This window comes from Halomonas salinarum (genome assembly GCF_012062845.1).
Classification (GTDB): domain Bacteria; phylum Pseudomonadota; class Gammaproteobacteria; order Pseudomonadales; family Halomonadaceae; genus Onishia; species Onishia salinarum.
The window spans coordinates 1-57,671 of the sequence record NZ_WWNB01000008.1 but is presented as its reverse complement, the minus strand read 5'-3'; the positions used below and the strand labels follow the sequence as shown (position 1 = coordinate 57,671).

General features: G+C 59.3%; 46 protein-coding genes, 4 tRNA genes and 1 pseudogene (1 of these 51 running past the window's edge). 27 read left to right on the top strand and 24 right to left on the bottom strand.

Annotated features, from left to right (window positions below; translation table 11 throughout):
* The 5 genes and pseudogenes from HF027_RS07780 to HF027_RS15865 all read left to right on the top strand — a co-directional run.
* Window positions 1–1,545, top strand: partial view of a bifunctional diguanylate cyclase/phosphodiesterase gene (locus HF027_RS07780; RefSeq protein ID WP_168014469.1) — the 3' portion only. 360 nt of this gene lie to the left of the window's left edge; the window shows 1,545 of its 1,905 coding nt (coding positions 361–1,905); the start codon falls outside the window, past its left edge; its stop codon occupies window positions 1,543–1,545.
* 224 nt (window positions 1,546–1,769) lie between these two features.
* Window positions 1,770–2,051 carry a hypothetical protein gene (locus HF027_RS07775; RefSeq protein WP_168014468.1) on the top strand — a complete coding sequence of 94 codons (282 nt, stop codon included), beginning with the start codon at window positions 1,770–1,772 and terminating at the stop codon, window positions 2,049–2,051.
* A 233-nt stretch (window positions 2,052–2,284) separates the two neighbouring features.
* Entirely contained in the window at window positions 2,285–2,929 is a 645-nt protein-coding gene (locus HF027_RS07770; RefSeq protein ID WP_168014467.1) for a hypothetical protein, read from the top strand.
* A gap of 5 nt (window positions 2,930–2,934) precedes the next feature.
* Window positions 2,935–4,080, top strand: a complete 1,146-nt coding sequence (locus tag HF027_RS07765) for a GGDEF domain-containing protein (RefSeq protein ID WP_168014466.1) — start codon at window positions 2,935–2,937, stop codon at window positions 4,078–4,080.
* Between the two features lie 8 nt (window positions 4,081–4,088).
* Window positions 4,089–4,567 (top strand): annotated as a pseudogene (locus tag HF027_RS15865) (IS30 family transposase); the annotation flags it as partial.
* Window positions 4,568–4,799: 232 nt separating this feature from the next.
* Here the strand turns inward: HF027_RS15865 and HF027_RS07755 are convergent.
* Complete coding sequence (locus HF027_RS07755; RefSeq protein ID WP_425338671.1) at window positions 4,800–5,234, bottom strand: pilin; 435 nt, start codon at window positions 5,232–5,234, stop codon at window positions 4,800–4,802.
* 412 nt (window positions 5,235–5,646) lie between these two features.
* Here HF027_RS07755 and pilB point away from each other — a divergent pair, with 412 nt between their 5' ends.
* The 6 genes from pilB to HF027_RS07725 all read left to right on the top strand — a co-directional run bounded on the left by pilB (window position 5,647) and on the right by HF027_RS07725 (window position 11,569).
* Window positions 5,647–7,416, top strand: coding sequence for a type IV-A pilus assembly ATPase PilB (pilB, locus tag HF027_RS07750; RefSeq protein ID WP_168014464.1), 1,770 nt, complete (start codon window positions 5,647–5,649; stop codon window positions 7,414–7,416).
* 64 nt (window positions 7,417–7,480) lie between these two features.
* On the top strand, window positions 7,481–8,710 hold the full coding sequence (locus tag HF027_RS07745; RefSeq protein ID WP_168014463.1) for a type II secretion system F family protein: 1,230 nt from the start codon (window positions 7,481–7,483) through the stop codon (window positions 8,708–8,710).
* A gap of 92 nt (window positions 8,711–8,802) precedes the next feature.
* The gene (locus HF027_RS07740; protein ID WP_168014462.1) at window positions 8,803–9,654 is read left to right on the top strand and encodes a prepilin peptidase; all 852 of its coding nucleotides are present in this window, start codon (window positions 8,803–8,805) and stop codon (window positions 9,652–9,654) included.
* The gene (coaE, locus tag HF027_RS07735; protein WP_168014460.1) at window positions 9,651–10,262 is read left to right on the top strand and encodes a dephospho-CoA kinase; all 612 of its coding nucleotides are present in this window, start codon (window positions 9,651–9,653) and stop codon (window positions 10,260–10,262) included. Before HF027_RS07740 ends, coaE begins: the two co-directional genes overlap by 4 nt.
* Window positions 10,263–10,402: 140 nt before the next feature.
* Window positions 10,403–10,630, top strand: coding sequence for a DNA gyrase inhibitor YacG (gene yacG, locus HF027_RS07730; protein ID WP_168014458.1), 228 nt, complete (start codon window positions 10,403–10,405; stop codon window positions 10,628–10,630).
* A gap of 12 nt (window positions 10,631–10,642) precedes the next feature.
* Window positions 10,643–11,569, top strand: a complete 927-nt coding sequence (locus tag HF027_RS07725; protein ID WP_168014456.1) for a DNA replication terminus site-binding protein — start codon at window positions 10,643–10,645, stop codon at window positions 11,567–11,569.
* 401 nt (window positions 11,570–11,970) lie between these two features.
* On the opposite strand, the gene HF027_RS07720 is transcribed toward HF027_RS07725, so the two are convergent.
* Window positions 11,971–12,348, bottom strand: a complete 378-nt coding sequence (locus HF027_RS07720; RefSeq protein ID WP_168014454.1) for a histone-like nucleoid-structuring protein, MvaT/MvaU family — start codon at window positions 12,346–12,348, stop codon at window positions 11,971–11,973.
* 238 nt (window positions 12,349–12,586) lie between these two features.
* Between HF027_RS07720 and bioA the strand changes: the two genes are divergently transcribed.
* Window positions 12,587–13,879, top strand: a complete 1,293-nt coding sequence (gene bioA, locus HF027_RS07715; RefSeq protein ID WP_168014452.1) for an adenosylmethionine--8-amino-7-oxononanoate transaminase — start codon at window positions 12,587–12,589, stop codon at window positions 13,877–13,879.
* Between the two features lie 279 nt (window positions 13,880–14,158).
* Here bioA and rpsA read toward each other — a convergent pair whose 3' ends face one another.
* From rpsA to HF027_RS07680, 7 genes are all read right to left on the bottom strand, one after another.
* Window positions 14,159–15,835: a 30S ribosomal protein S1 gene (gene rpsA, locus HF027_RS07710; protein ID WP_168014450.1), complete on the bottom strand. Its 1,677-nt coding sequence runs from the start codon at window positions 15,833–15,835 to the stop codon at window positions 14,159–14,161.
* Window positions 15,836–16,020: 185 nt separating this feature from the next.
* Window positions 16,021–16,704 (bottom strand): (d)CMP kinase, encoded by a 684-nt coding sequence (cmk, locus tag HF027_RS07705; RefSeq protein WP_168014448.1) that lies wholly within the window; start codon window positions 16,702–16,704, stop codon window positions 16,021–16,023.
* Window positions 16,701–19,004 carry a bifunctional prephenate dehydrogenase/3-phosphoshikimate 1-carboxyvinyltransferase gene (locus tag HF027_RS07700; RefSeq protein WP_168014560.1) on the bottom strand — a complete coding sequence of 768 codons (2,304 nt, stop codon included), beginning with the start codon at window positions 19,002–19,004 and terminating at the stop codon, window positions 16,701–16,703. The genes cmk and HF027_RS07700 overlap by 4 nt, the downstream gene beginning before the upstream one ends.
* A gap of 32 nt (window positions 19,005–19,036) precedes the next feature.
* Window positions 19,037–20,128, bottom strand: coding sequence for a prephenate dehydratase (pheA, locus tag HF027_RS07695; RefSeq protein ID WP_168014443.1), 1,092 nt, complete (start codon window positions 20,126–20,128; stop codon window positions 19,037–19,039).
* A gap of 88 nt (window positions 20,129–20,216) precedes the next feature.
* The gene (serC, locus tag HF027_RS07690) at window positions 20,217–21,317 is read right to left on the bottom strand and encodes a 3-phosphoserine/phosphohydroxythreonine transaminase (RefSeq protein WP_168014441.1); all 1,101 of its coding nucleotides are present in this window, start codon (window positions 21,315–21,317) and stop codon (window positions 20,217–20,219) included.
* Window positions 21,318–21,358: 41 nt separating this feature from the next.
* Window positions 21,359–24,121, bottom strand: a complete 2,763-nt coding sequence (gene gyrA, locus HF027_RS07685; protein WP_168014439.1) for a DNA gyrase subunit A — start codon at window positions 24,119–24,121, stop codon at window positions 21,359–21,361.
* Window positions 24,122–24,242: 121 nt separating this feature from the next.
* On the bottom strand, window positions 24,243–25,346 hold the full coding sequence (locus tag HF027_RS07680) for a CobW family GTP-binding protein (RefSeq protein ID WP_168014437.1): 1,104 nt from the start codon (window positions 25,344–25,346) through the stop codon (window positions 24,243–24,245).
* Between the two features lie 287 nt (window positions 25,347–25,633).
* Here HF027_RS07680 and HF027_RS07675 point away from each other — a divergent pair, with 287 nt between their 5' ends.
* Window positions 25,634–26,782, top strand: a complete 1,149-nt coding sequence (locus HF027_RS07675; RefSeq protein ID WP_168014435.1) for a histone deacetylase family protein — start codon at window positions 25,634–25,636, stop codon at window positions 26,780–26,782.
* An 88-nt stretch (window positions 26,783–26,870) separates the two neighbouring features.
* Here the strand turns inward: HF027_RS07675 and HF027_RS07670 are convergent, their stop codons facing one another.
* The 10 genes from HF027_RS07670 to HF027_RS07625 form a co-directional block, all read right to left on the bottom strand.
* Window positions 26,871–28,691: a SurA N-terminal domain-containing protein gene (locus HF027_RS07670; RefSeq protein ID WP_168014433.1), complete on the bottom strand. Its 1,821-nt coding sequence runs from the start codon at window positions 28,689–28,691 to the stop codon at window positions 26,871–26,873.
* 439 nt (window positions 28,692–29,130) lie between these two features.
* A complete protein-coding gene (gene hupB / locus HF027_RS07665) occupies window positions 29,131–29,403 on the bottom strand; it encodes a nucleoid-associated protein HU-beta (RefSeq protein WP_092528694.1) in 273 nt (90 codons plus the stop codon).
* Between the two features lie 175 nt (window positions 29,404–29,578).
* The gene (lon, locus tag HF027_RS07660; protein ID WP_168014431.1) at window positions 29,579–31,987 is read right to left on the bottom strand and encodes an endopeptidase La; all 2,409 of its coding nucleotides are present in this window, start codon (window positions 31,985–31,987) and stop codon (window positions 29,579–29,581) included.
* A gap of 145 nt (window positions 31,988–32,132) precedes the next feature.
* Window positions 32,133–33,413: an ATP-dependent Clp protease ATP-binding subunit ClpX gene (clpX, locus tag HF027_RS07655; protein WP_168014429.1), complete on the bottom strand. Its 1,281-nt coding sequence runs from the start codon at window positions 33,411–33,413 to the stop codon at window positions 32,133–32,135.
* Between the two features lie 76 nt (window positions 33,414–33,489).
* Window positions 33,490–34,110 carry an ATP-dependent Clp endopeptidase proteolytic subunit ClpP gene (gene clpP, locus HF027_RS07650; protein WP_168014427.1) on the bottom strand — a complete coding sequence of 207 codons (621 nt, stop codon included), beginning with the start codon at window positions 34,108–34,110 and terminating at the stop codon, window positions 33,490–33,492.
* A gap of 119 nt (window positions 34,111–34,229) precedes the next feature.
* The gene (gene tig / locus HF027_RS07645; protein WP_168014425.1) at window positions 34,230–35,576 is read right to left on the bottom strand and encodes a trigger factor; all 1,347 of its coding nucleotides are present in this window, start codon (window positions 35,574–35,576) and stop codon (window positions 34,230–34,232) included.
* 298 nt (window positions 35,577–35,874) lie between these two features.
* Window positions 35,875–35,949 (bottom strand) — tRNA-His (locus HF027_RS07640).
* A 49-nt stretch (window positions 35,950–35,998) separates the two neighbouring features.
* Window positions 35,999–36,073, bottom strand: a tRNA-His gene (locus HF027_RS07635).
* Between the two features lie 57 nt (window positions 36,074–36,130).
* Window positions 36,131–36,207 (bottom strand) — tRNA-Arg (locus tag HF027_RS07630).
* A 70-nt stretch (window positions 36,208–36,277) separates the two neighbouring features.
* Window positions 36,278–36,354 (bottom strand) — tRNA-Pro (locus tag HF027_RS07625).
* A 225-nt stretch (window positions 36,355–36,579) separates the two neighbouring features.
* Between HF027_RS07625 and folD the strand changes: the two genes are divergently transcribed.
* From folD to HF027_RS07595, 6 genes are all read left to right on the top strand, one after another.
* Window positions 36,580–37,446 carry a bifunctional methylenetetrahydrofolate dehydrogenase/methenyltetrahydrofolate cyclohydrolase FolD gene (folD, locus tag HF027_RS07620; RefSeq protein WP_168014423.1) on the top strand — a complete coding sequence of 289 codons (867 nt, stop codon included), beginning with the start codon at window positions 36,580–36,582 and terminating at the stop codon, window positions 37,444–37,446.
* A 140-nt stretch (window positions 37,447–37,586) separates the two neighbouring features.
* The gene (locus HF027_RS07615; protein WP_168014421.1) at window positions 37,587–38,054 is read left to right on the top strand and encodes an S-ribosylhomocysteine lyase; all 468 of its coding nucleotides are present in this window, start codon (window positions 37,587–37,589) and stop codon (window positions 38,052–38,054) included.
* A 25-nt stretch (window positions 38,055–38,079) separates the two neighbouring features.
* Window positions 38,080–38,805 (top strand): 5'-methylthioadenosine/S-adenosylhomocysteine nucleosidase, encoded by a 726-nt coding sequence (mtnN, locus tag HF027_RS07610; protein WP_168014419.1) that lies wholly within the window; start codon window positions 38,080–38,082, stop codon window positions 38,803–38,805.
* A 165-nt stretch (window positions 38,806–38,970) separates the two neighbouring features.
* Window positions 38,971–39,909: an alpha/beta hydrolase gene (locus tag HF027_RS07605; RefSeq protein ID WP_168014417.1), complete on the top strand. Its 939-nt coding sequence runs from the start codon at window positions 38,971–38,973 to the stop codon at window positions 39,907–39,909.
* Window positions 39,910–39,928: 19 nt separating this feature from the next.
* Window positions 39,929–40,972 (top strand): asparaginase, encoded by a 1,044-nt coding sequence (locus HF027_RS07600; protein ID WP_168014415.1) that lies wholly within the window; start codon window positions 39,929–39,931, stop codon window positions 40,970–40,972.
* Window positions 40,973–41,098: 126 nt separating this feature from the next.
* Window positions 41,099–41,335, top strand: coding sequence for a DUF2789 domain-containing protein (locus HF027_RS07595; protein ID WP_168014413.1), 237 nt, complete (start codon window positions 41,099–41,101; stop codon window positions 41,333–41,335).
* Window positions 41,336–41,360: 25 nt separating this feature from the next.
* Here the strand turns inward: HF027_RS07595 and HF027_RS07590 are convergent, their stop codons facing one another.
* A complete protein-coding gene (locus HF027_RS07590; protein WP_168014411.1) occupies window positions 41,361–41,771 on the bottom strand; it encodes an SRPBCC family protein in 411 nt (136 codons plus the stop codon).
* Window positions 41,772–42,005: 234 nt separating this feature from the next.
* Entirely contained in the window at window positions 42,006–43,718 is a 1,713-nt protein-coding gene (gene olsF, locus HF027_RS07585) for a bifunctional ornithine lipid synthase OlsF (protein WP_168014409.1), read from the bottom strand.
* Between the two features lie 197 nt (window positions 43,719–43,915).
* On the opposite strand from olsF, the gene queC reads away from it, so the two are divergent.
* The 4 genes from queC to HF027_RS15595 are packed head-to-tail and all read left to right on the top strand — an operon-like array spanning window position 43,916 to window position 46,521.
* On the top strand, window positions 43,916–44,698 hold the full coding sequence (gene queC, locus HF027_RS07580; RefSeq protein ID WP_168014407.1) for a 7-cyano-7-deazaguanine synthase QueC: 783 nt from the start codon (window positions 43,916–43,918) through the stop codon (window positions 44,696–44,698).
* A complete protein-coding gene (gene queE / locus HF027_RS07575; RefSeq protein WP_168014405.1) occupies window positions 44,691–45,332 on the top strand; it encodes a 7-carboxy-7-deazaguanine synthase in 642 nt (213 codons plus the stop codon). Before queC ends, queE begins: the two co-directional genes overlap by 8 nt.
* A complete protein-coding gene (locus HF027_RS07570; RefSeq protein WP_168014403.1) occupies window positions 45,332–46,177 on the top strand; it encodes a 6-carboxytetrahydropterin synthase in 846 nt (281 codons plus the stop codon). The genes queE and HF027_RS07570 overlap by 1 nt, the downstream gene beginning before the upstream one ends.
* Before the next feature lie 38 nt (window positions 46,178–46,215).
* Window positions 46,216–46,521, top strand: coding sequence for a YkgJ family cysteine cluster protein (locus HF027_RS15595; RefSeq protein WP_280730175.1), 306 nt, complete (start codon window positions 46,216–46,218; stop codon window positions 46,519–46,521).
* 131 nt (window positions 46,522–46,652) lie between these two features.
* On the opposite strand, the gene HF027_RS07560 is transcribed toward HF027_RS15595, so the two are convergent.
* From HF027_RS07560 to HF027_RS07550, 3 genes are all read right to left on the bottom strand, one after another.
* Window positions 46,653–50,555, bottom strand: a complete 3,903-nt coding sequence (locus HF027_RS07560) for an ATP-binding protein (RefSeq protein WP_168014400.1) — start codon at window positions 50,553–50,555, stop codon at window positions 46,653–46,655.
* 189 nt (window positions 50,556–50,744) lie between these two features.
* Window positions 50,745–51,383, bottom strand: coding sequence for a MiaE family protein (locus HF027_RS07555; RefSeq protein ID WP_168014398.1), 639 nt, complete (start codon window positions 51,381–51,383; stop codon window positions 50,745–50,747).
* Window positions 51,384–51,513: 130 nt separating this feature from the next.
* Window positions 51,514–51,948 (bottom strand): DUF1289 domain-containing protein, encoded by a 435-nt coding sequence (locus HF027_RS07550; RefSeq protein WP_168014397.1) that lies wholly within the window; start codon window positions 51,946–51,948, stop codon window positions 51,514–51,516.
* A gap of 381 nt (window positions 51,949–52,329) precedes the next feature.
* Here HF027_RS07550 and acnB point away from each other — a divergent pair, with 381 nt between their 5' ends.
* From acnB to HF027_RS07530, 4 genes are all read left to right on the top strand, one after another.
* Window positions 52,330–54,930: a bifunctional aconitate hydratase 2/2-methylisocitrate dehydratase gene (gene acnB / locus HF027_RS07545; RefSeq protein ID WP_168014395.1), complete on the top strand. Its 2,601-nt coding sequence runs from the start codon at window positions 52,330–52,332 to the stop codon at window positions 54,928–54,930.
* Between the two features lie 344 nt (window positions 54,931–55,274).
* Entirely contained in the window at window positions 55,275–55,874 is a 600-nt protein-coding gene (locus HF027_RS07540; protein WP_168014393.1) for a porin family protein, read from the top strand.
* A 182-nt stretch (window positions 55,875–56,056) separates the two neighbouring features.
* Window positions 56,057–56,536: a ribonuclease E activity regulator RraA gene (rraA, locus tag HF027_RS07535; protein WP_168014391.1), complete on the top strand. Its 480-nt coding sequence runs from the start codon at window positions 56,057–56,059 to the stop codon at window positions 56,534–56,536.
* A 48-nt stretch (window positions 56,537–56,584) separates the two neighbouring features.
* A complete protein-coding gene (locus HF027_RS07530; protein WP_168014389.1) occupies window positions 56,585–57,433 on the top strand; it encodes a glycine betaine ABC transporter substrate-binding protein in 849 nt (282 codons plus the stop codon).
* Window positions 57,434–57,671: the final 238 nt, after the last annotated feature.

Here is a 57,671-nt window from a genome sequence, read left to right as displayed (position 1 = left end):
CAGGACGGTTGGCGCCAATATGGCACCTTGACGCTTGAAAGCCAGCATAGCTACGCCTATCGCTCTCTCTGGGAAAGCAGCCAGCAACTCGTTTCCTGGTTCGCCTTTGCCGCCCTTGTCAGCGCCTTGATTGCCTGGCTAATCGTGCGCCGCATTAGACGCCCTCTTACGGCCGTTATTGATCAAGCCAACGACATTGGCAACCGCCGCTTCACGATTTCACCGGAGCCAAAGACGCAGGAACTTCGCGATGTCGTTGCAGCCATGAACCGGCTATCCGGCAGCGTCAGAGATATGCTGACCCGCGAAAGTGGCCAGCTGGAAGATCTGAGACGCAAACTCCAGCAGGATGAAGCTACCGGCATTGCCAATCGCGCCTACTTCATGACGCGTCTCCAAAATGCCCTGGATAGCGATACCGAATTTCATCATGGCTGTTTAGCGCTGGTGCGTGTTTATGACCTGGAGACTCTCAATGATGGGCTGGGCCGGCCTGAGACGGATCGTTTCCTGCACGACTTGGCATCTGCGATGCATCTGCTGGCCCTTGAGCATCCAGGTAGCCAGGTGGGCCGGCTTAACGGCAGCGATTTTGCCATCCTGCTACCGGACGATCTTTCACCAGAAGACCTCGCCAACCAGCTCAGAGAGCGTCTGCATCCGATTGCCGACCGACAACCCGTTCTGCTTAGCCTCCCCATCGGCATTGTTGGCTTCTCACGCCACGAACGCCGCGATGCTCTGCTTAGCCAGCTGGATGGCGAGCTTGCGAAGGCGGAGCTACATGGCGGCAGAACCATTTGCGTAGCCGACCAAACAGAACATCACTTGCTGTATACCAGTCATGCAGAGTGGCACGACGCCCTGGAAACGGCCTTGGAACATGGCGTAATGCTGGCTCGCTATCCTGTTGTAGATGCTGATGACCGTCTGCTGCACTTCGAGTGCCCATCAAGGCTCTGGCTGGGCGACGAGTGGCAGCCTGCAGGTGCCTACCTGGGGTGGGTGTCGCGGTTTGAAATCGAAGAGATGCTGGATATCTCCAGCATTCGTTCTGCTCTTGAGGTAATGGAGGTCGATGATACCGCTCTAGCGCTCAACGTTTCGGCCAAGGCACTCGCAAGCCCTGGCTTTCAGCAACAGCTTCACGCACTGCTAGTGGCTCACCCGCATGCGGCCAAGAACCTATGGCTGGAGTTACCCGAGGAAGTGGCTGTCCATCAGCTCGCTGATTTTAAATCCTTATGCCAAAAATTGCGCCACTTTGGCTGCCGTATCGGTCTTGAACATGTCGGGCAGCAATTTACCCGCTTGGCCGACCTGCAGGACAGTGGCCTTCACTACCTCAAGTTTGATGCGTCGTTAACTCGGGACATTGATCAACAGCCCTCCCAGCAGGCACTGCTGCGCGGCATGGCCACACTCAGCCACTCACTGGGCATCCTGGCCATCGCCGAATCGGTAAACACGCCAGAGGAACGTCATATGCTCTTCAAATTGGGGATGGATGGCGTGACAGGCCCCGTCATCAAGATAGAAGGCTGACGCTTACCCCGAGTAGGACGCCAAGGCACCTCCCTTGGAGGTCATACTTGGCGCTCCCTGACTTTGTATGCCAGTAAAATACGACATGATGCACCTGATCGCCCGTTACCTTACTGTAGAGCTCACCGGCACCAGAGCCGATATGCTATGGTCACGCCATCGCCGTGCCAGACAGCTAGCTCGGTACCGTTACCTTCAAAGCCTCACCCTCAGAGGAGCTGCACATGTCCGCATCTGAAATCCAAAAGACTCGAGTGATCAATGAGCTACGCGGATTTATCAAGAAACTGCTGCAGGACCCCAAGATTCTCGAGCAATCTCTGGTGGTCGCTCGAAAGCATTTGGCCGAAGGCTCGGATGCCAAGATCATGGCCCGTATCGCCAATGACATATCCGACACAACCAGCGTGCATATTCCGGAAGACCCCAGTGAGCACTCAGAGGCCGACAAGCTATACCTGGAGCTGCTCAAGGAAGTCGTCAGTGAAGACCAGGCAATGTACTGACATGAATCGTACTGACCATGAAGCCCCTTCATGAAGATAAATCTAAAGCAGAACATACTGAAATAAAGGGTGTCGAAATAGTTGCTGAATGACATTCATCACGTCATCAGCAACCCCCTGATCGCAAGAGGTCATGCCGCCCCTCGCGATGTTCACAGCTGCATACATCTCGTCTAAAGTAACAATCAGTAACTAGGGCAATGGGGGCGCAGCCCCTCCGATACGGGTACCGCTTGAAAAACGGCGCAAGCCATCGGCGACAACGGCGCATTCCGCAAGGCAGCAATACCACAGGGAAGGTCAAGACAATGCTTAGTGCGTTCTTAACAGGTGCATTTCCCGCCATGGGAAATCGAACAGTCACACCTCCCATCCGTAAAGGCCTCTGGCAGGCCTGTCTGCTAGCCGGCGTGATCTTTAGCTCTTGTCTGCAGGCAGCCGAACTCTCTTCCAGTGAAATCCCCCCTTCCGAGGACACAACGCCCATCCTCACCATCAAGGCAGCCGACCAGCAACAGCGCCTCTCTCTGGCCGACATCGAGCAGCTGCCGTTGCATGATACCTCCATGCAACACCCTGAAGGACCGGAAGGTGTCTACAGTGGCGTATTGCTCTCGGATTTCCTCAAGGCCTATGAGCTGGACGCCGCCTCAAGGCTTAGGCTGATTGCCGTCGATAACTACTCCGTATTCCTCAAGCAGGCACAGCTTAAGGAAAAGGCCTACCTGCTCGTCACTCGCTTCGACGGCGCACCCGTTCCGCGAAGCCAGCTTGGTCCACTGCTGGTGGTGGTACCCGAAGATGCAGAGGCCGTTCTAAAAGGCGAGGAACCGTTAGACAAATGGATCTGGGGTCTGGCAACGATTGATGCGGGCTGAAAGCCATGGCAATCCGCAAGGCCTGGGCCAGTATGCAACGCCGCCGCCGTCGATTGCTGATGTCGGCGGTGTTTCTGTTGTCGTCTGGTTTGGCGGTCACCGCACTCACCTTCTATGCCAACTATGCCCAACAGCAGATGGACGCCGATTACATCTCGTTCTCAAATGAGATCGTGAGGGCCCAGCACGATGGTGAAACCCTGCTCCATTCCAGCATCAACTTGCTCGATGCCCCTAAACCGCTGCATCAACAACAGTTGCTGCAAGCGCTATGGATTATCGATAGCCGCCAGACGACAATCGAGCAATACCTGCAGCGGAGCCAACTGACACCGCGCGATACCCAACAGATCACTACTGAGTTTGCACGGCTGGACAAGCTACTCAAGCAGGCACAAGCCAACGCTCAGGATGTACTTGAGGATTCTGAGAAACTTGTGCCGCTTCAGAACCTGACGGAAGAAATCGAATACAGTCTTGCCTACATCTACAGCGAGCTACACACGCTGATGATGCGGGGCGCGTCAGAGCAGCAGAAAATCATGTCAGTCATGACGAAGATCATCATCGCCCTGGGCGCCTTGGTCTTGGTTGTCATCATTGGGCTGCTGATCGCCATCGAGAAGATCCTGGGCCAACAGAGCGCGCTGGAGCACCTGTCGGTGACAGACGACTTGACGGGACTGGACAATCGGCGAGCGGCCACAAGCAAGGCAAGACAGACCCTGACGCTTGGCAGGCGCTCCGGAGCACCTGTCAGTCTCGCCATCATTGATATCGATCATTTCAAACACATCAATGATCAGTACGGGCATCCCCTCGGGGACCTGGTACTAAAGCAACTCGCGCAGACACTGAAACATCTAATGCGAAAGTCTGATGTTGTGGCTCGCATAGGAGGGGAAGAATTCTGCCTGCTGATGCCGGATACCGACGCCCAAGGCGCTTTCGAGTTCTGCGAAAGGCTGCATCGGGGCATCGGCAAAATGGAAATTCCCCATGACGGTGGCACCATCACGATCACCGCCAGTGTGGGCCTGACCACCACTCATGATGTAGGCGACTATGACTTCGATGTGCTCTACGCACGTGCCGACGAGGCACTTTATCGTGCCAAGGCCAATGGGCGAGATCGGGTAGTGGTATATTGAAATGACATGGCCACTGGGAGGGTGACACCGTGTAATCGGGTCTGGTGACATTGGTAGAGCGGCGCAGTGGCTATTTACTGTCAGCCTGCCTGCCCAGCGTCTCATCGGAGCTGACGCAGACGGCGATGATCCGGCTGCTGAAACGTCGTCGTGGCGCGGTAAAGACCATCACTCTAGATAGATAATGGCAATGGCTCGGAGTTCGCTGGCCATGACGCTGTGGCCAGGGCAGTAACCGCCACCACCTACTTCTGTAATCCCTACTGCTCCGGGCAGCGTGGGACCAATGAGAATACCAATGGACTGATACGGCAGTACTTCCCCAAGGGAACGGACTTTCGATAGGTCACCGATGCCAAGCTGCGCAAGGTGGTCGAGAAGCTGAATGACCGCCCGAATACAGCTCGGTTATCGGACACCGGCGCAGGTATTCCTGGGGGAATATTCAGGAGCCCTGAAAACGGCAGGTGCTGCACTTATTGCTTGAATTCAGGGTTGTCGCTTGTTGATGCAGCTTGATGTCCATGAACCTGCTCCCGAATGAATTGCTGAAGAAACGCTCTGGCGGCTAGCAGAGGATAACCTCTATAGGCGATTCGATCATCGGGGACCCTACAATTACCAAAGTGCTAACACCAAAAAACCAGCGGCCGACATTTCTGCCGGCCGCCGATCAATTCAGGTCTAGTGGAAAAATAGAGGCCTATTCAATAGCCTAATCACTGCTTTGCACAATTATTCAAACCGTCGTAACTTGCAGTAAGTGTATAGGTGCAGGACCAACCTGAATCAGCAGTACTTCGCTCCAGTGTTACAACTGCTTGGTTATCGCCGGTACCTTTTGTCGAGACGATTGTAACTCCATCTTCCCCAGAGGCAGCTGTGATCGTCGGAGAGCCAGAACCAGAATACCCTTTAACTTCACCAGGAATATCTGCACCCTCGAGCACAGCAATCTCAACAGGAGTTTTATATCCTGCAGCCTCTTGGTATGCCGCAGAAGCATTTGATCGTGCTATGTAATCCTGATACTGCGGAATCGCAATAGCCGCCAAAACACCAATAATCGCAACAACGATCAGCAGCTCAATCAGGGTAAAACCACCCTGACCAGACTGCATACCCTTAATGCGTTTCATGCCCTGTTGTTTCATGCTTCACCCCTTGCTTGACTGCCCCGGAGGACGATATTGCTATTTCATGTCTGCCCGACTGCAATTTTCAATCTCGCAGACTCGCCTCAGTACATGATACTAGCGCTATAAGTAGCGTGGCGGTAGCTTGGCGGTAAACGCTAATACTTAACATCATCAGCATGTTGCACCCAACCACTTCACTGTTGCCCACAGTAAGCCAGCCAAGTGACGAGGGCAAGGCAATGAAATGAACATCTTGCGAGATTTTTGCCACGCGATCCTGCCTTTATGGCGTGGCGCACTACCGTCTGAGCCATGCAAAAATGCCGTTGCCACCCTAGGCAGTTCCCAACCACTGCCTAACCACTGCCTAACCAGATAGAATGAGTTGCATCTTTGTCGTCGCCAGCGAATCCAAACAGGAGGGCCTATGCACGAATCACCGCCGCCCGGTGGGGCCAATCAAGGCTCAGCCAACAATGATTCTAGCGCCACCTCGCACCTACGTGGCCTGGCCCTGCGTTTAGTCAACGATGGCCAGATGACAGAGGCAGCGGCCATACGGGCCATCAAGGAGGCGGAGGAAGAAGACATCTCCTTGATGCGACATGTGGTTGAACACGATTTGGTGCCAGCTCGTCAGGCGGCTTTCTCGGCGGCGTGGGAATATGGCTTGCCATTGCTGGACCTGGATGCCCTGCGGCTCGATAGCCTTCCCCCCCCGCAGGAAATGCCGGAGAAAATTCTCCGCAAACTCACGGTCCTCCCGCTGTATCGCAGCGAACACCGCCTGACGGTAGCCGTGCCCTACCCGTCTACGCTCGCGCTTCTGGATGAGCTGCAGTTCGCTACCAACCTCACGGTCGAAGGCGTACTCGCGCCAGTCGACCAACTCGGCCCCGTTCTTGAGAGCTATCTCAGCCACCATGAAAATGCCGGTATCTTTGAGGGCCTGGATGATGCCAGTGACCACCTAGAGGGACTCGAATACGAGGAGCATAGCGCCGAAGACGACCAGGCCATTACTGCCGGCAGTGATGATGCGCCCGTGGTCAAGTTCGTCAACAAGGTGCTGCTGGATGCGATACGCCGCGGTGCGTCAGACATTCACTTCGAACCCTACGAAACCAGCTACCGGATTCGCCTGCGCATTGACGGCATATTGGTCGAGGCGGCGCGCCCGCCCTTTGGCATGCGCACCCGCATTGCTGCACGCCTCAAGGTCATGTCACGGCTGGATATCTCCGAGCGCCGTTTGCCTCAGGACGGCGCCATCAAGCTGAAGCTCTCCAAGCAGCGCTCCATCGATTTTCGTGTCAGCTCTTTGCCCACGGTATACGGCGAGAAACTGGTGCTGCGTATTCTCGACCCGACCACGGCACAGATGGGGATCGACTCACTGGGCTTCACCCCGCCGCAGCGAGAGATGTACGAACAGGCATTGTCAGACCCTCAGGGCATGATCCTGGTCACAGGCCCCACCGGCAGCGGCAAGACGGTATCGCTGTATACCGGCATCAACATCATCAACACCGGTGAGCGCAATATCTCAACCGCGGAGGATCCGGTCGAGATCAAGGTGCCAGGGGTCAACCAGGTCAATGTGCTGCCAAAGATTGGCTTGAACTTCGCCAGCGCCTTGCGCGCCTTCCTGCGCCAGGACCCTGATGTGGTCATGGTCGGCGAGATTCGCGACCTGGAAACCGCCGAGATCGCCGTCAAGGCCTCTCAGACCGGCCACCTGGTGCTATCCACGGTGCACACCAACTCAGCCGCCGAGACCCTGACCCGCCTGTCGAACATGGGCATCGCCCCGTTCAACATCGCAAGCTCGGTGTCGCTTATCATCGCGCAGCGTCTGGCGCGCCGGTTATGTCAGCATTGCAAGGAAGCCTCCAACCTGCCGGTCGAGACCCTGAAAGAAGAAGGCTTCAATGACCAGGAAATTCAGCAGGCCACCATCTACCATCCTGTCGGTTGTCGGCATTGCACGCTGGGCTACAAGGGGCGCGTGGGCATCTATGAAGTCGTGCCCATCAGCGAATCCATGAGTCAGCTGATCATGCGCAATGGCAATGCCATTGAGCTCGACCAACAAGCCCGTAACGAGGGACACCCCGATCTGCGGCGCAGCGGTCTGCTCAAGGTCATGCAGGGAATGACCAGCCTCGAAGAGATCAATCGCATCATTCGAGATTGACGCCACTGCATGACGCTATTGATCATCACCCCCACGGCCTTTTCATCACCTTACAGGACGGCCCATGGCGCGACATTCCAAGGCACCCAAACAAGCGAAACTGCAACGCTTCAAGTGGACGGGCAAGGGCCCTAGCGGACGCAAGGTATCGGGCGAGATCGTCGCCAGAGAAAAAAGCGAGGTCGAGCTGCAGCTCAGGAACCAGAGCATTCTGGTCAACAGCATTCGCCGCAAGAGTAGCCTTGGCGGCGGCATGGGCAAGATCAAGCCACGCGACATCATGGTGTTCGCCCGCCAGATGGCCACCATGATCAAAGCCGGCGTGCCGATGCTACAGGCCTTCTCGGTGGTGGCGGAAAGCCTCAAGAACCCGGCCATGAGTGGCCTGGTGCAAGAGCTCATGAATGATGTGGCGGCGGGCACCAGCTTCTCGGATGCACTGCGCAAACATCCGCGACACTTCGATCGTCTGTTTACCAACATGATCGAGGCCGGCGAGCAATCGGGCTCTCTCGACCATATGCTTGAGAAAGTGGCCGCCTACAAGGAAAAGATCGAGTCACTCAAAGGTCGCGTCAAGAAAGCGCTCTACTATCCGGTTGCCGTCATCGGGGTGGGGATTGGCGTCACGGCATTGCTGCTGATCAAGGTGGTTCCGCAGTTCGAGAGCATGTTCCAAGGCTTCGGCGCCGAGCTCCCCGCGATGACACGCATGACCATCGCCATGTCCGAGTTTGCTCAGCAATACTGGCTAGTGGGAATCGGTCTGATCGTTGCCAGCATCATGCTTATCCGCCAGGGGATGAAGCGCTCCGAGGCTTTCGCCTATCGAATGCATGCGCTGGCGCTAAGGATCCCGGTGATCGGCGATATCCTCGATAAGTCATCGGTGTCACGCTATTCGAGCACGCTTGCTACCACCTTCGCGGCCGGCGTGCCGCTGGTCGAGGCGCTCGAGACCGCCGCGGGCGCCTCGGGCAACAAGGTGTACGAGCGCGCGGTATTGCAGGTCCGCGATGATGTCTCGACCGGCCAGCAGCTGCACTTTGCGATGAGGCTGACGGAGCAGTTTCCGCCCCTTGCCGTGCAGATGGTCGGCATCGGCGAGGAAGCCGGTTCGCTAGATGCGATGCTCAACCGGGTGGCGGACTATTATGAAGAAGAAGTCGATAACAAGGTCGATGCCCTGACCTCACTGCTCGAGCCCTTTATCATTGTGGTGCTCGGTGTGCTGGTCGGTGGTCTGGTCGTCTCCATGTACCTGCCAATATTCGAACTGGGCAGCGTCCTCTGATCCCAATCCGGCACGCCTGTTGCTGACAAGCCCGTTTGGGCACGCGAGCATCCAACGTTTTTTCTTGAACATGTATAGCCCAGGAGTCACCTTTGCTTGCCGATTTACCGCCCTCTCTTTTCTGGCCGCTGGTTATTGTGCTCGGCCTGTGCCTGGGCAGTTTCCTGAACGTAGTGATCACCCGGCTGCCGGTCATGCTGATGCAAAGCTGGCGTGGTGAAGCCCGAGAAGCACTTGAGCTTGATGAAGAATCGACCGACACCTTCAACTTGATCACCCCAGCGTCGCAGTGCCCGGCCTGCAAGACCCCCATCGCCTGGCACGACAATATTCCGCTGATCGGTTACATCAAACGTCGGGGAAAATGCGCGAACTGCCAACAGCACATTAGCCTGCAATACCCGCTGATCGAAATCGCAGGCATGGCGCTGATCGTGGCCGTCATCGCGATTCACGGCGCGAGCCTGCAGAGTGCCTTCCTGGTGGGCGCTTGCCTTAGCCTGCTGGTGCTCGCGGTCATCGATTTTCGTACTCAGCTACTGCCGGACATCATCACCTTGCCGCTGCTCTGGATCGGGCTTGGTTACCAACTGCTCTTCCAACCGCTGATGCTTCATTCAGCCGTCATCGGTGCCATGGCCGGTTACTTGTCGCTATGGAGCTTTTACTGGCTCTTCAAGCTTGTCACCGGCAAGGAAGGCATGGGCTATGGCGACTTCAAGCTGCTGGCGGCGCTGGGTGCCTGGCTCGGCTGGCAGGCTCTGCCCATGATGCTGATTCTCTCGGCCGGCGTAGGCGCCCTGGTGGGTATTCTCGTACAACTCGCGGTACCGCGGCTGCGCGGCGCCCCGATGCCCTTCGGCCCGTTCCTGGCGATGGCCGGCTGGATCACACTGCTGGCGGGTCCCCCGCTGCAGGCCGCTTATCAGGGGCTGATATCATGAGTCTGACGATAGGCGTCACAGGCGGCATTGCGTCAGGAAAATCGACCGTCGCACGGGCCTTCGCTGTCCACGGCATCGACTGGATCGATGCCGATGATGTCGCCCGTGAGGTAGTGGAACCGGGGGAGCCCGCCCTCGCCGAGATCGCCGAGCACTTCGGCCATGACGTCCTGACCGCCGATGGCCATCTGGATCGCCGAGCCCTGCGCAAGATCGTCTTCGCCGATAACGCCGAGCGGGCATGGCTGGAATCGGTCACCCATCCCCGCATACGAGAGCGGCTCGAAGCCCACCTGGCTCGCATGGCGGCGACGGATGCCCCCTATCATCTGCTGGTGTCGCCGCTCCTGTTCGAGTCAGACCAGTATCGCCTGGTTGACCGCTGCCTGGTCATCGATATACCCAAAGCGCTCCAGATCAGCCGAACCGCCAGCCGCGATGGCGTCGATGAAGAACAGGCTCGTTCCATTATCGCCGCACAAATGCCCCGGGAGCAGCGCCTGGCGAAAGCCGATGATGTCATCGACAATAGCCAAGACGCCGACGCTCTCGCCCATCAAGTGGCGAAGCTCGACACGCTCTATCGTCGTCTCGTCGAGTTCGACTGATACGTGCTCGACTACTCTCTTAAGTACTCTCTTAAGTACTCTCTTAACTACTCTCTTAACTACACGCTCGACACGTCTGGATTGCCTTGCCCGCAAGGTTTGGGCATCCTGACGCCAACATTCGCCTGTATGGGACTCACATGAGCCAAGAAAACACCTCTCGCCCTCTGGAAGTCGCCTGCCCGCAGTGTCGCAAGAAGGTAGCCTGGATCGAGGATAACCTGCATCGTCCCTTCTGCTCGAAGCGCTGCAAGCTGCTTGACCTGGGTGCCTGGGCCGATGAGTCGCATCGCATTGCCGGCGAGCCTGCCATGGATGAGACCGACATCGATGAGATGATCATGCGCGCCGAACGCGGCCAGGAATAACGAACCAGCGCCATGCAGGATGACTATCGCAAGTACCAGGCAAGACAGCAGGCCCAGCAGTTGCAATATCGCCTGCTGGCCGAGCTTGAAGCTGCCTTTGACACGATCATCGATCGCATCGAGGCATTGGTGGATCACTATCGCGAACAGAACCGTGAGCAAGGCCACCAACATGGCGCTGAAGCCTGGGCGCTGCACCACCCTACCCCCGATGCCGACTGGCTCCGGTCAGCCCTGTTGGACTTCTGGTACCAGGATGGGCAGGACGGTCGCACCACCCGCAGCTATATTGGCCTGATCGCCGCAGACGAGCTCATGCTTGAGCATGTGGCCAAGGTCAATGCCGCCAAGGAAGACTTCGCTAACATTCTGGCGGAGATTCGCGAGCATGCGGCTGATCTGATCCCTGAGATCAAGGCGGTATTACCGTTCCGACACCCTACTCTGCATGCCCACCTGACGGGCCAGGGGCTCGCCAGGCTTCATCTCAAACAATGCTGGCGTACCTTACCGGTCGCGAATGCGCCACTCTCACGCGTGCGACTGGCCTGGTATTCCAGCGGCCGCTCAATCAAGAAGCTTAGCGTTCGAGAAGCCGAGAAAAAGCTGCAGGCACTCGATGTTGATTCGCCGCATATCCGCATTCAGCTCAAGCACCTCGCTGGCATCCCGGATAGTGAACCCCTGGCTCAAGTGCAGAAGCAGGCACCACTGATGCGAGCCAATCTTTTCTTCGCCGAACCCCTCGCCGATGGACGCGAGCGCCGGGCCATGAACGTCGCATTACCGCTCTTCATTCCCAGCGCAGATGGACGCTTGCCCCATCATAATACCCCCCTGCCGAAACCGCAGGAGAAGCGAACACGGGCCAAACGAAGCGACGAGCGTCTCGAAGAGACATGCTTCCTGCCAAGCCTTAGGGTCTATCGTTACCGTTAGGTTGCCGACCAAGACTTCCTGTGTTCGACAACTTTTCGGCACCACCGCCAAGATCACAACATGTGCCGAAATACCGGTTGTGCGGACCCTGCTCAAGCCCCTGCTCAGACTTCCACGCCTCACATGCCACTCTTATCGAAGCCTACTGATGCTTGCTACAGGGCGCCCAATATCAATGAGGGATCTGATAAGGCATGGCACTATTAACCCCATTATTTATATGGATAAAAAGCAGCTACTGGCCATTACTTCTTCACGTCAAGTGTTGCTAATTAGCGACAACCCTTGCAAACACATGGAATAGAGCTCTTGACCTCAACCCTGGAGTGAAGCGGCATCTATAAAAACAAAAAAACCGCCCCCGGCAAAAGCCGGAGGCGGTTTCCGAGAAAGAGGCTAAATCACTCTTCCACGCGGACCAACCAGGACTCGACGGTTTCGCTGCCGTACTCGTCTTTCCAGGCCTTGAGTGTCTTCTGGTTGCCGCCGCGAGTTTCGACGACCTCACCGGTATTCGGGTTCTTGTAAATCTTCAGCTTGCGCTTGCGGCGGCCGCCGGTGGACTCAGTCTTGGAGCCGGAGGCGCGCGAAGCAGCCTTGGGATCGACCAGATCGATCACATCGGCTGCACTCTTGCCGTACTCTTTCATCAGTGCTTCAAGCTTTTCCTTGAACTCAAGCTCGGATTTCAGACGGTTGTCGTTTTCCATCTTCTGTAGCTCATCAGTGAGCTGCTTGAGCATCTGTTCTTTCTGCATGTAGTCATTGAGCAGGGACATGGTCATTCCTTATATGCTACTGGTTTATCGCAACGGGATTGCTGATTTCGCAAGCAGATGTGTATCTGACTTTAAGGGGAGTTTAATCGTTTTCTTTTAAAACGACAATATTAGTGTCGAACACATTACCTCTATTAAAGTTTTTTCCACAATGCCTCATGGATGAGCACTGGGCATGGCTGGGAACGGCCTCATCTGTTAACCTCTCCAAAATAGTAGGTTAACAAAGAGGAACCCCATGAGCCACTCGCTTTGGCACCCCTATGCCCAGATGCAGACTCAAGCCGCCGCCCTTAAAGTAATAGGCGGTAAAGGAGCACACTTCACTCTTGAGAGCGGGGAGCAACTACTGGATGCCACTTGCTCCTGGTGGTGCATGATTCATGGTTATGCTCATCCCAGGCTAGTCTCAGCGATCCAGCAGCAAGCCGACACGCTTTGCCACGTGATGCTTGGCGGATTGACGCATGAACCGGCAGACCTGCTTTCAAAGGCGCTGGTGCGAGTCACGCCACCTGGACTCAATCATGTCTTTTTTTCGGACAGTGGTTCTGTCGGGATGGAAGTCGCCATGAAGATGGCTGTGCAGTATCAGGTACAGCGCGGCCGCCCGGGCAAATACCGCATGCTGTCACTAATGAAGGCCTATCATGGCGATACGGCCGGCTGCATGGCGGTATGTGATCCCGAGGAAGGCATGCACTCACTGTTTTCCGGTTTTCTACCCACGCACCATTTTGCTCCAGCACCCACCGCCCCCTTCGATGCCACAAAAGACGAGGTAGAAGCCGATATACAGGGCTTACGTGATGTGCTCGAAGCCCACCACCATGAAATTGCCGGGCTGCTCATGGAGCCTCTACTGCAGGCTGCCGGCGGGCTCAACATGACCTCGCCTTATTATGTCGAGGCAGCACGAGCGCTATGCGATGAGTTCGGCGTGCTGCTGATCTTCGACGAAGTCGCCACCGGCTTTGGACGGACCGGCAAGATGTTCGCCGCCGAGCATGCCAATGTCACGCCAGACATCATGGTGCTCTCCAAAGGGCTAACCGGTGGTTACCTGGGGCATGCAGCAACTCTCGCCACTGACGAGGTCTTTGACGCCTTCTTGAGCGAAGATCCTCATCATGCCTTCATGCACGGCCCCACTTTCATGGGCAACCCTCTCGCTTGCCGCGTCGCCCTTGAGAGCCTGGCCGTCTTCGAAGAAGAAAACTATCTGGACAAGATCGCCTCACTGAACGCCATCCTACGCCAGGAGCTGGTCGAGGATACCGATCTCAAGGCACATCCGGCCGTGAGAGACGTGCGCGTCCTCGGTGCCACGGCAGTGATCGAAGTACACGACGCGACAAGCCTGGAGGACGTACAGGCATTCGCGCGCGAGCGTGGCGTCTGGCTGCGCAGCTTCGGCCGCTGGCTTTACACGATGCCGGCCTATGTCACGCTTGACGACGAGATGCGCCTGATTACGACCACCATGAAGGAGTGGTTCTTGAGTGCCCACCACCCGTTACCGGCTGAATGAGAGCGCTGGATTGTGACGCGAAGTGATGGAGCCTGGCTTAAAACTAGCCACGCAGAGAGTTGCTGAGAGAGTTGTTGAGATGGTTGCTGGGATAGCCGCTTGGAGAACTGCGTGGAGAACTGCGTGGAGAACTGCTTGGAGAGTTGCTTATAGAGTTACTGGCAACTGAAATGAATCCATAAAACCTGACGCTCAGAAACGAAAAACGCCGCCCCGAAGGGCGGCGTTTTTGTTCAAGCAATCAGGGCACCTCGGCAAGCCGAGATGTCCGGGCAGGACTTAGTCCTGACCCATCTGCTGCTTGATCAAGTCACCGATGGTGGTCGGTGTAGACTCGGTCTCTTGCTGCTCGCGCAGGCGACCCATGTTTTTACGGGTATCGTCCTGATCCTTGGCCTTGATGGACAAGTTAATCAAGCGGCTCTTGCGGTCTACGCTCACGATGCGAGCTTCGACGCTGTCGCCTTCATTCAGGACATTACGCGCGTCTTCAACACGGTCAGCGCTGATCTCGGACGCCTTGAGCACGGCCACAACATCCGTTGCCAGCTCAACGTGTGCTTCCTTGGCATCGACTTCGACGACACGACCGGTCACAACCGAGCCCTTGTCGTTGACGGCAAGGTACTCAGCAACCGGATCGCTGTCCAGTTGCTTGATGCCCAGCGAGATGCGCTCACGTTCCGGATCGATAGACAGGATGACGGCTTCAACTTCGTCGCCCTTCTTGAAGTTGCGCACGGCTTCTTCGCCTGTCTCTGACCAGGAGATGTCTGACAGGTGCACCAGACCATCGATACCGCCATCCAGGCCGATGAAGATGCCGAAGTCGGTGATGGACTTGATGCTGCCAGAAACGCGGTCGCCCTTGTTGAAGCGCGCGCTGAAGTCTTCCCACGGGTTGGTGGTGCACTGCTTGATACCCAGGGAGATACGACGACGCTCTTCGTCGATATCCAAGACCATCACGTCGACATCGTCGCCAACCTGGACGACTTTGGACGGATGGATGTTCTTGTTGGTCCAGTCCATTTCAGACACGTGGACCAGACCCTCGACACCCTCTTCGAGCTCGGCGAAGCAGCCGTAGTCGGTGAGGTTGGTAACCCGAGCGGTGACCTTGGTGTTTTCCGGGTAGCGACCCTTGATATTGACCCAGGGATCTTCGCCCAGCTGCTTGAGACCCAGGGATACACGGTTACGCTCACGGTCAAACTTCAGCACCTTGACATTGATCTCGTCGCCGACGGCAACGATCTCGGACGGATGCTTGATACGCTTCCAGGCCATGTCGGTGATGTGCAGCAGGCCGTCGACGCCACCGAGGTCCACGAAGGCACCGTAGTCGGTCAGGTTCTTGACGATACCCTTGATCTGCTGGCCTTCCTGCAGGGTAGCCAGCAGTGCTTCACGCTCGGCGCTGTTCTCGGCTTCGAGAACGGCACGGCGAGAAACCACCACATTGTTGCGCTTGGGATCAAGCTTGATGACCTTGAAGTCCAGCTCTTTGTGCTCGAGGTGCGCAGTGTCGCGCACCGGGCGAACGTCGACCAGCGAACCCGGCAGGAAGGCACGGATGGAAGCCACGTCGACGGTGAAGCCGCCCTTGACCTTACCGTTGATCACGCCCTTGACGATCTCATCCTTCTCGAAGGCTGCTTCCAGCTCTTTCCACGCCTCGGCGCGCTTGGCTTTCTCGCGGGACAGACGGGTTTCGCCGAAACCGTCTTCCACGGCTTCCAGTGCGACCTTGACTTCGTCGCCCACACCGATGGTCAGCTCACCGTTGTCGTCGCGGAACTGCGCGGACGGGATCTGGCCTTCGGATTTCAGACCGGCATTGACGGTGATCCAGTCACCTTCAATGTCGACGACGGTCGCCATGACAATGGCGCCCGGCTCCATGTTGATGTCTTGGAGAGACTGTTCAAACAAGTCAGCAAAGCTTTCGCTCATGATGTTCCTACGTGATCAACGTTGAATGGCGGCTTACCGCCTTCTCCGCACCACCAGCGAGTGCGGGCCTACTGCAATATGCTCCGGGGATGTTAGCGCTGGTTAGACCTGAGCGGACTTTCAGTGTGTGTTGTCCGTCCCATGTCGTTACATCATCCCGCAGCCCGTAATGGATCGTTAGACGCTCAAGAAATGCCGCGTTGGGCAAGGAGAACCGTCACCCGTTCCACCACTTCCGGAATTGTCAGGCTCGTGGTGTCCAGCTCGATGGCATCGTCCGCCGGCTCGAGAGGGGCAACGCTGCGCTGCATGTCTCGCGCATCGCGGGCCTGAATCTCCTTTAAAAGACTCGGTAGACTAGCATCCTGCCCCGCTTCCCGCAACTGGAGATAGCGCCGCTGAGCTCTTTCCTCGGCACTCGCGGTCAGAAAGACCTTGAGCGGTGCCTCAGGGAACACCACGGTGCCCATGTCGCGGCCATCCGCCACCAGGCCAGGGGCCTTCTGGAAATCACGCTGACGGCGCAGCAGCGCCTGGCGAACCCGTGGCAAGGCCGCTACCTGAGAGGCTCGGTCACCGGCCTGTTCGGTACGGATTTCCTGGCTGACGTCATCACCTTCCAGCAACACCCGGCTGCCACCATCAAAGGGCACAAAGACCACGTCCAGCTCGGCGGCAAGCGCCTCGAGAGCCTCTTCGTCGTCGGTACGAACCTCATGCCGGAGCGCCGCCAGCGCGGTCAGACGATAGAGTGCCCCACTATCCAGCAGGTGCCAGTCCAGTCGCTCGGCAATCAGGCGACTGATGGTGCCCTTGCCGGCCCCACCAGGCCCATCGATGGTCAGCACGGGGGCATCGGCATCGCTCATGCATCCTCCTGCTGTTCACTAGCGACCGCTTCCGGACTGACCGTAAGGCCCACGCGACAGGCCAGCTGAACGAAGCCCGGAAAGGACGTGGCCACGTTGGCGCAATCATCGATCAGAATCTCGTCGCTTGCGCGCAGACCGGCCACCGTGAAGGCCATGGCGATGCGATGATCACCGAGGCTATCGACGTGGCCACCACCATAATTCGGCGTGCCAGTACCATCATCGCAGCCGATGATATCGATGCCATCAGCCACCACGGTGTTCTCGACGCCAAGCAGATCCAGACCATCGGCCATGGCCTTGATACGATCGGATTCCTTGACCCTTAACTCTTCAGCGCCGCGCAAGCGTGTCTTGCCACTGGCGTTGGCGGCCGCTATGAACAGTGCCGGAAACTCATCGATAGCCAGCGGCACCTGATCGACGGGAATGTCGATGCCCGAGAGCGGTGAATAACGCACCCGAATGTCTGCGACCGGCTCCCCGCCGACCTCATGCTGATTCGAGAGCTCAAGATTGGCCCCCATCAGCTTGAGGATGTTGATGACCCCGATACGGGTCGGGTTGATGCCGACATGCTCAAGGGTGAGATCGGCACCCGGTGTGATCGCCGCGGCCACCAGAAAGAAGGTCGCCGAGGAAATATCGGAGGGTACGTCAATGGGCCCCGCAGTCAGTGAACCACCGCCATTCAGCCAAGCGGTATCACCCTCACGCTCGACCGGATAGCCAAAGCCATTGAGCATGCGCTCGGTGTGATCACGGGTCGGCGCTGGCTCCTTGACCCGCGTCTCGCCCTCGGCATACATGCCCGCCAGCAGCAGGCAGGATTTGACCTGGGCACTGGCCATGGGCATGTCGTAATCAATGCCCTTAAGCGCCTGACCACCATGAATCTTCAGCGGCGGACGCCCCCCTTCGGCGGTGTCGATTGTCGCGCCCATCAGACGAAGCGGATCAGCCACTCGATCCATTGGCCGCTTGGTCAGTGAGGCATCGCCAGTCAGCTCGCTATCGAAGGCCTGGCCGGCCAGCAAACCGGTAAAAAGCCGCATGGCCGTGCCGGAATTGCCCACATAAATCGGTCCCGCCGGCGCCTTGAGGCCGTGCATGCCCACACCATGAATGGTCACCCGCCCCTGGTGCGGCCCCTCGATGGCAACGCCCATCTCGCGGAAGGCCTGCAACGTCGCCAGGCTGTCTTCACCCTCGAGGAAGCCCTTGACCTCGGTTACCCCTTCGGCGAGCGCACCGAGCATGATGGAACGATGCGACACGGACTTGTCACCCGGCACGCGAATGCGTCCGTCGACACTGCCACCGGGAGTGACCCGGTAGCGCATGGAATTGTCTTGCATGGTCTGATAACCCGCCTGATAACTGGTCTGGTTTAACAGCGTATCGAAATATTGCCGCGCATGGCTGGCACGATCGAGGATGCCCAGCATGGCATCACCATCGCCCTCCTCCACGGCTCGGCGAAGCCGCGCTACGCCGCCCTCGAAATCATCGAGTGCCTGGAGCACCGCCTCGCTATTGGCCGTAAAGATGTCACGCCACATCACCGGATCACTGCCGGCGATCCGCGTGAAATCTCGAAAGCCGCCGGCGGCATAGCGAAAAATTTCCAACCGCTCATCCTGACGCGCCAGGGTATCCACCAGCGAAAAGGCCAACAGATGGGGTAGATGGCTGGTCCGCGCCAGGACCTGGTCGTGGCGCGCTATCGGCATCTCGAGCACCGTAGCGCCACAGAACTGCCAGAGCGCTCGAACCCGGGAAAGCGCGAGGGGCGCCGTGTTCTCGTCAGGCGTCAGAATGACCTTGTGCTGATGATATAGCCGGGGATTGGAGGCAGCGACGCCGCTCTTCTCGGAGCCGGCAATGGGGTGGCCCAGCACAAAGTTGGCCGGCAGCGTACCGAAGGCGCGTTCCGCGGCCTCGCGAATCGCCGCCTTGGTGCTGCCCACATCGGTGATCACCACGGCGGTATCGGCCGTTGCAAGCCCTGCCTTAAGGGACTGCATGACCGCATCCATTGCCAGCACCGGCACCGCCAGCACCACCAACGTACTGCCGGGCAGCACATTGGCGAGCTCGGTATCGCCAGCGTCGATGATGCCCATCTCGATACCGCGAGCGATTTCGTCGGGGTTTCGATCACAGGCAAGGATGCGGCCGGAAAAACCGCCAGCCTTGAGTGCCGCCGCCAATGAACCACCGATCAGCCCGAGCCCAACGATCAATAGTTGAGACTCACCTGGCCCGGTCACATCGTTACCCGCCTCAGCTGCCATCGCCGCCTGAGGCTCGGAAGGCGCCGTCATGATCAGAGTACACCCACCGGATAGGAGCCGAGCACCTTGAGCTCGGCGCAACGCAGCTGCACTTCCTCGAGCACGGCCGCTACCTGCGCGTTGTCACGATGGCCCCGGAAATCGATGAAGAACACATAGTTCCAGACTCCGGAGCGCGAGGGCCGTGTCTCGAGGCGAGTCAAATCGATCTTATGCCGGTGGAAGGGTTCCAACAGGTCATGCAGAGCGCCAGGTTGGTTGCGCATCGCGACCACGATGGACGTCTTGTCCTCGCCGGAGGCCGGCACGTCCTGATTACCAATGATCAGGAAACGCGTCGAGTTGTCCGGGCGGTCCTCGACCGTCTCGGCGATCTTGTCGAGCCCATAAAGCTTGGCGGCCATATCGCCGGCAATCGCCGCACTGTGCCACTCGGTCTTGACCAGCTTGGCTGCTTCGGCGTTGGAGGAGACGGGCACTCGCTCGGCATGCGGATAATGGGCGTCCAGCCACTTGCGACACTGTGCGAAGGACTGCGGATGGGAATAAATACGCGAGACCTTGTCACGGCGTGTATTACTCGATACCAGCAAGTGGTGATGAATGCGCAACACCACCTCGCCACAGATGCGCATGGAGGAGTCCATGAAGGAATCGAGAGTGTGGTTGACCACGCCCTCGGTGGAGTTCTCCACCGGCACCACGCCATAGTTCACGGCGCCCGCCTCGACCTCTCGGAACACTTCATCAATGGCCGCCATGGGCAGGCTGATAGCACTTTCACCGAAGTGCTTGAGGGCAGCTTGCTGGGTAAAGGTGCCCTCGGGCCCCAGGTAAGACACCTTGACTGGCTGCTCGAGTGCCAGGCAGGCCGACATGATCTCGCGGAAAAGGCGCGCCATTTCCTCGGCATCCAGCGGGCCTTGATTGAGCGTCATGATACGCCGCAACACCTGCGCCTCACGCTCGGGCCGGTAGAAAACCGTATCCGGGTCGGAGCTGGTCTTTACCTTGGCGACCTGACTCGCGCACTGGGCGCGTTCACTGATCAGACGAAGGATCTCACCATCCAGGCCATCGATGCGCTGGCGTAGCGCATCGAGATCGATGGGGGTGTCACTCATTCGATTTCCCCTACACTAAACCCCTGATTCGACAATGGTGCGGCCAACGCCGAGCGCGATGACTCAGGCGGTGCCGCCCGCTGCGACACTAGCCGCGCCGACGCTCGAAGTCGGTCATGAAATCCACCAGGGCATCGACCCCGGCTTCGGGCACTGCGTTATAGAGACTCGCGCGCATGCCACCCACACTACGGTGACCCTTGAGATTGAGCAGACCGGCCTCTTCGGCTTCGGTCAGGAAAGCCTTGTCGAGGCGATCATCGGCCAAGACGAAAGGCACATTCATCCGCGAGCGGTTGGCCAGCGCAATGGGATTGGAATACATCTCGCTTTGATCGATGGCGGCGTAGAGCTTGGCCGCCTTGCGGTCATTGAGTGCATCCATCGCTTCGAGCCCGCCAATTTCGTGCTTCAGCCACTGGAACACCAGGCCTGACAGATACCAGCTGTAGGTTGGCGGCGTGTTGTACATCGAAGCGTTCTCGGCCATGACCTTGTAGTTGAACATGGTCGGCGTCTCGGGACGCGCACGCTCCAGCAGATCATCACGCACGATCACAAGCGTCAGACCGGCCGGGCCGATATTCTTCTGTGCACCGGCATAGATGATGCCGAAGCGTGAAACATCTATGGGACCGGACAGGATCGACGAGGACATATCGCAGACCACGGGCACGCGGCTGCCATCGGCCAGGCGCCCCTCGGGCACATAGTCGAATTCGAGGCCACCGATGGTCTCGTTACTCGTATAGTGCAGGTAAGCGGCATCGCTCGAGAGCACAATGTCATCCTGGCGCGGCACGGCGGTCAGGTCATTGGCCTCACTGGAGGCCGCCACATGGGCCCCAGACAGGTGACGCGACTCGGCAATGGCCTTCTTGCCCCATATCCCTGTGTAGAGATAGTTGGGGGTACCGCCCTGACCCAGCAGGTTATAAGGCAGCATGGCGAACTGCATGGAGGCACCGCCCTGCAGAAACAGCACCCGATAGTTATCGGGCACCGCCAGCAGCTCACGCACATCGGCTTCGGTCTGCTCGGCAATGGCCACGAATTCGTCGCTACGATGGCTCATCTCCATCACCGAGAGACCGCGACCATGGTAGTCCAGCAGCTCTTCGCGAGCCCTTTCGAGCACGGCGGTCGGCAGTGCCGCCGGCCCCGCACAAAAATTAAAATGACGTGTCATCGGCGTATTATTCCAGACTGATGGTATCGGCTCGAAGAGGGTCAGTGACCATCTTCAGGTGAGTCGTCGCCGTCCTGGCCCGCTTGCGGCGTTCCATCGGAGCCTTCTTCCCCATCGGAACTTTCCTGGGTATCAGAAGCCTCGTCGAGCGACGCATCAAGCACCTCACCGCTGATCTCTTCCTCTTCCGGCTCGTCGATACGTACGGTCTTGACCAGCGCCTCGCCTTCGCCGAGGCGGATCAGCATCACGCCCTGCGTATTGCGCGAGGTGGTAGAGACCTCTTCGACACGGGTACGCACCAGCGTGCCGCGATCGGTGATCAGCATCATTTCATCGGCGGAATAGACCTGCATCGCCGCGACCAGGTCGCCGTTGCGCTTGCTGGTCTGCATGGCAATGACGCCCTGCCCGCCACGACCCCGCAGCGGGAACTCCTCAAGGCGTGTGCGCTTGCCAAAGCCGCGCTCGGAGGCGGTGAGGATATAGATCTGCCCACCGTTACCGGCCGCTGTCACATCTTGCTGCGACTCGTCATTAACGTCGGCATCGCCTTCATTCTCGACATCGATCTGCTGAGACTGCGGGATGATCAGGCTGATCACCTTGGCGCCATCCTGCAGGCGCATGCCGCGCACACCGCGGGCGGTACGCCCCATGGCACGGACATGAGACTCTTCGAAGCGAATCGCCTTGCCATTGGAAGACAGCAGCATGGCATGATCGCTGCCTGAGGTGATGGCGGCGCCGATCAGGTGGTCATCTTCATCGATGTCGATGGCAATCAGGCCGACACTGCGTGGGCGCGAGAATTGATCAAGACTGGTGCGCTTGACCGTACCCTTGGCCGTGGCAAAGAAGATAAAGCTGTCGGCATGGTAATCGCGCACCGGCAGCATAGCGCTCACGGCCTCGCCTTCGTCCAGCGGCAGCAGGTTGATCAAGGGTTTGCCACGCGAGCCACGACTGGCATTGGGCATCTCGTAGACCTTGAGCCAGTAGACCTTGCCCTTGTTGGTGAACAGCAGCACGGTGTCATGGGTCGAGGCCACCAGCAGGTGTTCGATGACATCCTCGTCCTTCATGGCCGTCGCCGACTTGCCGCGACCGCCGCGACGCTGGGCCTGATAGTCGGACAGCGGCTGGGTCTTGGCGTAGCCGTTGCGGGAAATGGTCACCACCATATCCTCTTCGGCGATCAGGTCCTCGATATGCAGGTCCAGATGACTGATCTGGATCTCGGTGCGACGCGAATCACCATACTGATCGCGGATCGCCTCGAGTTCCTCGCGAATCACCTCGAGCAGGCGATCGGCCGAGGCCAGGATCGCCGTCAGCTCGGCAATCTTCTCGAGGATCCCCAGGTACTCGTTGAGCAGCTTCTCGGTTTCAAGGCCGGTCAAGCGGTGCAGACGCAGTTCAAGGATGGCCTGGGCCTGGGCGGGCGAGAGCCGGTATTGTTGCCCTGCCTCATCGAGACCGAAGCCTTCTTCCAGGTCCTCAGGCTTGCAAGAGGTCGCCCCGGCACGCTCCAGCATGGCGGTGACCTGCCCCGGCTGCCAGGCACGGGCCAGCAGCTTGTCCTTGGCTTCAGTGGCCGACGGCGAGGCCTTGATCAGCTCGATCACCTCGTCGATGTTGGAGATGGCGACCGCCAGACCCTCGAGGATATGCCCTCGCTCGCGGGCCTTGCGCAGCTCGTACAAGGTCCGCCGGGTCACCACTTCGCGACGGTGGCGAATGAAGGCCTCGAGCATCTGCTTCAGATCCAGCGTCTTCGGCTGACCATCCGACAGGGCGACCATGTTGATACCGAAGACATTCTGCAGCTGGGTCTGGGCGAAGAGGTTATTGACCACCACCTCGCCACTCTCGCCGCGCTTGACCTCGATCACCACGCGCAGACCGTCCTTGTCGGACTCGTCGCGCAGTTCCGCAATGCCGTCGATCTTCTTGTCCTTGACCAGTTCGGCGATCTTCTCGATCAACCGGGCCTTGTTCACCTGGTAAGGCAGTTCACTGACGATAATGTGGTCACGACCGGTCTTGTCATCATGCTCGATGGTATGACGGGCGCGTACATAGATACGTCCACGGCCGGTCCGATACGCATCGAGGATACCGGCCTTGCCGTTGATGATGCCCCCGGTCGGGAAGTCCGGTGCCGGGATGTACTCCATCAGGTCATCGACCGACAGGGTATGGTCGTCGATCAGCGCCAGGCAGCCGCTGATCACCTCGCTCATATTGTGCGGCGGTATATTGGTGGCCATGCCCACGGCGATACCGGAGCTGCCATTGATCAGCAGATTGGGCACCTTGGTCGGCAGCACGGCGGGGATGCGTTCGGTACCGTCGTAGTTATCGACCCAGTCGACGGTGTCCTTCTCGAGATCAGCCAACAGCTCATGCGAGAGCTTTGACATGCGCACCTCGGTATAACGCATGGCGGCCGCGTTATCACCGTCGATCGAACCGAAGTTACCCTGACCGTCGACCAGCACGTGACGCATCGAGAAATCCTGCGCCATGCGCACGATGGTGTCGTACACCGCACTGTCCCCGTGCGGGTGATACTTACCGATGACGTCACCCACCACACGGGCCGACTTCTTGTAGGGTTTGTTCCAGTCGTTGTTCAATTCGTGCATGGCGAAAAGCACGCGGCGGTGCACCGGCTTAAGGCCATCGCGCACGTCGGGCAGCGCCCGGCCGATGATCACGCTCATGGCGTAATCGAGGTACGACTGCTTGAGCTCGTCCTCGATGTTGACTGGCAGAATCTCTCTGGCGATGTCACCCATGGGTCGTCAAATCCTTTGCACTGCGACTGTTTGGCGCTACAGGAGGCTGATGAGGCTAGCTTCGTGATAGCAATGCGAAATTGTACCACTCACCGCCTCCTAAAGGCAGCGTCACGACCCCCTAGCGCGGCGAGTTTGATGCTGGATTTCCTGCCTCCCTGCAGGCCAGCAGGCGTGACGCGAATGAGGCCGCCTCAGGCAGACCCTGTGCCCCTTCCTCGATGATCAGCTCAAGACGCGAATCACGCCGCCAACTGGTCGAGGTCAAGGTGACCTGACCCGACGCCCGGTTGTAGCACTGCCAACCGGCATCGCTATTCACTACTGCCTTGATGCGCAGCGTCGAGGGCAATGACTCAAGCAGCCTTGCCAGTGCATCCAGCGAAAAAACCTCGCTTGCATGAAAACGCCAACCAAGACTTCGGTAACCAAGCGACGCGCCCTCATCACACACCGGCGCCCCAGGGCTTGGCTCGCGATACGCGAATGCATCCAGCACGACCTGAGCCTGACTATCCCGGGCAGTGGAATGCGCGGCGGGCTGGGAAGGCCTCGCCTTATCCAAGTCATTCTCGGCATAGCGCCCACCTTTGCTATCCGAGGCATCAAGCAGTCGCGATACCGGCAACTGCCCATGAGGTGCCGACTCGACCCAGCGCTTGGCGGGCCAAAGATTCGCCAGATAGGCGTCGGCTTCACGGCACTGCGCCTCTGTCGACAGGTCGGTCATGGTCAGCGCCACGCCATCGGCCATTTCCAGCTGGTCGCGAAAGGTCTCGTTGCCCCGTGCACGCGGCTCATCGAGGCGACGCGGATCCAGCAGCGTGATGATATCGCGCACGTCCAGCACCTCGGCGAAGGCCTCTCCGCGCAGCAGATCCAGCAGCCCTGCCGGATGCCCCAGCCCCGAGGGCTCGATGATCAGCCGGTCGGGGCGATGACGGTGCAAAAGGTTGACCAGGGAGGCTTGCAGCACGAAGGCCAGCTGGCAGCACAAGCACCCGCCGGGCAAGCCTTTGACCACCACATCCTCACGCTCCTCGAACATGGCTTGGTCTATACCGACCTGACCAAACTCGTTGATGACCACGACCCAGCGCTCGTCTGGCGGTTTTTGCGTCAGCAGGTGACGAATTAGCGTGCTCTTGCCACTACCCAGAAAACCGGTAATGACGTGTACCGGAATGCACGATAGCGGAGCGCGTGAAGAAACGTGAGAAGGCACGAAGCAAGTCCTTGACGAAAGCGAAGACAAAGAAGTAACTGTATAACATTATTGTCCTGTTTCAGCATGCCTTCCGGGCAGGAAGCATGCTGACAAAACAGGTGAGAGACTGACGGGGAACAAAGGGACATCACCATGGGGTTATTTGCCGCATTGTGGTGAGGACGTGGCACGACCCCGCCATAGGGCAACATTGCCAACATCCGCCGAATTGCTATAGCGACCGGAGGCGACGACACTAAGGCGAGCGCCGGGGCAAACGCCTGGCAACCTTAACGTGACGGAGAATGCTCGTGATCGGAGACCGCTCAGTGCTAGTGATCAATGACGACCGCATGCTGAACCATCAACCCGATATCCAGGACCCCTTCCTGCCTGGCCGCCTGGACCGGCGAGTCAGAGAAATTCTCAATGGCCTGGCCGTACAATGGAAGTATCCCGAACACCCCGGCCGGATCACCGCCATCATCAATCGTCTCAACGCCGAGCCCATTTCGGGGGTGCGCTTCGCGCCCGCCAAACCGGCCACGATGGAAGAGCTGGGCCGCGTCCATACCAGCGCCCACCTGCGGGAAATTGACCGCATGCGCGGTCAGCACGCTTGGCTGGATGTCGATACCACAGCGGTCTCACCTGGCAGCATAGAGGCAGCCGAAGTAGCCGCGGGCGCCGCCATCGGAGCCGTCGAGGCCGTCTGCAAAGGGCAAGCCCAGAGCGCCTTCGCGCTATGCCGCCCACCAGGCCATCACGCCGAACCGGCTCGCTCGCGAGGCTTCTGTTTTTTCAACAATGTGGCCGTTGCTGCCACCCATGCGCAGCAGGAACTGGGCATGGAGCGTGTTCTGATTGTCGACTGGGACGCCCACCATGGTAACGGCACTCAGGACATCTTCTGGGCCTCGCCGAATGTCATGCTCTTCGACACCCATCGTGCCGCCCCCTTTTATCCAGGCTCGGGCCTCTTGGAAGATGTCGGTGCGGGTCTCGGCGAGGGCACCACCATCAATGTGCCCTTGCCCGGCGGAGCCGGCGACCACGCGATACTGACGGCTTTTCGCGATATCCTGGTACCCGCGACAGAGTGGTTTCAGCCAGATCTGATCCTGATCTCAGCAGGCTTCGATGCCCATCGGCTCGATCTGTGCCTGAACGTGAGCTATGAGGGCTTTGCCGCCATGACTGCCATTGTCCAGAGCCTGGCCGACCAGCACTGCGAGGGACGACTGGCACTGGTACTCGAAGGCGGCTATCACCTGGAATCCTTGTCTCAGGGCGTTCACAGCGTGCTGCAGGTGCTGGCCGGTGGCAACGCCCCCACCCCAGAGCAAATCGGCCTCGCCGAGGTCGCCGCCGCCAGCGACTTTCATAGAACAGCGTTCACTCTCGATTCATCACCCAACACCCGTGACGGCCCTACCGACCACCTGACTGAGTGATCGAGTGCGCACAAAAAAACGCGACCCTGGCGGGTCGCGTCTTCATTTACCGAAAGCCAGGGAAGGCCATCCACCCCGGTAGCGCGTCTTAAAGGCGCTCGATCTCGGCCTCGTTGCGCAACTGCTCGAGTAGGCCATTAACCACGGCCTGGGCGCGCAGCCGCTCGACAAGCTGTGCGACGCGAGACTCTGACGCATCGGATGCATCGCCTTCTTGCACGGCGTCCAGGGCCACCAGCGCCACACCATTCTGCGTCGCTGTCTGGCCATAAACCGGCGACTCGCCTTCTGGGTGCGGCAGCCGGAACGCCAACGCATTAACCGGCGACGGCACCTGGCCTGCGCCTTGGCGTGTAGCCGATTCAACCTGCTGCCAGTCGACCGCCTGTTCTGAACCATCACGCAGCGCGGCAACACGCTCCTCGGCAAGTGCTTTCAGTGCCTCCTGCACCTTGCGTTGCTCGACTACCTCGGTCACACGGTCACGTACAGCGTCCAAGGGTAGCGTGGTCGCGGGACGATGCTCACGCACGCGCAGCACCAGGCGACGATCTTCATCGAGTTCGATAACTTCGCTGTTGAAGCCTTCTTCGAGCACATCCGGCGTGAAGGCAGCCTCCATGACACCCGGCTCGGCCAGCACGCCTTCGGCACCGGCAGCTGATACCCAATCACTGACCTGAAGCTCGGCCCCCACATCCTCGGCGATGCTTGCCAGATCATCGGCAGCGAAACTTTCATCGATCAGCTGCTGGACGCGCTGATTGAAAAGATCATCCACCTCGGCCATCGCCACCTCGTCGCGAAGTTCATCACGCAGGGCCTCGAAAGTCGGAACCTCTATCTCGGTCACCTTGAGCAAATGGAGGCCGTTATCCGTTTCAACGATGTCCGAGACCTGTCCCTGCTCGAGAGAATACGCCGCATCCTCGAAAGCTTCGCCGAAGAAGCCACGACTGATCACGCCCAGGTCACCACCGCTATCGCTGGTAGAGGTATCGTCCGACACTTCTTTGGCGAGCGAGGCAAAGGCGTCGCCTGCATCCAGACGCTCTTTCACCGTATCAAGGCGTGTCACCGCCTCTTCACGACTGCGCTGATCGCCAAAGGTCACCATGATGTGGGAAACGCGACGGTCGGCATTGCTGACACGCTCGGCATAAAGCGAGCGCAGATCCGACTCATCGACCTCTACCTGATCAGCCAGTTCAGTACGATCCAGCACCAGATAGGCAAGCTTCACCTGCTCCGGGCGCTGATACTCATCACGGTGATCCTGATAATAGGCGTTCAGATCGGCACTGGTAACTTGCGGCCTTTCGTCAAGATCAGAGGCAGTGAGCTGCTGATAGCGATAACGACGCGTCTGGTTTTGCAGCGCCGCCAGTTGCTGCTGCTCATCCTCGAGCATGAACTCACTGGCAGAAAAGCCTTGCTGGAGCTGCTGACGCTGCATGTCATCGCGCAGCTGTTCACGAAACGCCAGAGGCGTATAGCCGGCACTTGCCAGGCGATTCTTGAACAACTCGCGAGAGAAGTTACCTTCCTGGTTCTGGAACTCAGGTAGCGAAACAATCAGCTCATCAATCTGGCTCTCGGAGAGATGCAACCCACCCTCTTCAGCGTATTGATCCAGCAGCGAGGTACTGATCAGCTGATCGATCACCTGACCACGTAGCTGCCGCTCCTGCTCAGGTGGCACCTGACCACTGCGGATAGCGCGTTGCACTTGCAACTCTACCTGCTGACGAGTGATCGACTGACCATTGACGGTCGCGACATCATCACTGCCAGATGAGACCAAACCGATCAGTGAATCGACCCCAAAAAGGGCCATGGTCGCGATCACCGCGCCGATGATGATCTTGGCGCCCCAGCTGGTGGAGCGATCCCGAATACGTTGCAGCATTACTGGCCTCGGCTGGAGATTGGCAAAAAAAGCGGTTCATTATAGGCGCCTGATAGGGTCTTGGAACAACCATGGTCAAGATACTGAGCATCAGGCACAGCGTATTAGCGACTAAACCTCGGGCACTGCTTTTCAGAAAACGCGTTTCAGATGATACAGGCCATGCACTAGGCTTTGTCTGAAAAGTCGACGAGCGAAGGCCAGACAAGGCAAAAATTGGCGAAAGAGCGGAGTTTACGGGGTGTAAATGAGCATCTTGAGCCGATTTTTAACGCCGTATGGGCGAGCGCAGTACTTTTCAGACATTGCCTAGATTCACGTCACGGAGCGTCTTCCACTGAGCCAGGACGACGCATGAAATGGCGACCAATAAAAAGGCGCACCGCTAAGCGATGCGCCATGGTCAGGACCGTCAGTCCACCGGGCTGAACCCAGAATCTCAGTTGACGGAATCCTTGAGCGCCTTGCCGGCCTTGAAGCTAGGCACTTTGGCTGCGCTGATTTCGATCGGCTGACCGGTCTGTGGATTGCGGCCAGTACGCGCGGCACGCTCCTTGATGGAGAAAGTGCCAAAGCCTACCAGAGAGACGGAATCGCCCTGCTTGAGGCTTTCAGTAACGCTATCCACCATGGCGTCGAGCGCACGACTTGCAGCCGCCTTGGGAATGTCGGCAGACGCGGCGATGGCTTCGATCAGCTCAGATTTGTTCACACTTCACCCCTTGACTGTTTCAGAAATTACTGGAAATCGACGCTATCTTGAGGCGGCTTATTCGATCACAGCAAAGCGTAATTTATAGCAATGCCACCAAAGATCGTCAAGCAACTATTGGCCCCAAGCCCCACCATGCCAAGGTTTGGGCCTTGGCATGGTGGAAAAATCACCTCTAATGAGTGCTGATCACTGTCTGGGATGCGGCAGGTTCATCCTTGCGATTATTATCAGACTCAAGCGTAGACTTTTCAGCAAGAGCGACATCAAGTACCTCATCAATCCAACGCACGGGACGAATATCCAATGCGTCCTTGATATTGTCAGGCACTTCTTTGAGGTCGCGACGATTTTCCTCAGGAATTAGCACGGTCTTTATACCACCGCGCCTAGCGGCCAGCAATTTCTCCTTGAGTCCGCCAATCGGCATCACCTCACCGCGTAGATTGACCTCACCGGTCATTGCCACCTCGCAGTGCACCGCTCGCCCGGTAAAGGCCGAGACCATCGCGGTGACCATAGCAATGCCGGCACTGGGGCCATCTTTTGGCGTCGCGCCCTCGGGTACGTGGATGTGCAGGTCTTCTTTCTCGAAACGCTCGGTATCGATGCCAAGTGCCTTTGCCCGCGAACGCACCACGGTCTGCGCGGCGCTCACCGACTCCTTCATGACATCACCGAGAGAACCGGTCTTGTTGATCCGCCCCTTCCCTGGCGTCAGCACGGATTCGATGGTGAGCAGCTCACCCCCTACAGACGTCCAGGCAAGACCGGTAACACGCCCAACCTGATCTTCCTGGTCGGCCAGCCCGTAGTTGAAGCGACGCACACCAGCGTGACGCTCGATACCGTCGGCGCTAAGACGCTCAGGTGCTTGAGCCCCTTCTTTAGCCTGCGCCTCGATACGTTCACGCAACACCTTGCGGCAAACTTTCGCGACCTGGCGCTCAAGCTCACGCACCCCGGCTTCACGAGTGTAGTAGCGAATCAGCTCGAGTACAGCATCATCCTCGAACGTCAGCTCGTCGTTCTTCAGGCCATTGGCCTTGAGCTGCTTGGGCACCAGGTAGCGCTTGGCAATCGCAAGCTTCTCGTCTTCGGTGTAACCCGGCAGACGAATGATCTCCATGCGATCCATCAGCGGACCCGGAATATTCATCGAGTTGGCGGTACAGATGAACATGGTCTCGGACAGATCATAATCAAGCTCGAGATAGTGATCACTGAACTTGTCGTTCTGCTCCGGATCCAGCACCTCGAGCAAGGCCGACGACGGGTCGCCGCGATGATCCATACCCAGCTTGTCGACTTCATCGAGCAGGAACAGCGGGTTCTTGACCCCGGCCTTGCTCATGCGCTGCACCACCTTGCCGGGCAGCGAGCCAATATAGGTACGGCGATGTCCGCGGATTTCGGACTCATCGCGCACGCCACCAAGCGCCAGGCGCACGTACTTGCGATTCGTCGCCCGAGCGATCGACTGTCCCAGCGACGTCTTGCCGACCCCGGGTGGGCCCACCAGGCACAGCACCGGCCCTTTCAGCTTCTTGACCCGCTTCTGAACGGCCAGGTACTCGAGAATGCGTTCCTTGACCTCTTCAAGCCCGTAGTGATCTTCATCCAGCACTTTCTGGGCCCGCAGCAGATCGTGCTTCACGCGAGTGCGCTTCTTCCAGGGCACCGCGATCAGCCAATCCAGATAGGAACGAACCACGGTTGCCTCAGCCGAGCTCGGCCCCATCATCTTCAGCTTGTTGAGCTCTTGAGTGGCCTTGTCGCGAGCCTCCTCTGGCATGCCGGATTCTTCGATCGCCTGCTCGTACTTCTCGGCCTCATTGGGCACATTGTCGAGCTCGCCCATCTCTTTCTGAATGGCCTTCATCTGCTCGTTGAGATAGTACTCGCGCTGCGACTTCTCCATCTGGTCCTTGACCCGCGAACGGATGCGCTTCTCGACCTGGAGCAGATCAATTTCGGACTCAATCAACGCCATCAGGTGTTCGATACGATCGCGGACGCGATCCATCTCGAGGAGCTGCTGCTTGTCACCGATCTTCAAGGACAGGTGAGCACAGATGGTATCAACCAGCCGACTGGGATCCTCGATCCCTGACAGCGAGTTCAGCACCTCATTGGGGACCTTCTTGGACAGCTTGACGTATTGCTCGAATTGATTGAGCAACACGCGCACCAGCGATTCCTGCTCACGCTCGGTGAGTGGCTCGCTCTCGCGCAGGGTAACCTCGGCCTGGCTATAGCTTTCGTCGACCACGGTAATATCGCCGACATCGGCTCGCGAGGCGCCCTCGATCAGCACCTTCACGGTGCCGTCAGGCAGCTTCAAGAGCTGCATGATCTCGGCGACAGTACCCACTGCGAACAGATCGTTCGTATCAGGCTCGTCCTGACCGGCCTCGCGCTGAGCGACAAGCAGAATCCGCTTGTCGGCAGCCATGGCGGCCTCAAGGGCCTGAATGGACTTCTCCCGCCCCACGAACAGCGGAATCACCATCTGCGGGTAAACCACCACATCGCGAAGCGGCAATAGGGGCAGACTCTGGGTCTGTTCGTCGTTCTGCTGCATCGCAGACGTTCCTCAATGCTCGAATGATTGAACAGGTGATGGGGGCAGCGCGCACTCATTGCAAGCGCGGGGATAGACCGCCAGGGCAAAAGAGCGCGAAAAAAAGGGGCCGCAGATGCGGCCCCTGCTTCGGAGGGGAGCGACCTTAGCCGTCCTTGCCCGCCACCTTGCCGTCTTCCTGCTGAGAGTAGATCAGCAGTGGCTCGCTTTCTCCGCGAATCACGGCGTCGTCGATCACCACCTTGGTGACTCCCTCAAGCGACGGAATCTCGTACATGGTATCGAGCAGCACCGCTTCGAGGATCGAACGCAGACCACGCGCTCCGGTCTTGCGCGACATGGCCTTCTTGGCAACGGCCCGCAGCGCTTCCTCTCGGAAGTCGAGGTCCACGCCTTCCATCTCGAACAGCTTGACATACTGCTTGATGAGCGAGTTCTTGGGCTCGGTGAGGATCTCGATCAACGCATCCTCGGTGAGCTCGGTAAGTGTCGCAATGACCGGCAAACGCCCCACGAACTCGGGAATCAGACCAAACTTCACCAGGTCATCTGGCTCGACATCGAGCAGCAGATCGCCGACACCCTTGGTTTCATCCTTGGTTTTCACCTCGGCGTTGAAACCGATGCCACCCTTCTCGGCGCGCTCGCGGATCACCTTGTCCAAACCGGCGAAGGCACCGCCGACAATGAACAGGATGTTGGCGGTATCGACCTGCAGGAATTCTTGCTGCGGGTGTTTACGCCCGCCCTGTGGCGGCACCGAAGCCGTCGTGCCTTCGATCAGCTTGAGCAATGCCTGCTGCACGCCCTCACCCGACACATCACGAGTGATGGAGGGGTTGTCAGACTTGCGCGAGATCTTGTCGATCTCGTCGATATAGACAATGCCCTTCTGTGCCTTGTCGACATCGTAGTCACACTTCTGCAGCAGCTTCTGGATGATGTTCTCGACATCTTCACCGACATAGCCCGCCTCTGTGAGCGTCGTGGCATCGGCGATGGTGAAGGGAACATTGAGCAAGCGTGCCAGTGTCTCGGCAAGTAGCGTCTTACCGCTGCCGGTGGGACCGATCAGGAGGATATTGGACTTGCCAAGCTCCACCTCGTCGCTCTTCACTTCGGCACGCAGACGCTTGTAATGATTGTAGACCGCCACCGACAACACCATCTTGGCGCGGTCTTGGCCTATCACGTAATCATCGAGGGTGTGACGAATCTCCCGCGGTGCCGGCAGGCGATCTTCATCGCTTTCAGCATCGGCCTCGAGGACCTCTTCGCGGATGATGTCGTTGCACAGGTCGACGCACTCATCGCAGATATAGACGGACGGGCCAGCGATCAGCTTACGAACTTCGTTCTGGTTCTTGCCACAAAACGAGCAGTACAGCAGCTTGCCGCTCTCGTCCTTACCTTTGCCGTCGGCCATTTGCGTACCTCTCTACGGACGGCGACCTAGCGGCCGCCGGAGTTGCATATCGTGGCTGGAGATGTGTCTCACGCTATCAGGATGCCGGGCGTTTCTCCAGCATGGCATCAATCAGACCGTATTCAGCAGCCTGCTCACCGGTCATGAAGTTATCACGATCGGTATCCTTGGCGATGGTCTCGAAATCCTGACCGGTATGATCGGCAAGGATCTGGTTGAGGCGCTTACGGATACTGAGAATTTCCTTGGTATGGATCTCGATATCCGAGGCCTGACCCTGGTAACCACCCAGCGGCTGGTGAATCATCATGCGCGAATTCGGCAGGCAATAACGCTTGCCGTTGGCACCACCGGCCAGCAGCAGCGCACCCATGCTCGCCGCCTGACCGATGCACACAGTCGAGACGTCAGGCTTGATGAACTGCATGGTGTCGTAAATCGACATACCCGCCGTGACGGAACCACCCGGCGAATTGATGTACAGGTGGATGTCCTTGTCCGGGTTCTCGGACTCAAGGAACAACAGCTGCGCTACCACAAGGTTAGCCGTGTAGTCTTCCACCGGCCCAACCAAGAAGATCACACGCTCCTTGAGCAGGCGCGAGTAGATGTCGTAGGAGCGCTCACCGCGTGCGCTCTGCTCGACCACCATCGGCACTAAGCCGCCAGCGTTTTGAATATCGAACTCGTTGCCCATTGTGTGACGTCCTTCATCCTGAGACTGGATTTTGACCCCGCCAACGCGGCGTCATGAAGACAGTAAAGCATGACTGGCAGCCAGACCGAAGCCTGACTGCCAACGACTGTTGTCGCCAATCACGCCTTGGCGTCTTCCTCTTCTTCCTCAGCGGCTTCTTCCTGCTGCTGAGCCGCCTGCAGGGCCTGCTCGTAGGACATCTCGACATCCTTGACGGTCGCCTGATCAAGCAGTACTGCGACAGCCTTCTCTTCTAGAATCGACGATTTCAGCTGATTCTTGAGCTCATCATTGCTCATGTAGTAATCGATGACCTGCTGCGGGTCCTCATACTGCTGAGACAGTTCCTCGACCTTGGCCCGGATCTCATCGTCAGATGCATCAGCCTCGTGGACCTTGATGACTTCCGCCAGCAGCAGACCGACCTGAACGCGGCTCTTGGCCTGCTCGGCGAACAGTTCGTTGGGCAGCTGAGAAACATCGAAGTCTTCACCCAGACCAAACTGCTGAGCAGCCTGGCGCTTGAGCGCATCGGTTTCCTGCTGAACGAGGGCCTGCGGCGCCGGGATGTCGTTGACCTTCTTCAGCGCATCGAGCACCTGCTGCTTGACGCGGTTATCGACAGCCTGACTGGCTTCACGCGTCATGTTCTTCTTGATCTCGGCATGGAAGGTATCGATATCACCACCTTCGACACCAAACTGCTTGATGAAGGCCTCATCGATCGCCGGCAGTTCCTGTGCGCTGACCTTGTGGACCTTGACCTTGAAGGTCGCTTCCTGACCCGCCAGGTTCTCGGCCTGGTAATCTTCCGGGAAGGTGACCGTAATCTCTTTCTCGTCGCCGGCCTTGGTGCCCACCAGCTGCTCTTCGAAGCCGGGGATGAAGCTGCCGGAACCGATCACCAGATCATGGTTTTCAGCACTGCCGCCTTCGAACGGCTCGTCGCCCAGGAAGCCCTGGAAGTCGAGAGTGACCTGGTCGCCATCTTCGGCGGCACGATCGACTTCGGCCCAGCTGGCATTCTGCTTGCGCAGGGTCTCGATCATTTGCTCGACATCAGCATCAGTCACTTCGACAACCGGGCGCTCAACTTCGGCACCTTCAATGCTTGCCAGCTCGACTTCTGGATAGATTTCCAGCGTCGCGACAAATTCAAGATCCTTGCCGCTCTCGTTCACGGTCGGCTCAATCTCGGGGTAGCCCGCCGGGTTGAGGTTTTCCTGAGTGATAGCTTGAACATAACGCTCACGCATCACTTCGCCCACCACTTCATTGCGCGCGTCTTGGCCGTAGCGCTGACGGATCACAGCCATCGGCACCTTGCCGGGGCGGAAGCCATTCAGGCGCGCACTCTTGGCGGTGTCCTTGAGGCGAGACTCGACGGCCTGATCGATCTCGGCCGCCGGGACTTGAACCTTAACGCGACGTTCGATCTTGGAGGTCGGTTCGACGGAAACTTGCATGAATAGTCCTCTACCACTGGGGCGTTCGAAAAAAGCGTTGAATGATCAAAGGGGATCAATTCTAAGAACCCCGATGCACGCTGGCAAGCGCGATGCCATGACTATGGGGGCGCGATGCACTGTTACAAGGGTGCGGGAGCAAAAAACCTATCCACCCGAAGCCCAAATGACATACAGCGCCGGCCTGGCCTTGGAGAAAAAGCCACATTACAAAACATAGACATGACTTTGAGACTCGAACCCATGGGTCACGAATCTTGATAGGAGGGGAAGGTAAGATACAACAAGAAGGACGTCATGGGGTGGATGATGGGGATCGAACCCACGACCACCGGAACCACAATCCGGGGCTCTACCACTGAGCTACATCCACCACGACTTGAACAGCGAAACTGAATACTACGATCATGCAGCAGACGACATGGGGTGGATGATGGGGATCGAACCCACGACCACCGGAACCACAATCCGGGGCTCTACCACTGAGCTACATCCACCATATCGGCTTGCTTAACCAGGTACTTGCCTTGCTGCAGACCACTTAAATTGACAAGTGGCGCGCCCAGCAGGGCTCGAACCTGCAACCTACGGCTTAGAAGGCCGTTGCTCTATCCAATTGAGCTATGAGCGCATTCTAAAGCCTCTAGACTCCTGCATGCAACGCTAGCCAAAAATTTTAGAAGAAAAATCAATGACTTGAATGGTCGGGATGGAGGGATTCGAACCCCCGACATCCTGCTCCCAAAGCAGGCGCGCTACCAGACTGCGCTACATCCCGATATCATATGTTGCACCGCATTGACGCGACTTCCTCTCGCCTCAATGCGGAGCGTATTCTACGCATCCTTGCCCGCTGGTCAAGCCCTTAGCGCACACTCTTGCAACAAGCATGCTTTGACTCGAGGCCAGCACATGCGAAAATTGGCGCCATTACTCTTTTGTCGCCCGCAGCAGGTACGCCCCACCCCAACGTCCTGCCGCCTTACCTTCTAGGGAAACACCGATGACCGCCCAGCTGATCGATGGCAAGGCTATTGCCGCTCAAGTTCGTCAACAGGTTGCCCGCCAGGTAGAGGCCCGCCGCGAATCCGGCGCACGCAGGCCAGGGCTGGCCGTGGTGCTGGTCGGAGAAGACCCGGCATCCGAAGTCTATGTTCGCCATAAGCACCTCGCCTGCGAAGAAGCCGGCATCTTGTCTTTTCGCCACCATCTGCCGGCGAATACTACCCAGACCGCTCTTGAAGCCCTGGTCGACGAGCTGAATGCGGATAACCGCGTCGACGGCATTCTGGTGCAGCTGCCATTACCCGAGCACCTCGATCCACGGCCAATCCTTGAGCGCATCCTGCCTGACAAGGATGTCGATGGTTTCCACCCTTACAACCTCGGCCGACTGGCTCAGCGCATGCCACTGCTTCGGCCTTGCACACCCAAGGGTGTCATGACGCTGCTTCAAAAATCCGGCATCAAGGTGCGCGGCCTGGATGCAACCATCGTCGGTGCTTCCAACATCGTTGGCCGACCGATGGCACTGGAGCTGATGTTTGCAGGCTGCACCGCCACTGTCTGCCATCGCTTCACCAAGGATCTGGAGGCCCAAGTGCGTCGTGCCGATTTGCTGGTGGTGGCCGTCGGCAAACCGGGGCTTGTCAAAGGCGAGTGGGTGAAAGAAGGCGCCATCGTTATCGACGTCGGCATTAACCGCAATGATGACGGCACACTGATCGGTGACGTGGAATTCACTCCGGCCGCTGAGCGCGCCAGCTACATCACGCCGGTACCCGGGGGCGTAGGGCCGATGACGGTCGCCTCACTGCTTGAGAACACCCTCTACGCCGCCGAGCGTCATGCCCCCATGAAGGCCGAATAACCTCCCAGTTGAAGACCAACCCGTAACAGCGGCGCGGCCCATGCGCCCGACGTCGCCTTGGGTTAGAATCTACTCTTTTCGCCCCAAGGCTTTCGTACATGGGGCGACACACATCAATTTGTACCACGAGGTCAGGTGACATGAACGACCAGAAGATGAACGTCGAAAGCTTCAATCTCGACCACACCAAGGTCAAAGCGCCCTATGTCCGCCTGGCTGGCGTGACCGTCGGCCTGCATGGCGACGAGATCTACAAGTACGACATGCGCATTTGTCAGCCGAATCAGAACCACATGGACATGCCGGGGTTGCACTCTCTGGAGCACCTCATGGCTGAGATGTCGCGCAACCATACCGACAAAGTCGTCGACATCAGCCCGATGGGCTGCCAGACCGGCTTCTACTGGGCGATGATCAACCATGATGACTACGATGGCATCCTCACGCTGATCGAGAAGACCCTCGAAGATGTTCTGGAAGCTGATGAAGTGCCGGCCTGCAATGAAATGCAGTGCGGCTGGGCCGCCAGCCATAGTCTTGACGGCGCCAAGGAAATCGCCCGCGGCTTTCTCGCCAAGCGTGACGAATGGCAGCTGATTTTTGAGTGATCCGATGACCGGAGCGACGCACGTAATGAGCAAGATTGGCATCATCGGCGCCATGGCCGAAGAGGTAGCCCTACTGGCCTCACGTCTGGAGGATAGCCGGACGCGTCACCATGTGGGCTGCACGTTCCATACCGGACGCCTTCAAGGCGTCGAGGTCGTGATCCTCCAATCCGGCATCGGTAAAGTGAATGCTGCTGTCGGTACGACCCTGCTGCTCGACGTGTACAAGCCCGACGTGGTCATCAATACCGGTTCTGCAGGCGGATTCGGCGAAGGCCTCTCCGTGGGTGATGTCGTCATATCATCCGAAGTGCGTCACCACGATGTGGATGCTGTCGTGTTCGGCTATGAGCACGGCCAGGTGCCCAAGATGCCGGCAGCCTACCTTCCCGATAAAAGGCTGGTCGAAGTCGCCAGGGAGTGCATCGAATCGCTGGGCGAGCTGCGGGTCGTCGAGGGACTGATCGCCACCGGCGATATCTTCATGGCCTGCCCGGACGCCGTGTCGCGCACGCGCGGTCGCTTCCCGACCATGCTCGCCGCCGAGATGGAGGCCGCGGCCATCGCCCAAACCTGCCACCTTTATGGTTGCCCTTTCGTGATCATTCGCGCCCTGTCGGACATCGCCGGGCAGGAGTCGAACGTCTCCTTTAAATCCTTCATCGATCAAGCCGCGCGGCATTCGGCCCAGATGGTAGAAGCGATGGTCGCCCAGCTCGGCGCAGTAGAGAGCACACCCGAGAGTGCTTGAGACGCAAATCGCTCAGTGACAACGCTCATTTCAAGAAAGGCGCCATCAAGGCGCCTTTCTTGTTTTCAGCCCTGGCACCCATAGAGCTCATCCCCAGCACAAACCTATACAAAACTGAATCAAACATTATACAGTGAGCATTTATCGGCTGACGGAGCCCATGCAATGCATGCCATTTCACGGCTGACTCGATACCTGACCGCCATGCTGCTGTCACTACTGGCGGTTGGATGCAGCAGCTATCCGCTTGGCTTCGAAGAGACTCTTGCGGTCGCCGACACCCGACGCCTCGATGCCTTGACGTATTCGCCGCCGGACTGGCCCGAGGCCCTGCAGGCAGACATCCATATGCCGGCCACGGCGAGCAATGACCTGAGGCCTGCCGCCCTGGTGGTACATGGAGGCGGATGGCAGCGTCGCGATCGCCACGACATGGACGCCATCGCCGCTCGCCTGGCGGAGCGCGGCTACGTGGCCATCAATATCGACTACCGCTTTGCCCCCACCTATCGCTTCCCCGCCCAGGTCCATGACCTTCAACAAGCAATGCACTGGATACATGACCAAGCTGGGCGATTTCGGATCGATACCGGCCGCATCATCGGCGTCGGCTATTCCTCCGGCGCCCATCTGATTAGCCTGCTGGCCGTGCTTAAGGCAGACAATTCCCTCGACAGTCCCTATGGCGGCCCGGAGACACGACTTGCTGGCGTGCTGGCCGGCGGCACGCCGACGGATCTACTGACGTTCGACGACGGCCGATTACTCACCGACTTCATCGGTGGCACACAGGCTGAATATCCGGCTCGCTATCGCAAGGCTTCACCGCTGCACCAGCTTGGCAATAATGCACCGCCCTTCTTTCTCTTTCACGGCAACCTGGACGGCCTGGTGCCGGTCGAGCAGGCCGAAGACTTCCACGCGGCACTTGGCGAGCGCGACATTGCCAGCGCGCTTTATCGGCTCAAGCTGCGCGGCCATTTCACCACCTTTCTCACCGCCGGTACGGCCATCGAGCAGGGACTCGATTTCCTTGAGGAGCAGCTGGCACCTACCCCGGCCACAACGCAGGCCGCATCGGTTATCATGACACCCTCACCGTAACTGATGTCAGGAGTCTCCCATGCATGCGTCGCGCCCCCCGCTACTGGTCATCTACACCGGCGGAACCCTCGGCATGGTCGAGACGCCTTACGGCCTCGCTCCGGGCGAGCATTTCGAGACACGGCTACGTGATGCCCTTAAAAGCCTGGCGCCGGCAAAGCGCGCCATCCTACCCGACTTCGACTTCCTGGCAACCCCGACAACCATCGACTCCAGCAGCGCTTGCCCAGCCGACTGGCAGAGCCTCGCCGCACTGATCGAGGATCACCAGCAGGCTTATTCGGGCATCGTCATACTCCACGGCACTGACACGCTGAGCTGGACCGCCAGTAGCCTGGCCTTTCAGCTCCAAGGCATCGACAAACCCGTCGTGGTCACGGGTGCCATGCATCCACTGGAATCCAAGGGGAGTGATGCCCTTTCAAATATCGAAGGCGCCTTGCGCTTCGCCGCCCTACCAGCGCTTCAGGAAGTGGCCCTCTACTTCGCAGGGTGCTTACTGCGAGGCGTACGTGCCCGCAAATGGCAAACACAGGCCGAGGATGCCTTCACCAGCCCCAACTATCCTCTCCTCGGCGAAATGGTCGACGGTTTGTCGGTACTCTATCCCGGCCGCGGCCTTGGCGAACACCAGCGGGGTGCTCAGCGGTTCGAGCTCCCGGACTACTGGGCACTAGGCCCATCACCGGTGGTACGGATTGCGCTTTGGCCGGGCATCACCGCACGACAGCTTGGCGCACTACTGCTCGACGATACCGTCAAGGGCGCACTGCTCGAAGTCTGGGGGGGAGGCAATATCGCCGACGACCCGGCACTCATCGAGGTGTTGGCCCAAGCCAACGGAGAAGGCAAGTTGGTGGCGGCCATCAGTCAATGTCCGCATGGGCGCATCGAGATTGGTGCCTATGCGGCTGGCCAGGGGCTTGCAGACGCAGACGTGCTGTCTGGCGATGACATGACCCCCGAGGCCGCCATGACAAAGCTGATCCACCTGCTGGCCAAGCCATTGAGCGACGCAGACAGGAAAAGGCAGTTCCTGACCAGCCTTACCGGAGAGCGCTGATCAACGCCTGCCACACAGCGCAACACGAGGATCACATTCAACGCCGTTGGCATGGCAAGATGAGCGCACCAGGTGCTTGAAATACGGGAAACGTCCAAGACGGTTTCCGCCACAAGGAGACAGACCATGGAACACGCCGTACACCCTTTCAGTGAACTCTTCGAACAGCTCGGCCTGCCTGCCGACAACGCCTCTATCCAGGCGTTCATCGAGCAGCATGCACCATTACCCGACGACGTGGGTCTGGCCGAGGCCCCCTTCTGGAACCGGGGGCAGGCAGAGTTGATTCGCGGCTCTCTGGAAGAAGACGCTGACTGGGCTGAGGTGGTCGATCAGCTCAACGCTGCACTACGCAAGGGATGAGCCAATAGAAGCTGAGTGTGGCGGGTCATAGCCGCGCCTCGACTCGCTCAAGGATCTGACGACTGACTTTGTTCACCAGGGGACGGGCCGCCTTGTTGACGGCCCTTTCCAGCAGGCGATTCTTGATCTCGTAATCAAGCGTCAGCGTCACTAGTGTGCCCTCGGGTACTGGCGTCAGCCGATAACAGCCCTGATTCTGCACCCCATCGATCGACTCCCATGCCAAACGCTCCGGCGCGCGAGACTCCGTGATCGCCACATCAAAGGCCCAATCGACGCCAACCGCCCTGACATACCAGCGATAACGCTTATCACCCAACGATTCGATGGATTTAATCAAATCGGAGTAGTCCGCAAAGTCTTCGACACGTTCAAGTAGCTCGAAGACCCGCTCCGGCGTCGCCGGCAATGTCGCGCTATGTTCGATGGTGGCCATATCGAGATCCTGTCGCTGGTGCGCACAAACCCTGAGGGTAACCAGCTCACCTCGCCAAGACCAGCCTTCAACCGCTAACGGCGCATCGCCTCCAGCGAGCGACCAACCCATCACACTCAAGAACATGACTTGGCTCGTCGTGCTAACCACCCTCGTCGACTCGTTGTTTGACCGACCTGCGCGTCCCACCTTCTCCAAGCGCCGCTTTACTGCATCATGACCAAGCGACCAAGGTCACTCGCCCAGATATCGCAGCCGCTTTTTTGCCTTTACCCGGGCAACTTCTACCCGTACCAGGCCATCCACGCAGTAACCGAAGTCGGCATCGACGCTGAAATCCAGAAACTGTACACCACCGGGTAAGCAAAGATCGGTGTAATGCTTATAGAGGGCCGGCACTGTCACGCCATGCATGCCTAACTGTCGCTTGAGTATCTTGAAGTCGGCCGCCACATCATCGTGGCAGAACAATACCTTAGCTTCGTCCGCAACGGCTGAAGATACACGGAATGGCGCACGAGCTCGCACGCCGACGTCTCTGGTACCGTAATAATGCTGGAAGAAATACACCAGCAGCTCCAGTGCGGCACGCGGAATGGCATTGGATAGCGATACCGGCCCGATCATCCAGGCGATCGACGGGTTGGCTTTCAAGTAGGCACCGATGCCATGCCACAGCAGATCCAGGCTGCGACGCCCCCAGTACCTGGGCTGCACAAAGCTGCGCCCAAGCTCGATACCCTCACCGACGCTTGCCAACCAGTTCTCTGAACAGTCGAACAGTGACGCCGAATAAAGACCTTCGACGCCATGCGTGTTCAATACGCCATTGACTCTTGTCAGGCGGTAGGCGCCAGCGATCTCCATGGTCTTGTCGTCCCAGACCAGCAGATGCTGATAATGACGATCATAGTCATCCAGGTCGCGGCTCTCACCGGTCCCCTCACCCACCCGCCGGAAGGTCAGCTCACGAAGTCGTCCCAGTTCACGCATCACCACGGAATCCGCGCGATACTCGTGCAATAGAATCCGCATGCCCTCCTTGGTCGTTCCCAGACACTGCGCTTCCTCCAGCTCGGCACGCAACGCCTGGCGCGGCTCCGGGTGGGCGATCGGCCGCTCGGTCTCGAACAGCGGTGTCTTGTTCCTGGCCAGCCGATAAACATGCTTGCGTAACAGTTTGAGCTTGGTGCGATTGGCCAACCCCGGCAAATCGAAGCGGGTCAGGGGAATAGGCTCGCCGACACGGATCGGCAGGTCCATGGCGTGCTTCTTGAACATCTCGTTGACCAGCAGCAGACCGCCCAGTGGCCGGTAGATCATCGACAGCGAATAGAAAAGTGCCGAATTACGTCCGCCTATATGCACCGGCAGAATCGGGGCATTGGTCTTGCGGGCCAGGTGCAGGAAGCCGCTGAGCCAAGGGCCATCTTTAATGCCGGCGGGCCCCGCCCGAGATACCTCGCCCGCGGGAAAGACGATGACCGCCTGCTCGGCCATCAGCGCCTCGCTGCCGGCGCGGGCGGTCTGGCGGTAACCCTTGCCGGTCAGGTTATCGACGGGCAGCAACAAGGGGCGCAGCGGCACGAACTCCCAGAGCAGGTCGTTGACCATCACCTTGACGTCTCGGCGCACCTCACCGACCAACTTGAGCAGCGCCAGGCCATCCAGGGTGCCCAGCGGATGGTTGGCGACGATCACCACCCGCCCCTCACTCGGGATGTTGCAACGCTCACGTGCCGAGACCAGGTAACTGAAGCGGAAGTGCTCCAGAACATGATCGATGAATTCGAAGGGGCCCGCGTCCTGGTGCAATGCCAGGAAGTCATTGACTTCATCCTCATGCATCAGACGGCGCAACAGTCCCATGGCGGGCTGGCGCATCACGGCCGCGCGGCTATTGAACGCAGGGTATTTGTCATCAATCAGGCGTTCTATATCGAGCATCGGGGTCTCCTCCGGTGTTCTCGATATCCTGCACATCCGTCATGACGTGACCATGTCGAACGCATGTCGACGCAGTGACAACCGCCCGCTATGGCCAGCAACGCTGGCAATCTCTACAATGCGCAACTCGCCCGGACCGGATCCCGGGCGTCCGCGCCGCCAGGCCGGCCGTAACAAATTCTCCGAAGGAACTCCCCATGACCTCCTCATCAGTCCCCCGTGCCGTGGTGATCTACTCCGGCGGCATGGACTCCTATACGGTGCTGCACCGGGCCCGCCGCGAGGGTTACGAGCTCCACGCGCTCTCGTTCAATTACGGACAGCGTCACGCACGCGAACTCGATACCGCCAAACAGGTATGCGAGGAGCTCGGGATCGCCCATCAGATCGTCGATATCCGCGCCATCCATGGCCTGATCGACAGCTCCGCCCTGACGGACGCCTCCCAGGCACTGCCTGGCGGTGACTACGATGCCGACAATCTGAGCGCCACCGTGGTGCCGAACCGCAACATGATTCTGCTGTCGCTGGCCATTGCCCAGGCGGTAAACATCGGTGCCGACCGCGTCTTCTATGGCGCCCACGGCGGCGATCATGTGCTCTACCCGGATTGCCGGCCGGAGTTTGTCGAAAAGATGAACGCCGTCGCCGCCATCGCCAACTTCTCGCCGGTGACCATCGAGGCGCCCTACCTGCACAAGGGCAAGGCCGAGATTCTGGCCGACGGCCTCGCCATGGGACTCGACTACGCCAAGACCTGGACCTGCTACCTGGGCGCGGCCCTAGCCTGTGGCGACTGCGGCAGCTGCCGCGAGCGCTTGGCTGCCTTTGCGCACCACGGCCAAGACGACCCGTTGGAGTACGCCTCACAGCGCCCGGGAACTGGCGCAAACGCCAACGCGCCAGCTCAGGCCGATGCCGCCGCAGACAGAAACAAAGACCCGAGCGACGGGCCTGTCGAAGGACCGAGCCATGTATAGCGTCAAGGAGGCCTTCTATACCCTGCAGGGCGAAGGGGCCCGGGCCGGCCGTGCCAGCGTCTTCTGCCGCTTTGCCGGCTGCAATCTCTGGTCGGGGCGCGAGAAGGATCGAGCGAGTAGCGCCTGCCGCTTCTGCGATACCGATTTCATTGGCACCGACGGTCAGAACGGCGGTCGCTTTCATGACGCCGATTCGCTTGCCGATCATCTGGCGACCCTGTGGCCAGATGTACCGGGCGGGCGTCGCTATGTGGTGTTTACAGGCGGTGAACCGCTGCTACAGCTGGATACGCCTCTTATCGAGGCCCTGCATGCCCGCGGTTACGAAATCGCCGTGGAGACCAACGGCACGCTGACGCCGCCAGCCGGTATCGATTGGCTATGCGTCAGTCCCAAGGGCAACACCACCCTCGCCATCACCGCTGGCAACGAGCTCAAGCTGGTCTTTCCGCAACAGGATGCCCCGCCCGCGCGTTTCGACGGGCTCAACTTTGATTATTTCTATCTGCAACCCATGGACCTTGGACCACTGGGAGGTGACGGCAACACCATGGCCGATGTCGTCGACTACTGCCTGGGCGCCCCCCAATGGCAGCTCTCACTGCAGACTCACAAGATTGCGGGGATCGACTGATGACGCTATTCGTCAATGGGCTGACTCAGCTCGACGCCTCGCTGTGGTGCCCTCACCGCGGTCTCATCGGTGTCAGCTGGCAGGTCAGTGCCGAGCTCGACGGTGAGCTGGGCGAGGATGGCATGCTGTTCGACTTTGGCCACGTCAAACCGTGGATCAAGTCGCGGCTGGATGACGGCGCCGACCACACCCTGATCGTTCCCATTGACGCACCAGGTATAACGGTCAGCGAATGTCCCGAAGGCCTCGCCATCCGCGCCACCACCCCCTACGCCATGGAGGTGCGCGGCCCGCATCAGGCCTTCACCCTGGTGCCCGCTGCACAGATCAACCCGTCAGACCTCGCCGAGCGCTTCGCCGAGGAGATGATGCGCCAGCCACCGCCGCGGGTCAGTGCGATACGCCTGAGCTTTCAGGATGAACCGCTCTCTGGTGCTGCCTACACCTACAGCCACGGCCTGCGCCGCCATGACGGCAACTGCCAGCGCATCGCCCACGGCCACCGTTCGCCGCTCCATATCTGGCAGGACGGCATTCGCGCTCCGGCACTTGAGGCCGAATGGGCCGAGCGCCTGGCCGATCGTTACCTGGTCGATAAAAGTGATATCGAGGATAACCACGAGCTGACGGCTCAGGGGATGCTGACAACCCGCTACCGCGCGCCCCAGGGCGACTTCTTCCTGATGCTGCCCCTTGAGCGCTGCATGATCCTGCCAACCGCCACGACCATCGAGCAGATCGCCGCCTGGCTCGCCGATGAGATAACCCGTGAAACCGGTCAAGTGACGCGCGTTCAGGCCTTCGAGGGCATCGGCAAGGGAGCCATCGCGGAGCGCACCCCATGAGCCGATTGATTGCCAGCCGCAAGGTCGCTTCCGACGCCATATCCGAAGCGACGCAAACCGATGCTGCCCCACCTGCAGGCACCGACCAGGCCGAGGGCGGTTGTCGGCCTGGCTGTGGGGCCTGCTGCATCGCGCCCTCGATCAGCTCCCCCATTCCTGGCATGCCGAGGGGCAAACCGGCAGGCGTTCGCTGCGTGCAGCTCGATGACGACAACCTCTGTCGACTGTTCGGTGACCCCAGTCGACCCGCCGTCTGTGCACGCTTCGATTTTGACCCTGAGCTCTGCGGCGACCATCGCGACCAAGCGCTGGAGCGAATCGCCGAGTGGGAAGCCCTGACGTGACGTAGTAGTACGTTACATAGTCGTGCTTTACATAGCGGTACTTTCACGCCCGACACAAAACGGCCCATCCGCCAAGCAGATGGGCCGTTTTTCTTTCTATGCCGGAGAGCGCTACTGACGCACCTGACCGACTAGCTTTCGGCGCGGGCCGGTGCTGCCAGGCGATGATCCAGCAGTGTTCGCCAACGCATGAGCACCGGTGCATCGCTGATGCTGACCACACTTAACAGCTGGCGGAACGCCTCTTTCGCGGCCAGGTCCTGCGGGTCGACCAGCGTCAGCCACAGTTCCAGCGCATTCAACTGTTGATGGAGGTTATCGTGCTCGCGGGCCTGCTCCAGCGCCTGCTCGGTCAGACGACGCACTTCCTCGACCGGGTGCCCCAGTCGCTGGCGAACACGCGCCAGTTGAAGTGCCAGCTCAGGCATGTAAAGCGAACTACGCTCCTGTGCCACCAGCAAGCACTGATCGAGATAGTCTTCGGCCCGCTCGAACTCTTCACACGCCACCAGGGCATCGACCCACCACAGCATCGGCGTCTGGTAGCGATGACGCCCTGAGATAGCATCGAACTCTTCCATGCAGGTCTCGATCACCTTGAGCCCCTCACGATCTCCCGACAAGGCACGCTCCCAGCCCAAAAGGCTCTGCGACGACATCTGCCACAGGTGCAGGTCCGGGGTGCCGGTCAGCTCGAAGGCACGCTGCGCACGCCGACTGACCAGGTGAACATGCCCCAGCTGGCGATAGACGGCAGCGGCATACATCAAGGCCATGGCAAGTGAACCGGGATGGTTGAAGCTTTCAGCAAGGCGGATCGCCGCCTCGGCCTGCGCCTCGGCCCGGCGATAGTCGCCTCGCAGGCACAATGCCCAGCCCTGATAACAGGCAGCGGCCACCTGGGGGTGATCCGAGAACGGCAGCCATTCGATCATCATCGGCTGGTGAAGGGGATCGACCTCTTCCAGGTGAGCGCACGCCTGACGAATGCTCCCCGCCCAATATTCGCAGCAGGCTCGCGCATAGTCGGCCAACCTCAGGTAGCGTGGGTCCTCGAGACGCGCCGCCAGCCCCGCCAGCTGTGACGCCAGCGAGAAGGCATCGGCGTGGGCGTGGCGCTGACTGCAACCGACCCAGAGCCCCCACTTGACCAGAAAGCGCTGCTCAAGGTCGGCCTCGTCATCGGCCTGATCCTTGTCGGATGCCTGCTGGGCAGAAAGCAGGTCCCGCGCTCGCACGAAGCACTCATGGGCCGTTGGCGAAGCATGACCTTCCATGGCGAAGGCCGCCTGGCCACGCACCGTCAGCAGGCTTATCTCGCGCTCGGCACAATCCTCGACCTGGCGCAGGCTGGCCAACCCCTCGTCGGCCATTTTGAGCGCCGTCCGATTGGCACTGACCTTGAGCGCCTCGCGGGCAGCCAACTCGAAGTAGCGGGCGCCACGCGCGTAATCGCCACTGCGACGCAGGTGGGTGGCAAAATCGCCGGGATGGCGACTGATCCAGATCGGGAAGCGCTCTTCGATGAGACTGACCACCTGGCGATGAATGGATACCCTGACATCGCGCGGGCACGACAGATAAGCGGCTTCCTGCAACAGTTGATGGCTGAACTGGTATTCGCACTCGGAGGAAGACGTGCAGGGCTCGATCACTTCAAGGCGCAGCATCTGCTCCAACGCCTGCTTGAGCCTTACGGATTCCCAGCCACTGCATTCCATCAGGAAGTCGACGCGGAACTGACGCCCCAGCACGGCCGCGATCTGGGCCACTTCACGATCGGCATCGAGCTGATCGATCCGGCTCGCCAACAGCCCCAGCAAGCCTTGCGGCAACTCGTCGATCTGCACACTGCGACCTTCCCGGCGCTCCATATCCAGGCGACGGCAGATTTCCTGCAAATACAGCGGTACGCCATCGCAGCGCTCGATCAGCTGGTTGCGCAGACGCGGGCTGAGATGCAGGTGATAGCGTCGCGCCAGCTGCGATAACAGATTGGAAGACTGCTGATTGTCGAGACGCCCCAGCGTGATCTGCTGGTCCCAATGAAGCTTGGACGGCAACGACTCGCGACCATGGTGGCTTGCCACCAACAGCAATGGGCAGTTGATCGGCAAGCGGGTCTGCAGGGCAGCCAACAGCTTGTAGGAAGGCTCATCGAGCCACTGCAGGTCATCGAGCATCAGCACCAGCGGACGGTCCTGAGTCAGATCCTCGATCAACTGCTGCAGCAACCGCGCCACCAGCTCGACCGCTTCACCGCTCTGCGTCAGATCTGTCTCATCGCTGTGACAGATCCCCAGCGCCTCGGCCAATAGCCGGCGCTGGTTGTCATCCATTTCAAGCGCCGGATGCCCCGCCAGCACCTCATCCAGCAGCGACTCGCTCAGCTCTTCTTTCAAATGCCAACGCAGCAGCATGCGCGCCACACTGTAGGGCGTCTGGGCTGCCATACGTGTGGCGGGCTGCCAGCAGATGGCCGCTTCACGGCTTTGCTCGAGCTGGCGAAAGGCCACCATCAGGGCCGATTTACCCATCCCCGAGGGACCACGTACCAAGACGCTCTGGCGCAGCCCAATGCCGGCCCGAGCCAGCGCATCGCGCAGCTTGCGCAGATCCGACTCGCGACCCACGAGGCTTGGCGGCAAGGCATCGCGACCGCCTTCATTCTCTCCAAGAACCAGGGCGCGCAGCTGAATCCTGCCGTCGCAGGTCACTAGCCGCGAGGTAAGGCGCGGCTGAAGATCAAGCGCCGGTGGCATGTGCTGGCTGGATTCATGAGAAATCACCAGCTCACTGCCATCGGCAGCGCTCATCAGGTCCAGCGAGCGCTGGGTGACCTGGCCCAGAGGGTCCACCAACTGACGCTCGGGCACGTAGACCACTCGGCCGCTATTGAGCCCGGCCGCCAGCGTGAATGTCGGCGTGTTGCCTTCGCCGGACCAGCGACGCTGACTTTCCTCGGGCAGCGCCGTACGGCAGTGTTCATAAAGCGCGACGAGTTCCGCAAGCTGATGCGCGGGACCATGGGTGCCAAAGCAAGCGAGGCCCAGCCCACCGGTCGCACCGGTCAGCCAGAAACCGCCCAGATGATGGCACTGTTCCTCCAGCCAGCGGAGGAGTTCGATCTGCAGACGCAGACAGGCACAGGTCTCGGCCCGATCCTGCCAGTCACCTTCGAGCTTCAGGCGGATCGCCATGACCGACAACTGTCGCTGCTCGATTTCATCTTCCTGAAGTGGCGCGCTATCGGCGGCCACAGCCCTTGAAAACGCGCCCTGATGCGTGATCGGTGACAGTTCCGACTGGCTTTCAGACCAGTAGCGTGCCAGCTGAAGAAAACTGAGTTCAGGCTGTTGCCCGGACAGCGCCAGCAGCTGCAGGTAAGCGTTGTATTCTTCATGCGCGGCCGCCAGCTGGCCCTGTTCGGCCAGCTGACGCACCAGGCACTCATGAAAAGGGCCATAGCCAGAAAAACGGCTGACCAGAGTGCGCAGCAGCGACTCAGGAACATCGTCATGTTCGTCGATGACCGTCTCTGCGAAGGCGATCACCCGCTGTCGCCACTCGTTGCGTACCTGCAGGAGCCAGCGCTGGAATTCTGAGCAGGAAGAGAGCTGCAATTCCTCGACAAGATCGCCGCGATAGGCGTCGAGAATGGCCTCCAGGTTGGGGATGCTGGCTACCCCATCGAGCAAGTCTTGCAGCTCATGCAGATCGAATGCCCAGCTCTTGGGCAGCTTGAAGGCAATCGTCTGGCGAGAGACCACCAGCACCTGATCGGCTTCGTCACCCAGCGACTGGCGAAGACAATGCAGCGCATGCCGCAAGTTGGTACGCCCGGAAGACAAGCCCTGATCCGGCCATAGTAACTCGGCCAGCGTCGCCCGATTGACCGGCTGATCATGGAGCAAGAGATAGACCAGCAGCGCCTTGACCTTGTCATAACTGAACTGGGTCAGGCAGTCCTCACCCAGATTCAGTGAGAAGTGTCCAAAAAGCGCTAACTGCTCGTTGACTGAGGGTTCCCGCATCGTGTTGGTTCCTGCGTTATTATCCTGCTGGCTCGGACAACTACGACACCCTTACGCGAAGCGAGCCTGCCGAACCTGTAATTATGTTTACGCGGCTGCGTTTCGTCCCCGACATTCCCCACTGGGCTGCACTATTTGTTGCGCTGACCCTCACCCTCTTTTGCTTGCTCGTCGAGCGCGTATTGGCCGTCAGGCGGCGACAGGAACACCACTGTGGAATCGGAACACCTCATCCGGTTCACATATCAGCTGGCGTTCACAGTCGGCAAAGAACGCAATGCGCGCATCCACGTTCGTATCACCGGCCTCTGCGGCATAGCGACGGGCCAGCATCAGGTAATCTTCATAGTGGCGACCTTCTGACTTAACCAGACTGCGATAGAACTTGGCAAGCTCGGCATCGAGATGAGGGATCAGGCGGGCGAATCGCTCGCAACTGCGCGCCTCTATATAGGCACCGATAATCAGGATATCCACCAGGCGTTGCGGATCCTCGCGGCGAACATGGCGACGCAACCCTTCGGCATAGCGCGACGCGCTGAGATGGCGATACTCGATGCCACGCGATTCCATGACGCGAATCACCTGCTCGAAGTGCAAAAGCTCTTCTCGCGCCAGCTGCGACATCTTGGTCAACAGCAGCGGACGGTCGACATAGCGATACATCAGACTCATCGCCGTGGAGGCGGCTTTCTTCTCGCACTGGGCATGGTCGATCAGCAGCAGATCCGGGTGCTCAAGCGCTGCGTCAATCCAGGTGTCCGGGGTCTCGCAGGCCAGGAAATCCCGCAGTTCGGCGGGTAAAAGGTCATCCACAGTTTCTTGCATCGTTTCTCTGATCGTTAGTGAAAGTGAGTATTCAACGCGTGCGCATTCGAATAGTGAAACAGGCTAGGTAACAAGCACAACACAGGATGGCGTACAAAGTGTCGTAAAGAAGGCCAAGTCATGACCGGCATCAAGTTGAGGAAAGGCGGCGTGCCTCGGCCGCCTCCATCAGGCGCGGCACCAGCATGGCATGCAAGTCGGCCGGTGAAAGGCCAGCGCCCTCGCCCACCGTCTCGAGCCCGTACCGTGACAGGTCACTGATGCGATGCCGCCCCACCCGCAACAGCTCAACGGCCTGAGAAAGCGGCGGCTGATCATCACGATGACGAATGCCGTGGCGTTCGAGCTGGGCCTTTAGCATGTCGGCATCGACCACTCGCAGAAGCTCGCCCGCCACCGCCACGCGCAGCGTATCCAACTCGACAAGGCGCAGATCGCGCTCATCAAAGTCATAGGCCGGCCAGTCGCGAATCTCATCGGCATGACGCTGACACCCCCGGCAGACATCGTCACCCACCGTTGTCGAACACAGACCGACGCAGGGCGAAATGATTCGGCGTGTCATGGCTCTCCTTATTGGCTGCCCACTATCGTATTGCTGCCCGCCATCTTACCCGGCTCGATAAGCCCACGACACTCCAGCCGGTTTTATCGATGTCGGGATACGCGCTTATCAAGGCCCTTGTATCGGGCGCTATTCACCTCGCATCCAAACGAGCAGCGCATTTACTTTTTTCCATGATCTAGCCCCAACCACCAGCACACGACCAACGTACAAGGCCTGGCAGCAGGGGCTTGCTTAACATTGTCGACAAATTCACGTACACTTTATTGCCTCCCGCAAGACGCATAACGAAAGTCCCGGAGCACCTCGATCGACGACCGTCACACATCAAGTGTCGTCAAAAGGCCCGCTCTGGAAGATCAACTTGATGAGGGTCCCTCCGTGCTTGAAGCCTATCGCCAACATGTCGAAGAACGCGCCACTCAGGGCGTGCCGCCCAAGCCGCTGAATGCCGAGCAAACCGCCGAACTGGTCGAGCTGTTGAAGAACCCGCCGGCCGGCGAGGAAGAGTTTCTGCTTAAGCTGCTGACCGATCGCGTGCCGCCGGGTGTCGATGAAGCCGCATACGTGAAGGCCGGCTTCCTGACCGCCATTACCAAGGGCGAAGCCGAATCTCCGCTGATCGACAAGATCCACGCGGTCAAGCTGCTGGGTACCATGCAGGGCGGCTACAACATCGTTTCACTGGTCGAGCTCCTCGATGACGAGAGCCTGGCGAAGGAAGTGGGCGAACAGCTCAAGCACACCCTGCTGATGTTTGATGCCTTCCACGATGTGGAAGAGCGCGCCAAGGCGGGCAATACCGTGGCCAAGGACATCATCCAGTCCTGGGCCGAGGCCGAGTGGTTCCTGGCCAAGCCTGCGCTTGACGAGAAGATCACGCTGACCGTCTTCAAGGTACCCGGTGAGACCAACACCGACGACCTGTCCCCGGCACCGGATGCCTGGTCGCGTCCGGATATGCCGCTGCATGCCAACGCCATGCTCAAGAATCCGCGCGACGGCATCGAGCCGGAAGTGCCCGGCACCACCGGCCCGCTCGCACAGATCGACGCAGTGAAGGCCAAGGGCTACCCGGTCGCCTATGTCGGCGACGTGGTCGGCACCGGCTCCTCGCGCAAGTCCGCCACCAACTCGGTGCTGTGGTTCTTCGGTGACGACATTCCCAACGTGCCCAACAAGCGCGCTGGCGGCTTCTGCTTCGGCGGCAAGATCGCCCCGATCTTCTTCAACACCATGGAAGACTCCGGCGCCCTGCCCATCGAGATGGACGTCGAGAAGCTCGAGATGGGCGACGTCATCGATGTCTACCCATATGAAGGCAAGGTCTGCAAGCACGGCACCGACGAAGTGCTCACCACTTTCGAGCTCAAGACCCAACTGATCCTCGACGAGGTACGTGCCGGTGGCCGTATCCCCCTGATTATCGGCCGCGGCCTGACCACCAAGGCACGTGAATCGCTGGGGCTGCCCCAATCCGACGTCTTTCGGCTGCCGGAGCAGCCGGGCGATACCGGCAAGGGCTTCACCCTGGCCCAGAAGATGGTCGGTAAGGCGTGCGGCATGACCGGCGTTCGCCCGGGCATGTACTGCGAGCCCAAGATGGCGACCGTGGGCTCCCAGGACACCACGGGTCCAATGACGCGTGACGAGCTCAAGGACCTGGCGTGTCTCGGCTTCCAGGCCGATCTGGTGATGCAGTCCTTCTGCCACACTGCTGCTTACCCGAAGCCGGTCGACGTGGACACTCACCACACCCTGCCCGACTTCATCATGAATCGCGGTGGCGTCTCGCTGCGGCCGGGCGACGGCATCATCCACTCCTGGCTGAACCGCATGCTGCTGCCCGACACCGTCGGCACCGGCGGTGATTCCCACACCCGCTTCCCGATGGGCATTTCCTTCCCGGCGGGTTCGGGTCTGGTGGCCTTCGCTGCCGCCACCGGCGTGATGCCGCTGGACATGCCGGAATCGGTACTGGTGCGCTTCAAGGGCAAGCGCCAGCCGGGCGTGACCCTGCGTGACCTGGTCCATGCCATTCCCTACTACGCCATTCAGCAGGGCCTTCTGACCGTCGACAAGTCCGGCAAGAAGAACGCCTTCTCCGGTCGCGTACTGGAAATCGAAGGTCTCGAGGACCTGACCGTCGAGCAGGCTTTCGAACTGTCCGACGCCAGCGCCGAGCGCAGTGCTGCCGGCTGCACCATCACCCTGGGCGAGGACTCGGTTACCGAATACCTGAAGTCCAACATCACCCTGCTCAAGTGGATGATCGATGCAGGCTACGGCGACCGTCGTACCATCGAGCGCCGCATCCTGGCCATGGAAGAGTGGCTGGCTGATCCGAGCCTGATGCGCGCCGACCAGGACGCCGAATACGCCGAAGTCATCGAGATCGATCTCGATGCCATCAAGGAACCGGTGCTGTGCGCCCCGAACGACCCGGACGATGCGCGCCTGCTGTCCGAAGTCGCCGGCCGTCAGATCGATGAAGTCTTCATCGGCTCGTGCATGACCAACATCGGCCACTTCCGCGCCGCCGGCAAGCTGCTCGAGAAGCAGCCCGCGGGTAGCCTGAAGACCAAGCTGTGGCTGGCACCGCCGACCAAGATGGACCAGCACCAGCTGACCGAGGAAGGCTACTACGGCATCTATGGCCGTGCCGGCGCGCGCATGGAAATGCCGGGCTGCTCGCTGTGCATGGGTAACCAGGCACGTGTGGCACCCAAGTCCACCGTGGTATCCACCTCGACCCGTAACTTCCCCAATCGCCTGGGCGACGGCGCCGACGTCTTCCTCGCCTCCGCAGAGCTTGCTGCAGTGGCAGCGGTCGAGGGTCGTCTACCTACCGTCGAGGAATACCAGGGCTACATGAGTGAGTTCGATGCGATGGCAAGTGAAATCTATCGCTACATGAACTTCCATGAAATCGAGGAGTTCCAGAAAGCTGCCTCGAACGTGATTCCGGTCGCTGAAGCCTGAGACCGAATCACCCTTAAATCGCCGATGCTCGCAACATCGCCGGTTCATCCTGCTGAAGAGGACATTACGTCCGAATCAGCCGACATGACCCGGAGTCGATGACCGAAGCGCCCCGCTCTGCGGGGCGCTTTTTTGTGCAGCAAGCGTTGATGGCAACAATGCTCAAACCAATGTTTGCAACAAAGGCTTACCTCTCGTTACTTCACCACCCTTGTTATCGAACAGTGTTCTACTTATATTTCACCCATCGACTCGCTATCACGTCACTCCCTTGGGTTCCCCGGTGAGGCGGGACGCAATCACCGCTCCGGTCTCCCTCAGATACCGTCATCAAGGAGAAGCTCATGAAACTCCGCACCCTGATTACCGCCTCCGTCGCCACCGGCCTGTGTGTCTCGGCCCCGGCCGTGCTCGCCGCCCCCAATGCCGATGGCCTCTACCTGGGCTTGGGCACCGGCTTCAGCTCATTGGAAAACGACCGCGATGATGTCGATAACTTCATCGAGTCCGGCTCTGAAGACTTCTCGGTCGATGATAATGACAACGTCTTCAAAGGGTTTGTCGGCTATGAGCTAAACCCGTATTTCGCCACCGAAGTGTTCTACGCCGATCTGGGCCATACCCGCCTCGAAGGCAACGACATCGCCAATACCGACCTTGAGTCCAGCGCCTATGGCGTTAACGTAGTCGGCCAACTGCCACTTACTCCCTGGTTTACCGCCTTCGCCAAGGCCGGCGTGGCAGAGTGGAAAACCGATGTCGATGGCAACCTCGGCAATACCAATCTGGATCTCAAGGATAACGACGGTACCGACCCGGTCTATGGTGTCGGCGCCCAGTTCAACTTCGATCCCTTCCTGGTGCGTGCTGAATACGAGCGCTACGACATGGACAGCGACTACAAGATCGACACCTTTACCGCCTCGGCAGGCATGCGCTTCTGAGGCTGTGACGCGCACAAGCCAGCAAAACACCAACAAGACGCCGGGCATCGACCCGGCGTTTTTGTACCCTACCGTCAATTCCCTTAGGCTCTGGACGAAAAATCAGCGAGCGGTGGTAGTTTTCACAGGCCGCTTGGGTCACGGTTGTGACACCATCGACATTTACGATCAAGGAGAGCCTCATGACGTCAATCGTGACGCCCGATATCTGCGACGCCCATCCCGAGGTCGATGTACTCGAGCCCATTTTCGTCAATATTGGTGGCCGTGAGGCCTTCGGCGGGCCCATACGGACCGTCAAGTGCTTCGAGGACAACTCCCGGGTCAAGGAAGCCGTGGCAGAGCCAGGCGATGGCGCTGTGCTGGTGGTAGATGCCGGCGGCTCGATGCGTTGTGCAATGCTTGGCGACATGCTCGCCGAACAGGCGTCAAGCAACGGCTGGGCGGGCGTGGTGATGTATGGCTGCGTGCGCGACGTCGATGTGCTGGCCGAGACCGCACTCGGTGTACAGGCCATCGGCGCCCATCCCCGCAAGAGCGAAAAGCGTGGCGAGGGCCAACGCGATATCGCGGTGACCTTCGCGGGCGTGACCATCGCGCCCGGGCAATGGCTGTATGCCGACAACAACGGCATCATCATCGCCAAGGAACAGTTATCATGAGCGCCTAATAAAGTGCTTCCCCTGGATGTTGTTGCTGGAGACAGTCAGATGCATGTCCGTTCCCTGCTCGTTTCTACCGGCCTGCTGCTCGGCGCCGTCAGCCCCCTCGCACAAGCAGACAGCCTGCGTCTTGGTATAGGCGAATGGGCCACCGGCCAGGCCAGCACCTATGTGTTGAAGACGGTCCTTGAAGACGCTGGCCACCAGGTGGATATCAGCTCGGTGAGCCTGGCCGCCATCTGGCAAGGGCTCTCGGTCGGCGAGCTGGATGCCTTCACCGGCGCCTGGCTGCCGGTCACTCAGGCCGGCTACTACGAAGGCAAGGCCGACAAGGTCGAGGACCTCGGCCCCAACCTCACTGACGCCCGCGTCGGGCTGGCGGTGCCGAGCTACGCAGACGTTACCTCGATCGCCGATCTCGCTGCTGACGGGGAGACGTTTGGCCAGCGCATCCATGGCATCGACCCGGGCGCCGGCATCATGGCACTGACCGAGCAGGCAATGGACGCTTACAATATCGAGGACTGGCAACTGGTCACGGGCAGCGATGCGGCCATGAGTCAGACGCTCGAGACCGCGATGTCTCGCCAGGAGCCGATCGTCGTTACCGCCTGGGCGCCGCATCCGGTCTTTTCGGGTCATTCGCTGCGCTATCTCGACGATCCTCAGGGCCTCTATTCAGGGGACGAGCAGATCCACACCGTGACCCGCCAGGGGCTCGCCGAGGAGAAGCCGGAAATCACCGCCATCCTCGACCGCTTCCAGTGGAGCCGCGCAGACATCGAGGATTTGATGGCCGCCAACCAGGCCAACGGCGACTACGAAGCCAATGCCCGGGCCTGGGTCGACGCGCATCCGGAAATGGTCGCTACCTGGCTCGGCGAAAACGACGACTGACACCAGCATGCTGCATGATCGGGTAGGGGCCGGGGTTCCCCCCGGCGCCCTCCCACACCACCGTACGTACCGTTCGGTATACGGCGGTTCATGAAGAACGGCTAAGCCCTTTTACCGTATCAAGTACCGAGATCAGGCCTTGCTGCTCAAGCCACCTCCGCGGCAGGGCCTGATTCATGTGCGAGGCACCGGCATTCCACCAAGGGCCTCGCCCATTTCCCGTTGACATCCTGGCGTG

Bases quoted from the DNA above. Each gene is read 5' to 3' on its own strand.
- HF027_RS07590 (WP_168014411.1), bottom strand. From the start codon at position 41,771: ATGGCCACCATCGAACATAGCGCGACATTGCCGGCGACGCCGGAGCGG.
- HF027_RS07745 (WP_168014463.1), top strand. From the start codon at position 7,481: ATGGCGCGACATTCCAAGGCACCCAAACAAGCGAAACTGCAACGCTTC.
- HF027_RS07775 (WP_168014468.1), top strand. From the start codon at position 1,770: ATGTCCGCATCTGAAATCCAAAAGACTCGAGTGATCAATGAGCTACGC.
- coaE (WP_168014460.1), top strand. From the start codon at position 9,651: ATGAGTCTGACGATAGGCGTCACAGGCGGCATTGCGTCAGGAAAATCG.
- HF027_RS07595 (WP_168014413.1), top strand. From the start codon at position 41,099: ATGGAACACGCCGTACACCCTTTCAGTGAACTCTTCGAACAGCTCGGC.
- pilB (WP_168014464.1), top strand. From the start codon at position 5,647: ATGCACGAATCACCGCCGCCCGGTGGGGCCAATCAAGGCTCAGCCAAC.
- HF027_RS07600 (WP_168014415.1), top strand. From the start codon at position 39,929: ATGCATGCGTCGCGCCCCCCGCTACTGGTCATCTACACCGGCGGAACC.
- HF027_RS07530 (WP_168014389.1), top strand. From the start codon at position 56,585: ATGCATGTCCGTTCCCTGCTCGTTTCTACCGGCCTGCTGCTCGGCGCC.
- HF027_RS07570 (WP_168014403.1), top strand. From the start codon at position 45,332: ATGACGCTATTCGTCAATGGGCTGACTCAGCTCGACGCCTCGCTGTGG.
- lon (WP_168014431.1), bottom strand. From the start codon at position 31,987: ATGCAGCAGAACGACGAACAGACCCAGAGTCTGCCCCTATTGCCGCTT.
- HF027_RS07550 (WP_168014397.1), bottom strand. From the start codon at position 51,948: ATGACACGCCGAATCATTTCGCCCTGCGTCGGTCTGTGTTCGACAACG.
- mtnN (WP_168014419.1), top strand. From the start codon at position 38,080: ATGAGCAAGATTGGCATCATCGGCGCCATGGCCGAAGAGGTAGCCCTA.
- cmk (WP_168014448.1), bottom strand. From the start codon at position 16,704: ATGAGCGATGCCGATGCCCCCGTGCTGACCATCGATGGGCCTGGTGGG.
- HF027_RS07555 (WP_168014398.1), bottom strand. From the start codon at position 51,383: ATGCAAGAAACTGTGGATGACCTTTTACCCGCCGAACTGCGGGATTTC.
- HF027_RS07605 (WP_168014417.1), top strand. From the start codon at position 38,971: ATGCATGCCATTTCACGGCTGACTCGATACCTGACCGCCATGCTGCTG.
- rpsA (WP_168014450.1), bottom strand. From the start codon at position 15,835: ATGAGCGAAAGCTTTGCTGACTTGTTTGAACAGTCTCTCCAAGACATC.
- HF027_RS07725 (WP_168014456.1), top strand. From the start codon at position 10,643: ATGCAGGATGACTATCGCAAGTACCAGGCAAGACAGCAGGCCCAGCAG.
- HF027_RS07675 (WP_168014435.1), top strand. From the start codon at position 25,634: ATGCTCGTGATCGGAGACCGCTCAGTGCTAGTGATCAATGACGACCGC.
- pheA (WP_168014443.1), bottom strand. From the start codon at position 20,128: ATGAGTGACACCCCCATCGATCTCGATGCGCTACGCCAGCGCATCGAT.
- HF027_RS07540 (WP_168014393.1), top strand. From the start codon at position 55,275: ATGAAACTCCGCACCCTGATTACCGCCTCCGTCGCCACCGGCCTGTGT.
- yacG (WP_168014458.1), top strand. From the start codon at position 10,403: ATGAGCCAAGAAAACACCTCTCGCCCTCTGGAAGTCGCCTGCCCGCAG.
- clpP (WP_168014427.1), bottom strand. From the start codon at position 34,110: ATGGGCAACGAGTTCGATATTCAAAACGCTGGCGGCTTAGTGCCGATG.
- HF027_RS07560 (WP_168014400.1), bottom strand. From the start codon at position 50,555: ATGCGGGAACCCTCAGTCAACGAGCAGTTAGCGCTTTTTGGACACTTC.
- bioA (WP_168014452.1), top strand. From the start codon at position 12,587: ATGAGCCACTCGCTTTGGCACCCCTATGCCCAGATGCAGACTCAAGCC.
- HF027_RS07765 (WP_168014466.1), top strand. From the start codon at position 2,935: ATGGCAATCCGCAAGGCCTGGGCCAGTATGCAACGCCGCCGCCGTCGA.
- olsF (WP_168014409.1), bottom strand. From the start codon at position 43,718: ATGCTCGATATAGAACGCCTGATTGATGACAAATACCCTGCGTTCAAT.
- queC (WP_168014407.1), top strand. From the start codon at position 43,916: ATGACCTCCTCATCAGTCCCCCGTGCCGTGGTGATCTACTCCGGCGGC.
- tig (WP_168014425.1), bottom strand. From the start codon at position 35,576: ATGCAAGTTTCCGTCGAACCGACCTCCAAGATCGAACGTCGCGTTAAG.
- serC (WP_168014441.1), bottom strand. From the start codon at position 21,317: ATGACACGTCATTTTAATTTTTGTGCGGGGCCGGCGGCACTGCCGACC.
- clpX (WP_168014429.1), bottom strand. From the start codon at position 33,413: ATGGCCGACGGCAAAGGTAAGGACGAGAGCGGCAAGCTGCTGTACTGC.
- HF027_RS07720 (WP_168014454.1), bottom strand. From the start codon at position 12,348: ATGTCCCTGCTCAATGACTACATGCAGAAAGAACAGATGCTCAAGCAG.
- rraA (WP_168014391.1), top strand. From the start codon at position 56,057: ATGACGTCAATCGTGACGCCCGATATCTGCGACGCCCATCCCGAGGTC.
- gyrA (WP_168014439.1), bottom strand. From the start codon at position 24,121: ATGGGTGACATCGCCAGAGAGATTCTGCCAGTCAACATCGAGGACGAG.
- HF027_RS07670 (WP_168014433.1), bottom strand. From the start codon at position 28,691: ATGCTGCAACGTATTCGGGATCGCTCCACCAGCTGGGGCGCCAAGATC.
- HF027_RS07615 (WP_168014421.1), top strand. From the start codon at position 37,587: ATGAACGACCAGAAGATGAACGTCGAAAGCTTCAATCTCGACCACACC.
- HF027_RS07700 (WP_168014560.1), bottom strand. From the start codon at position 19,004: ATGGCAGCTGAGGCGGGTAACGATGTGACCGGGCCAGGTGAGTCTCAA.
- HF027_RS07755 (WP_425338671.1), bottom strand. From the start codon at position 5,234: ATGAAACAACAGGGCATGAAACGCATTAAGGGTATGCAGTCTGGTCAG.
- folD (WP_168014423.1), top strand. From the start codon at position 36,580: ATGACCGCCCAGCTGATCGATGGCAAGGCTATTGCCGCTCAAGTTCGT.
- queE (WP_168014405.1), top strand. From the start codon at position 44,691: ATGTATAGCGTCAAGGAGGCCTTCTATACCCTGCAGGGCGAAGGGGCC.